The 56954-nt window shown below is 65.8% G+C and carries 51 protein-coding genes and 2 tRNA genes (1 of these 53 running past the window's edge); 26 read left to right on the forward strand and 27 right to left on the reverse strand.

Going from position 1 to position 56954, the window contains the following annotated elements; genetic code table 11:
• Positions 1-231: 231 nt before the first annotated feature.
• The 3 genes from hemP to SB786_RS28155 form a co-directional block, all read right to left on the reverse strand.
• Positions 232-477 (reverse strand): hemin uptake protein HemP, encoded by a 246-nt coding sequence (gene hemP, locus SB786_RS28145; protein WP_410730343.1) that lies wholly within the window; start codon positions 475-477, stop codon positions 232-234.
• Positions 478-615: 138 nt separating this feature from the next.
• Positions 616-1098, reverse strand: coding sequence for an SRPBCC family protein (locus SB786_RS28150; protein WP_410730344.1), 483 nt, complete (start codon positions 1096-1098; stop codon positions 616-618).
• Between the two features lie 99 nt (positions 1099-1197).
• The gene (locus SB786_RS28155) at positions 1198-2070 is read right to left on the reverse strand and encodes a pirin family protein (RefSeq protein ID WP_410730345.1); all 873 of its coding nucleotides are present in this window, start codon (positions 2068-2070) and stop codon (positions 1198-1200) included.
• A 122-nt stretch (positions 2071-2192) separates the two neighbouring features.
• Here SB786_RS28155 and SB786_RS28160 point away from each other — a divergent pair, with 122 nt between their 5' ends.
• Positions 2193-3170, forward strand: a complete 978-nt coding sequence (locus tag SB786_RS28160; protein ID WP_410730346.1) for a LysR family transcriptional regulator — start codon at positions 2193-2195, stop codon at positions 3168-3170.
• 450 nt (positions 3171-3620) lie between these two features.
• On the opposite strand, the gene SB786_RS28165 is transcribed toward SB786_RS28160, so the two are convergent.
• From SB786_RS28165 to SB786_RS28205, 9 genes are all read right to left on the reverse strand, one after another.
• Positions 3621-4049 (reverse strand): ExbD/TolR family protein, encoded by a 429-nt coding sequence (locus tag SB786_RS28165; protein WP_041491221.1) that lies wholly within the window; start codon positions 4047-4049, stop codon positions 3621-3623.
• Between the two features lie 13 nt (positions 4050-4062).
• Positions 4063-4794, reverse strand: a complete 732-nt coding sequence (locus tag SB786_RS28170; protein WP_006760854.1) for a MotA/TolQ/ExbB proton channel family protein — start codon at positions 4792-4794, stop codon at positions 4063-4065.
• A gap of 34 nt (positions 4795-4828) precedes the next feature.
• Positions 4829-5560 carry an energy transducer TonB gene (locus SB786_RS28175; protein WP_410730347.1) on the reverse strand — a complete coding sequence of 244 codons (732 nt, stop codon included), beginning with the start codon at positions 5558-5560 and terminating at the stop codon, positions 4829-4831.
• A 217-nt stretch (positions 5561-5777) separates the two neighbouring features.
• The gene (locus SB786_RS28180) at positions 5778-6014 is read right to left on the reverse strand and encodes a bacterioferritin-associated ferredoxin (protein WP_006755389.1); all 237 of its coding nucleotides are present in this window, start codon (positions 6012-6014) and stop codon (positions 5778-5780) included.
• A 149-nt stretch (positions 6015-6163) separates the two neighbouring features.
• A complete protein-coding gene (gene murI, locus SB786_RS28185) occupies positions 6164-7027 on the reverse strand; it encodes a glutamate racemase (protein WP_410730348.1) in 864 nt (287 codons plus the stop codon).
• A gap of 45 nt (positions 7028-7072) precedes the next feature.
• Positions 7073-7549, reverse strand: coding sequence for a bacterioferritin (gene bfr, locus SB786_RS28190; RefSeq protein ID WP_047898567.1), 477 nt, complete (start codon positions 7547-7549; stop codon positions 7073-7075).
• A gap of 194 nt (positions 7550-7743) precedes the next feature.
• Positions 7744-9267: a fumarate hydratase gene (locus SB786_RS28195; protein WP_006762441.1), complete on the reverse strand. Its 1524-nt coding sequence runs from the start codon at positions 9265-9267 to the stop codon at positions 7744-7746.
• A gap of 34 nt (positions 9268-9301) precedes the next feature.
• Entirely contained in the window at positions 9302-9907 is a 606-nt protein-coding gene (locus SB786_RS28200) for a TIGR00645 family protein (protein WP_410730349.1), read from the reverse strand.
• 113 nt (positions 9908-10020) lie between these two features.
• On the reverse strand, positions 10021-10929 hold the full coding sequence (locus SB786_RS28205) for a DMT family transporter (protein ID WP_410730350.1): 909 nt from the start codon (positions 10927-10929) through the stop codon (positions 10021-10023).
• Positions 10930-11254: 325 nt separating this feature from the next.
• Here SB786_RS28205 and acs point away from each other — a divergent pair, with 325 nt between their 5' ends.
• From acs to SB786_RS28220, 3 genes are all read left to right on the forward strand, one after another.
• Positions 11255-13237 (forward strand): acetate--CoA ligase, encoded by a 1983-nt coding sequence (acs, locus tag SB786_RS28210; RefSeq protein ID WP_410730351.1) that lies wholly within the window; start codon positions 11255-11257, stop codon positions 13235-13237.
• A gap of 85 nt (positions 13238-13322) precedes the next feature.
• Positions 13323-13667: a DUF4212 domain-containing protein gene (locus SB786_RS28215; protein WP_410730352.1), complete on the forward strand. Its 345-nt coding sequence runs from the start codon at positions 13323-13325 to the stop codon at positions 13665-13667.
• Between the two features lie 3 nt (positions 13668-13670).
• Entirely contained in the window at positions 13671-15686 is a 2016-nt protein-coding gene (locus SB786_RS28220) for a sodium:solute symporter family protein (protein WP_410730353.1), read from the forward strand.
• A gap of 143 nt (positions 15687-15829) precedes the next feature.
• On the opposite strand, the gene SB786_RS28225 is transcribed toward SB786_RS28220, so the two are convergent.
• The 6 genes from SB786_RS28225 to SB786_RS28250 form a co-directional block, all read right to left on the reverse strand.
• Positions 15830-16081: a PAAR domain-containing protein gene (locus SB786_RS28225; RefSeq protein ID WP_175759544.1), complete on the reverse strand. Its 252-nt coding sequence runs from the start codon at positions 16079-16081 to the stop codon at positions 15830-15832.
• Positions 16078-16653: a hypothetical protein gene (locus SB786_RS28230; protein ID WP_410730354.1), complete on the reverse strand. Its 576-nt coding sequence runs from the start codon at positions 16651-16653 to the stop codon at positions 16078-16080. Before SB786_RS28230 ends, SB786_RS28225 begins: the two co-directional genes overlap by 4 nt.
• A 597-nt stretch (positions 16654-17250) precedes the next feature.
• Entirely contained in the window at positions 17251-17595 is a 345-nt protein-coding gene (locus tag SB786_RS28235; protein WP_410730355.1) for a hypothetical protein, read from the reverse strand.
• Between the two features lie 61 nt (positions 17596-17656).
• A complete protein-coding gene (locus tag SB786_RS28240; protein ID WP_410730356.1) occupies positions 17657-20479 on the reverse strand; it encodes a hypothetical protein in 2823 nt (940 codons plus the stop codon).
• 60 nt (positions 20480-20539) lie between these two features.
• Complete coding sequence (locus SB786_RS28245) at positions 20540-23047, reverse strand: type VI secretion system Vgr family protein (RefSeq protein WP_410730357.1); 2508 nt, start codon at positions 23045-23047, stop codon at positions 20540-20542.
• An 843-nt stretch (positions 23048-23890) separates the two neighbouring features.
• Positions 23891-23981: transfer RNA gene (locus tag SB786_RS28250), tRNA-Ser, on the reverse strand.
• Positions 23982-24199: 218 nt separating this feature from the next.
• Here SB786_RS28250 and SB786_RS28255 point away from each other — a divergent pair.
• On the forward strand, positions 24200-24820 hold the full coding sequence (locus SB786_RS28255; RefSeq protein ID WP_410730358.1) for an HAD family hydrolase: 621 nt from the start codon (positions 24200-24202) through the stop codon (positions 24818-24820).
• Between the two features lie 41 nt (positions 24821-24861).
• Here SB786_RS28255 and SB786_RS28260 read toward each other — a convergent pair whose 3' ends face one another.
• Positions 24862-25974 (reverse strand): fatty acid desaturase, encoded by a 1113-nt coding sequence (locus SB786_RS28260; RefSeq protein ID WP_410730359.1) that lies wholly within the window; start codon positions 25972-25974, stop codon positions 24862-24864.
• Between the two features lie 226 nt (positions 25975-26200).
• Between SB786_RS28260 and SB786_RS28265 the strand changes: the two genes are divergently transcribed.
• Positions 26201-27238 (forward strand): AraC family transcriptional regulator, encoded by a 1038-nt coding sequence (locus SB786_RS28265; RefSeq protein WP_410730360.1) that lies wholly within the window; start codon positions 26201-26203, stop codon positions 27236-27238.
• 79 nt (positions 27239-27317) lie between these two features.
• Here SB786_RS28265 and SB786_RS28270 read toward each other — a convergent pair whose 3' ends face one another.
• Positions 27318-28367 (reverse strand): lactonase family protein, encoded by a 1050-nt coding sequence (locus SB786_RS28270; RefSeq protein ID WP_410730361.1) that lies wholly within the window; start codon positions 28365-28367, stop codon positions 27318-27320.
• Complete coding sequence (locus SB786_RS28275) at positions 28354-29715, reverse strand: MFS transporter (protein ID WP_410730362.1); 1362 nt, start codon at positions 29713-29715, stop codon at positions 28354-28356. The genes SB786_RS28270 and SB786_RS28275 overlap by 14 nt, the downstream gene beginning before the upstream one ends.
• Before the next feature lie 193 nt (positions 29716-29908).
• Between SB786_RS28275 and SB786_RS28280 the strand changes: the two genes are divergently transcribed.
• The 3 genes from SB786_RS28280 (at position 29909) to SB786_RS28290 (ending at position 33375) form a co-directional block, all read left to right on the forward strand.
• Entirely contained in the window at positions 29909-30562 is a 654-nt protein-coding gene (locus tag SB786_RS28280) for an SDR family oxidoreductase (RefSeq protein WP_410730363.1), read from the forward strand.
• A 17-nt stretch (positions 30563-30579) separates the two neighbouring features.
• Positions 30580-31560, forward strand: a complete 981-nt coding sequence (locus SB786_RS28285) for an acetyltransferase (RefSeq protein WP_410730364.1) — start codon at positions 30580-30582, stop codon at positions 31558-31560.
• A gap of 312 nt (positions 31561-31872) precedes the next feature.
• On the forward strand, positions 31873-33375 hold the full coding sequence (locus SB786_RS28290) for a cryptochrome/photolyase family protein (protein ID WP_410730365.1): 1503 nt from the start codon (positions 31873-31875) through the stop codon (positions 33373-33375).
• Between the two features lie 9 nt (positions 33376-33384).
• Here SB786_RS28290 and SB786_RS28295 read toward each other — a convergent pair whose 3' ends face one another.
• Positions 33385-33516: a hypothetical protein gene (locus SB786_RS28295; RefSeq protein WP_410730366.1), complete on the reverse strand. Its 132-nt coding sequence runs from the start codon at positions 33514-33516 to the stop codon at positions 33385-33387.
• A gap of 19 nt (positions 33517-33535) precedes the next feature.
• Between SB786_RS28295 and SB786_RS28300 the strand changes: the two genes are divergently transcribed.
• Complete coding sequence (locus tag SB786_RS28300; protein ID WP_410730367.1) at positions 33536-34612, forward strand: alpha/beta fold hydrolase; 1077 nt, start codon at positions 33536-33538, stop codon at positions 34610-34612.
• Positions 34613-34754: 142 nt separating this feature from the next.
• The gene (locus SB786_RS28305) at positions 34755-35510 is read left to right on the forward strand and encodes a 4'-phosphopantetheinyl transferase family protein (RefSeq protein ID WP_410730368.1); all 756 of its coding nucleotides are present in this window, start codon (positions 34755-34757) and stop codon (positions 35508-35510) included.
• Positions 35511-35531: 21 nt separating this feature from the next.
• On the opposite strand, the gene SB786_RS28310 is transcribed toward SB786_RS28305, so the two are convergent.
• Positions 35532-36452 (reverse strand): glutamate/aspartate ABC transporter substrate-binding protein, encoded by a 921-nt coding sequence (locus tag SB786_RS28310; protein ID WP_410730369.1) that lies wholly within the window; start codon positions 36450-36452, stop codon positions 35532-35534.
• Between the two features lie 226 nt (positions 36453-36678).
• On the opposite strand from SB786_RS28310, the gene hutH reads away from it, so the two are divergent.
• The 12 genes from hutH (at position 36679) to SB786_RS28370 (ending at position 50098) form a co-directional block, all read left to right on the forward strand.
• Complete coding sequence (gene hutH, locus SB786_RS28315) at positions 36679-38202, forward strand: histidine ammonia-lyase (RefSeq protein WP_410730370.1); 1524 nt, start codon at positions 36679-36681, stop codon at positions 38200-38202.
• Between the two features lie 4 nt (positions 38203-38206).
• Positions 38207-38902 carry a histidine utilization repressor gene (gene hutC, locus SB786_RS28320; RefSeq protein WP_410730371.1) on the forward strand — a complete coding sequence of 232 codons (696 nt, stop codon included), beginning with the start codon at positions 38207-38209 and terminating at the stop codon, positions 38900-38902.
• Positions 38903-38940: 38 nt separating this feature from the next.
• On the forward strand, positions 38941-40629 hold the full coding sequence (gene hutU / locus SB786_RS28325) for a urocanate hydratase (protein ID WP_410730372.1): 1689 nt from the start codon (positions 38941-38943) through the stop codon (positions 40627-40629).
• Positions 40630-40631: 2 nt separating this feature from the next.
• Positions 40632-41282, forward strand: a complete 651-nt coding sequence (locus SB786_RS28330; RefSeq protein WP_410730373.1) for a HutD family protein — start codon at positions 40632-40634, stop codon at positions 41280-41282.
• Between the two features lie 4 nt (positions 41283-41286).
• Positions 41287-42510, forward strand: a complete 1224-nt coding sequence (gene hutI / locus SB786_RS28335; protein ID WP_410730374.1) for an imidazolonepropionase — start codon at positions 41287-41289, stop codon at positions 42508-42510.
• Between the two features lie 23 nt (positions 42511-42533).
• The gene (locus tag SB786_RS28340) at positions 42534-43910 is read left to right on the forward strand and encodes a formimidoylglutamate deiminase (RefSeq protein ID WP_410730375.1); all 1377 of its coding nucleotides are present in this window, start codon (positions 42534-42536) and stop codon (positions 43908-43910) included.
• Positions 43911-43966: 56 nt separating this feature from the next.
• Positions 43967-44764 (forward strand): N-formylglutamate deformylase, encoded by a 798-nt coding sequence (gene hutG / locus SB786_RS28345; protein WP_410730376.1) that lies wholly within the window; start codon positions 43967-43969, stop codon positions 44762-44764.
• 729 nt (positions 44765-45493) lie between these two features.
• Positions 45494-46300 (forward strand): gamma-glutamyl-gamma-aminobutyrate hydrolase family protein, encoded by an 807-nt coding sequence (locus SB786_RS28350; RefSeq protein WP_410730377.1) that lies wholly within the window; start codon positions 45494-45496, stop codon positions 46298-46300.
• 12 nt (positions 46301-46312) lie between these two features.
• Complete coding sequence (locus tag SB786_RS28355; protein ID WP_410730378.1) at positions 46313-47650, forward strand: glutamine synthetase family protein; 1338 nt, start codon at positions 46313-46315, stop codon at positions 47648-47650.
• Between the two features lie 28 nt (positions 47651-47678).
• On the forward strand, positions 47679-49064 hold the full coding sequence (locus tag SB786_RS28360) for an aspartate aminotransferase family protein (RefSeq protein WP_410730379.1): 1386 nt from the start codon (positions 47679-47681) through the stop codon (positions 49062-49064).
• A 95-nt stretch (positions 49065-49159) separates the two neighbouring features.
• Positions 49160-49393, forward strand: a complete 234-nt coding sequence (locus SB786_RS28365; protein ID WP_410730380.1) for a tyrosine-type recombinase/integrase — start codon at positions 49160-49162, stop codon at positions 49391-49393.
• Between the two features lie 45 nt (positions 49394-49438).
• Entirely contained in the window at positions 49439-50098 is a 660-nt protein-coding gene (locus SB786_RS28370) for a hypothetical protein (protein WP_410730381.1), read from the forward strand.
• A 204-nt stretch (positions 50099-50302) separates the two neighbouring features.
• Here the strand turns inward: SB786_RS28370 and SB786_RS28375 are convergent.
• Positions 50303-50377 (reverse strand) — tRNA-Val (locus tag SB786_RS28375).
• Positions 50378-50474: 97 nt separating this feature from the next.
• Positions 50475-51377 (reverse strand): LysR family transcriptional regulator, encoded by a 903-nt coding sequence (locus SB786_RS28380; protein WP_410730382.1) that lies wholly within the window; start codon positions 51375-51377, stop codon positions 50475-50477.
• A 173-nt stretch (positions 51378-51550) separates the two neighbouring features.
• On the opposite strand from SB786_RS28380, the gene SB786_RS28385 reads away from it, so the two are divergent.
• The 3 genes from SB786_RS28385 (at position 51551) to SB786_RS28395 (ending at position 56116) form a co-directional block, all read left to right on the forward strand.
• Positions 51551-53305, forward strand: a complete 1755-nt coding sequence (locus SB786_RS28385) for an acyl-CoA dehydrogenase family protein (protein ID WP_410730383.1) — start codon at positions 51551-51553, stop codon at positions 53303-53305.
• Positions 53302-54513, forward strand: a complete 1212-nt coding sequence (locus tag SB786_RS28390; RefSeq protein ID WP_410730384.1) for a CaiB/BaiF CoA transferase family protein — start codon at positions 53302-53304, stop codon at positions 54511-54513. Before SB786_RS28385 ends, SB786_RS28390 begins: the two co-directional genes overlap by 4 nt.
• Before the next feature lie 178 nt (positions 54514-54691).
• On the forward strand, positions 54692-56116 hold the full coding sequence (locus SB786_RS28395; RefSeq protein ID WP_410730385.1) for an MFS transporter: 1425 nt from the start codon (positions 54692-54694) through the stop codon (positions 56114-56116).
• A 148-nt stretch (positions 56117-56264) separates the two neighbouring features.
• Here SB786_RS28395 and SB786_RS28400 read toward each other — a convergent pair whose 3' ends face one another.
• Together SB786_RS28400 and argA are read right to left on the reverse strand one after the other, a co-directional pair.
• Positions 56265-56540 carry an oxidative damage protection protein gene (locus SB786_RS28400; protein ID WP_410730386.1) on the reverse strand — a complete coding sequence of 92 codons (276 nt, stop codon included), beginning with the start codon at positions 56538-56540 and terminating at the stop codon, positions 56265-56267.
• A 49-nt stretch (positions 56541-56589) separates the two neighbouring features.
• Positions 56590-56954 carry the end of an amino-acid N-acetyltransferase gene (gene argA / locus SB786_RS28405; RefSeq protein WP_410730387.1) on the reverse strand. It continues 1015 nt past the right edge of the window, so 365 of the gene's 1380 nt are visible here — the last part of the coding sequence; its start codon lies off the right edge, out of view; it ends in the stop codon at positions 56590-56592.

The raw sequence follows: 56954 nt of genomic DNA on the forward strand, positions 1-56954 counted from the left end.
TACGGCTACCGCGACAGCGCTTACTTCTTCCTCAAGATCAAGGCCGCCTATCCCGGTAATCCGTGAAGAACCTTTTTTTCTGCCTTGTGCGAGAACCAAAAAAGTGGCTTGGCTTGCTGCAACGGCTGCTTGAGTGTATTTGCACGAAGGGGTCTAGATCTCGCGTGCAAGCCGTTACGCTGGCTACTGCCCAACACCTCTCAGGGAGGTGGTCCCCACAATACTCTGTCGTTACTTCGTCAGGATCAGTTTGCCGAGCCGCGTGGCCCGCAACTGATAGGTCTCTCCGTTATGCGCGATGCTGATGTGGCTATGACCTTGTAGCAGCGCATCGCTACTGAGGGTCCGTGTGCCGGCATCGCGGCTTCCGGCGGGTTTCGCCGGCGTCGTGACCGCTGCCGTCTTCTGACGGTTGCCGCTTGCGGCGCCGGTCGTGCGGCGCAAGGTCAGCGTGGTCGGGCGCGTGGTGTCGGTCATTCGGTTGATCGGTAACAGTCGATGCGATGGAATGAATTCTAAATGATAACTATTCCCATTTACAAAAACTCTTTATCGATCGATGCAACAAACCCGATAGCTTGAGCCAAAGAGGCGGCCCGCAGGCCGCCGCCGACGTCAGTGGAGCGGATCAGGGTCTCGGCGCCCTTGTGCGTATTCGCGGATCAGGCGCACCGTGTCGATGTCGGACGTGCGATACGCTTCCTTGACGATACCGTGCGTGTGACGCGCTTCCTCGCTGTTGTCCGTGACGGTCAGCGTCGTGCGGTATTCGAAACGCAGAAACAGCTCGTGGTCGTCACGCTCCTCGATCGTCATCGTCAGCGAGCCGCCGATTTCACCGCCGGCCGCATGGATGTCGTAGCGCACTTGCTGGTTCGGGATGAACGTCACGCGGTCGCGCACGATCGCATGCCCGTAGTGCAACTCGCGTTCGAGCGTCGTGTCCGTCCGTTCGCGGACGACACAGCTGTCGAGACCCATCACGAACAGCTGCGGCTGTTCGGCGCGCAGCACGAGGCCTTCCCAAAGCTGGTCGCGGGTAAGGGACGGCACGGCCGGATCGTCGGAGTTGATCTGGATCAGATGTTCGAAGTTCAAGGGGACGGATTCCTTCTGGTGGCGGGCAGCCACATGGATCAAGAAGTTATTGTGACGCAAAACAAGCCGTTTCGCGGCAGTTGCGGCCCCGATTGCACGTCACGCTTCGATGCGGCCCATGCGGCCCGTCTGGTAGTCGACGACGGCCTGGCGGATCTCTTCCTCGGTATTCATCACGAACGGACCATAGCGGACGATCGGCTCGTTGAGTGGGACGCCACCGATCAGCAGCAGGTCGAGCGGCGTATCGCCGGCTTCGAACGTCACCGCGTCGCCATCGTCACCGTAGACGACCATGTGCCGAGCGTCGACGCGTTGCCTGTCGGGCCCGTAGCGGCCCACTCCGTCGAGCGGGTAGGCGAACACGCGATAACCTGCCGGCACCGGCTGCGTGACCGTTGCGCCCGGTTGCAGCATGAAATGCTGGTAGAGGATCGGCGTGCGCGTCTCGATCGCGGCACGCACACCGAACGCTTCGCCGGCGATCACGCGCACCTGCGCACGGCCGTCCGGCGACGTGGCGCTCGGGATGCGGTCGGCCGAGATTTCCTGGTAGCGCGGTGCGATCAGCTTGTCGCGGCGCGGCAGGTTCACCCACAGCTGGAAGCCGTGCGAGCGCCCGCCCGCCTGCGCGAATTCGGGATCCGGCATTTCGCTGTGCACGACGCCCGCGCCGGCCGTCATCCATTGCACGTCGCCGGGCCCGAGCGTGCCGGCATGGCCGGCCGAGTCGCGATGGCGAAAGTGCCCGTCGAGCACGTAGGTGACGGTCTCGAAGCCGCGATGCGGATGGTCGGGCGCGCCCCTGGCTTCGCCGGGGGCATAGTCGACGGGGCCCATTTCATCGAGCAGCAGGAACGGATCGAAATCCATCAGCAGCCGGGTCGGGAACGGGCGGTGAACCACGAAGCCGCCGCCTTCGGTCGTGCGAAGCGCGGGGTACGTGCGGTCAAGCGAGCGAGCGGTCGTCATGCGGAAGCCCTCGAAATCATTGGAATAGCGCTATTTTTGAAACATAGCGCTATTATATTGGGCGTTTTGCGGTCTGATTTGCGGCGGTTCGCAATGGATTGTTCTGAAATTGGAACGATGAAATGAACATCGATGCACACAACCTGAATGACCTCATGTACTTTTCGCAGGTCGTCGAACACGGCGGGTTCTCGGCTGCGGAGCGCGTGCTGGGTATCTCGAAATCGCGCCTGTCGCGGCGCCTGACCGAACTCGAGGCGGCGCTCGGCGTGCGCCTGCTGCAGCGTTCGACGCGCAAGCTTGCACTGACCGAGGCGGGGGAGCTGTTCTACCAGCATTGCCAGGCGATGCTCGCCGAAGCCCAGGCCGCGATGAACGCCGTGCAGCAGTTGCGCTCGTCGCCGCGCGGCTCGGTGCGCGTGAGTGTCCCTGTTACGCTGTCGCAGACGATGTTGTCGCGCATCCTGCCCGAATTCCTGCACCGCTATCCCGAGGTGAAGGTGCACATCCGGGTGACGAACCGCGTGATCGATCTGTTCGAGGATTCGGTCGATGTCGCGTTGCGCGTGCGCTCGGAACCGCCGCAGAACGCGAACATCGTCGTGCGGCCATTGTGGCGGACCGAGCAGATGCTGGTCGGCGCGCCGAGCCTGCTGAGCCAGAATGCGCCGCCGCTCGTGCCGGACGATCTGGCTCGCTTCGAGACGCTCGATACGCCGAGCGTCGACGGGCGGCACGTGTTCAACCTGATCGCGCCGGATGGCACGCGTCACTTGCACGAGCACGACCCGAGGCTGGTGACGGCCGACCTGATGACGATCCGCGAGGCCGTGCTCGACGGCCTCGGCATCGCGGCGCTGCCGGAGATGATGTACGGCAATGCATTGCGCGCCGGACAGTTGTCGCCGGTGATGCCGGGCTGGACGCTGCCGGTGCCGCAACTCTACGCGGTGTTCGTGTCGCGGCAGGGGATGCCGCCCGCGGTCCGTGCGTTCGTCGACTATCTGGTCGAGAAGCTCGATCACGGCGACTACAAGCAGCCGAGCTGCCCCGAGCGCGAGAAGAAGGAAGCCGCGGCGGCCAATGCTTCGTCCACCTGAATGCAAGATGCGCGTCGTGGCAAATTTGTTTTGTCATTGAAGCGCCGCCGGCAATCGCAAGTTTCAATCGCCGGGGCCTTGAATGCATCCGCGCGCGGGCCTATATTGAAATCCCATTTCGCGAAGGAAGTTCTGAGCGGAATCAGGTGGCCGCATATATTGCGAGCCAGATAGGGCAGAACGCGCAGTCCGTGCAGACCACGGTAGCCGCATTGCGTTGCTCGAGGCGCAACCGATACCGCCGAAGAGCCCGCCGCCCGAAGGCGCCCGCGTGCGCATGAAAAAAGGCCTTCATCTGGCGATGAAGGCCTTTTACTTTGGGTGCGGCCGGCGAGGTGCGGCCGGCGAGGTGCGGCCGGCGAGGTGCGGCCGGCGAGGTGCGGCCGGCGAGGTGTGGCCGGCGAGACGCGGGCGGCGACGGCGAACGGCGGCGCGCGAAATGCGCGTGCGTTACTTCGCCTTCGCGCTCGGCTCCGTCACGAAGCCGAGCTTCGTCAGGCCGCCGGCCTGCGCATCCGACATCACTTCCGCCACGCGCTCATAGGCAACCTTGCGATCGGCGCGCAGGTGCAACTCCGGTTGCGGCTGATGCTGTGCCGCTTCCGCGATGTGTGCCTGCAACTGCTCGCGCGTGACCGTCTGGTCGTTCCACAGGATCGTGCCGTTGCCCTGGATCGCGACGTCGACCGTTTGCGGCTTTTCGTCGACGGGCTGGCTGCTCGCGTGCGGCAGGTCGATCTTCACCGCGTGCTGCATCGCCGGGATCGTCACGAGGAAGATGATCAGGAGTACGAGCATGACGTCGACGAGCGGCGTCATGTTGATCTCGCTCATCACGCCATCGTCGTCGTCATCGCTGAAGCCGGTGTTCATTGCCATGGGTCACCTCGTCTCAGCTGGCGCGCGTCGCGAGACGCAGGCCGTCGCGGGGCGACGACGACGCGAGCCGCGCGCCCGTCACGAAGTAGGCATGCAGACCGTGTGCGAAGCGGCGCAGCTTGCTGGCGACACCCTTGTTCGCGCGGGTCAGTGCGTTGTAGCCGAGCACGGCGGGAATCGCGACGAACAGGCCGAAGGCCGTCATGATCAGTGATTCGCCGACCGGGCCCGCGACCTGGTCGATCGACGTCTGGCCGGTCGCGCCGATCACGAGCAGTGCGTGGTAGATGCCCCAGACCGTGCCGAACAGGCCGACGAACGGCGCCGTGCTGCCGATCGACGCGAGAATCGCGAGGCCGGCCTGCATGCGCGAGATGCCTTCGTCCATCGTGTCCTTCAGGCAGCGCGTGACCCAGTCGGACACGTCCATGCGGTCGTGCAGGTGCGGCTGCGTCTGATGGTGGTGATCGGCGGCTTCCTTGCCCGACAGCGCGAGCGCGAGGAACGGGTTGTCGCTCGGCGTCGATGCGGTGAGACCGAGCTTCTTGATGCCGTCGTCGAAGTCGTCCGAATGCCAGAACGCCTGTTCCGCGTTCTTCGTCAGGCGGTTCAGGCGAATCACGTTCCAGCCCTTGACGATGATCACGATCCACGACAGGACCGACATCACGAGCAGCGTGATCGCAATGGCCCGCGTGACGAAATCACCTTGCGCCCAGACGTGCGCGATACCGTAGCTTTGCATTTTTGTTTCCTTTGAATCTTCCGGATGAGGCAGGTTAGTCGGTGAGCCCGAAGTTGTAGGGCTGTGTGCGGGCGGCGCGGATGGCCTGGCCGTTCTCGATATACGGACGGCAGGTGGTCGAGCGCATCGCGTCGCGTGCGGCATCGTCGAGGCGCGGATAACCGCTGCTCTTCTCCAGATCGATGCTTTCGATCTTGCCGGTCACGCCGACGACGAAGCGAATATAGGCGGTGCCCGATTCGCCGCGGCGACGCGACATCGACGGGTAGTCGGGTTTCACGAAGTTGCATTGAAGCGTCGGCACGTTCTTGGGCGCGCTGACCTGCATCGTTTCGCGAGCCGGGCCGGGCGTTGCGGCCGGCGCCGCAGCTGCGGGCGCGGCAGGCGCCGGCGTCGGGTCGGCCGCCGGCGCGGGCGTTGGCGATGGGGCGGGCGATTGTGCAACGGGCTGAGGCGCCGGCTTCGCCGCCTTCTGCACCGGCTTCGGCTCGACCTTCGGTTTGACGCGCGGGGTGGGCTTCGGCGGTGCGGGCTGCGGGATCGATTCGGCAGCGACCTGCTGGGCGATCGGCGCAGGCGTGATGAGCTGCGCGGTGATCGACTGGGCTTCGACCGATTTCGGCGGCGGCGCGTTGCGATGGAGCCACGCGGCCGCCAGCATGATCGCGTGTGCGGCAAGCACACCGACCGCGACGGTGATGACCCGGGGATTCATACGTGGAACAACCGGCAAGACGCCGGCAGGAGCGGATTGCGAAGCCTGCATGTTAGCTTGAAAGAACGACGTCGCACCCGGGGCGCGGCGGGTGAATCGGCACTACTTGCGGAAGATCAGCAGCGAGATGCAAACGGTGGTCACAAATCCGATCAGCAATTCCATGACAGGCTCCTTGGCAGGTAAGCCGCTGGCTCGCGCGGAAAATGGCTTGCTGACGGTCGGACATAAAACGCGGCCGGGGCCGCATGCGCACGCTCGGCGCCGCTCAGGCAGCCTTGCGGTCGTAGAACGTGACCGGGATCGGGTGAGCGTGATGCTCGACGCCGCACCGGCTCGCGCAGACGCCTTGCTCGGCCATGAGGTCGCGTACGGACTCCTCGCACTTGCCGCAGCACGTGGCCACGCCGAGCTCGAACTGGAGTTCATCGAAGGAACCCACGCCCTCGGCGAGGGACGCGCGAATCTTGCGATCCGAAACAGACTTGCACACGCAGACGATCATGATGAGTTGCGATAGCTAACGGTAATGCGAATTATTATCATTAAATTTGCGGGTGTTGACAAGCCTGGGCTCGGCTTTTTTTAAGGCCATCAGACCCTCGAAACGGCGGGGCGGCAGGAGCGGCGTGCCGGCAGTGTGCCGGCGCGACGTCAGGCGATCGCGCAGGCGGGCGCGTTCGGCGAGGAAATGGTGACGGATTCGACCGGCGCGTCGAGGCCGAGCAGCGTCGAGGCGAGGGCGCGCAGTTGCAGGCCGTCGCTCGTCGAGCAAAAGCGCGGCGGCGCGGCACGCGTGCCGGCCGGCGCGCGCAGGCCGCGTTCGTCGAGCACCCGCGCGAGCTGGCGCGCGATGGCATCGCTCGTGTCGACGATCGTCAGGCGGTCGCCAACAAGGTCACGAATCGTTTCTGTGAAAAATGGATAGTGCGTGCAGCCGAGCACCAGCGTATCGGCACCGTCGTCGAGCATCGGTTGCAGATAACGCTCGAGCAATGTGCGCAATGCGGGCGAATTCGTGTCGCCGCGCTCGATCGCTTCGACGAGCCCGTGGCCCGGCTGGCAGATGAAGCGGCGGCCGGCGCCGTAGCGGTCGAGCAGCGCCTGGAAGCGCGGGCTGTTCAGCGTCGACTGCGTCGCGAGGACGCCCGCGACGCCGGTCGTGGACAGCGCGGCCGCCGGTTTGATGCCCGGTTCGACACCGACGAGCGGTATCGACAGGCGTTCGCGGATGGCCGCGATCGCTCGCGCCGTCGCCGTGTTGCACGCGATCACGAGCGCTTTCGCCCCTTCGCGGGCGAGCCACTCGCCGATGGCCAGCGTGCGTTCCGTAATGAACGCCTCGTCGCGCGGCCCGTACGGCGCGTGGTGCGAATCGGCGACGTAGACGAACGACTCGCCAGGCAGGTGCGCGCGCACGGCGCGCAGTACCGACAGGCCGCCGAGCCCCGAATCGAAGATCCCGACGGGGGCGGCGGGGCGGACCCCGGAAGCGGCTGGCTGGTGCGTCATCGTCATGCGAACGGCGAGGTGGCGAGCGTGGCGGTGGTGGCCGTGGTGGCGTTACTCGGGCGAACCCATCATCGTCTGCTGGTAGTTCTGCAGGCCGACCTTGCCGATCAGGTCGATCTGCGTTTCCAGCCAGTCGATGTGCTCTTCGGTGTCGTCGAGAATCTTTTCGAAGATCTCGCGCGACACGTAGTCACGCACCGATTCGCAGTAGGCGATCGCTTCCTTGCACGTGGTCTGCGAGATCTGCTCGAGCTTCAGGTCGCACTTCAGGATCTCTTCGGTTTCCTCGCCGACGAGCAGCTTGTGCAGGTCCTGCAGGTTCGGCAGGCCGTCGAGCATGAACACGCGCTCGATCAGCCAGTCGGCGTGCTTCATTTCGCCGATCGATTCGTCGTATTCGTGTTTGCCGAGCTTGTCGAGGCCCCAGTGCTTGTACATGCGCGCATGCAGGAAGTACTGGTTGATCGCCGTGAGTTCGTTCTTCAGTTGGGCGTTCAGGTATTCGATGACTTTCTTGTCGCCTTGCATGGCTATTCCTTGTTCAGTGGGGCTTCAGAAACCGAACGATAATCGCTCGAACGAGAAAAGCCAAGCCTCGAAGCCTTGTCGGGCCTGCCTTTTGCGTGTAATGAGAATCAGCCTTGCGTAACGGGCCGCGCGCGATAATGAGAATGGGAAGTAAAAAGGCCGGACTCCCCGTCCGGCCTTTCGTTCGATCGCGCTTAAGCGGTTGCGACCGGGATCTTGCCGATCTTCGCCTGCCACTCCTTCGGACCGGTCTGGTGCACCGACGTGCCCGACGAATCGACGGCCACCGTCACCGGCATGTCCTGCACGTCGAACTCGTAGATCGCTTCCATGCCGAGATCTTCGAATGCGAGCACCTTCGCGCCGCGGATCGCCTTCGACACGAGGTACGCCGCACCGCCGACCGCCATCAGGTAGGCCGCCTTGTGCTTCTTGATCGCGTCGATCGCGACCGGGCCGCGTTCGGCCTTGCCGACCATCGAGATCAGACCCGTCTGAGCGAGCATCGTCTCGGTGAACTTGTCCATCCGCGTGGCCGTCGTCGGGCCTGCCGGGCCAACCACTTCGTCACGCACCGGATCGACCGGACCGACGTAGTAGATCACGCGGTTCGTGAAGTCGACCGGCAGCTTCTCGCCCTTCGCGAGCATGTCGGCGATGCGCTTGTGCGCGGCGTCGCGGCCCGTGAGCATCTTGCCCGACAGCAGCAGCGTCTGGCCCGGCGCCCAGCTCGCGACTTCTTCCGGCGTCAGCGTGTTCAGGTCGACGCGCTTGCTGGTTTCCGTGTTCGGTTCCCACTGGACCTTCGGCCAGGCGTCGAGCGACGGCGCTTCGAGCTTGGCCGGACCCGAGCCGTCGAGCACGAAGTGCGCGTGGCGCGTGGCCGCGCAGTTCGGGATCAGCGCGACCGGCTTCGACGCCGCGTGCGTCGGAGCGGCCATGATCTTCACGTCGAGCACGGTCGCGAGGCCGCCGAGGCCTTGCGCGCCGATGCCGAGCGCGTTGACTTTCTCGTGCAGCTCGACGCGCAGCTCCTCGACCCAGTCCTTCGGACCGCGCGCGATGATTTCCTGAATGTCGATCGGCTCCATCAGCGATTCCTTCGCCATCAGCATCGCCTTTTCAGCGGTGCCGCCGATGCCGATCCCGAGCATGCCCGGCGGGCACCAGCCGGCGCCCATCGTCGGGACCGTCTTCAGCACCCAGTCGACGATCGAATCCGACGGGTTCAGCATCACGAACTTCGACTTGTTCTCCGAGCCGCCGCCCTTCGCCGCGACCTGCACGTCGACCTTGTCGCCCGGCACGATCTCGTAGTGGATCACGGCCGGCGTGTTGTCCTTCGTGTTCTTGCGGGCGCCTTCCGGCGGGTTGACGATCGATGCGCGCAGCACGTTGTCCGGGTGCGTGTAACCACGGCGCACGCCTTCGTTGATCATGTCGGTGAGGCCCATCGTCGCGCCGTCCCAGCGCACGTCCATGCCGACCTTCACGAAGATCGTGACGATGCCGGTGTCCTGGCAGATCGGCCGTTTGCCTTCCGCGCACATGCGGCTGTTCGTGAGGATTTGCGCGATCGCGTCCTTCGCGGCCGGGCTCTCTTCCAGCTCGTACGCGCGGCCGAGGGCCTGGATGTAGTCGAGCGGGTGGTAGTAGCTGATGTACTGCAGCGAATCCGCGATGCTCTGGATCAGGTCTTCCTGTTTGATGACGGTCATGGCTGAGACTCTGTGGGGACAGTGGGGAATGCGTTTATGCGTTGACGGCTGCTTCGGCCGGCTTGCGGGATGCGGCCACGGCGGGCGCGTGCGTCTCGTGGAAATGGGCCGGGTGCGTATGGGTCGTCAGGCGGTCGACCCACGCCATCACGAGCGCCGATACGAGGAACGACACGTGGATGATCACCTGCCACATGATCGCGTGCGTCGTGTGCTGGTCCGGGTTGATGAAGGTCTTCAGCAGGTGAATCGACGAAATGCTGATCAGCGCCATCGACAGCTTCACCTTCAGCACGCCCGCGTTCACGTGGTCGAGCCATTCGGGCTCGTCGGGATGGCCCTCGATGCCGAGGCGCGACACGAACGTTTCGTAGCCGCCCACGATCACCATGATCAGCAGGTTCGAGATCATCACGACGTCGATCAGGCCGAGCACCGCGAGCATCACGCTGACCTCGTCGAGGCTGCTCGCGTGCGACAGCAGGTGCCAGACTTCCTTCAGGAACAGGAATACATAGACGGCCTGCGCGACGATCAGGCCCAGATAAAGCGGAACCTGGAGCCAGCGGCTCATGAAGATCAGCGCGGGAAGGGGGCGCAGAGAACGACGGGCGGAGCCGGGCGAGTGCGGGGCAGACATGATGGGGGTGCGGGCGCTGTGCGCAGGTATCGGGGGTGATCTTGAAAAGGCGCGCTATTGTAACGCGTTGGCCGGCGCGACTGCAGCGACGCGCCGGGAGAGCCGGGGACGGATCAGGAGGCGGCGGCCGGCGCGCGTTTCACGCGCAGGCTGGCGAGCACGATGCCGGTGACGACGCACGCGAGCGCGAGGCCGTGTGCGAGCGTCGGGCGTTCGCCGAGGAACGCGATGCCGTACGCGGCGGCCGCGAGCGGCAGCACCGCGCTGAACACGCCGGCGAGGCTGCCCGGCACGTGCCGGATGCCCTTCATCCACAGCCAGAACGAGAAGATGCTGGCCGACAGCCCGTACCAGACGACGAGCGCCCACGTACCGGCCGGTACGCTCGCGTAATCGAAATGCCACAGCGCCGTCGCGCCGAGCGGCAGCATCAGGAACAGGCCGAACAGGTGCGTGTACGCGCAGATGTCGATCGGCGCGAGCGTCTGTGTGAGGCGGCGCGACAGGATCACGTAGATCGATTCGCAGCAGACGGCGCCGAGGATCAGCAGGTTGCCGGTCAGCGAGCCGGACGAGGCGCCGCCGGCGCCGTGCGCGGACGCGCCGCCATTCGCGAGATTGATCGTCACGACGCCGACGATCGCGAGCGCGATCGACACGAGCGCACGGCCGTTCGGTTTTTCACGCAGGATCAGCCAAGCGAACAGTGCGACGATGGCGGGGATCGTGCTGGTGATCACGCCGGCCGCGACCGCGCTCGTGCGCTGCACGCCGTTGAGCATCAGCAGCGTGAACATGAAGGTGCCGAAGAACGCCTGCAGGAACAGGTTCAGCCATTCCGCGCGCCGGACCGCCCGCATCTTCATCGGACTGAACAGCGGCCACAGTACGGCGATCGCGATCACGAAGCGCAGCGTGGCGAGGATGGCGACCGGGACGAAGACGACGATGGATTTACCGATACCGACGTTGCTGCCGACAAACAGCATCGACAGAATGAGAAAGAGGGCGTAGCGATTCAAGCTGGAGTCCGGGGGGCGAGTTCAGTTACGATTGTAGGGTCGCAGTTGTCACAGCGTAAAGCTGACGGACAAGCGCCGACGGTAGCGCGGCGGCGTGCGAAACGGCGAGGCCGCGTAAGTGACGGGTAAGTTCGAGCGCTTATCGTGGAAATCGCCGGGCCGTACGATCACCGTCGCGTGACGTGGTGCGGCGCAGCATCGTGCGTGGCCTTCGGGGCGCGTGCAGGTGGTGGGAGACAGCGGCGCGCGTATGCGCCGGCCAAGACACGCGGCGCGCACGATCGCGCCGCCATGCAGAGGATTCATGTTCACCAAGGGGTAGTCGATGTCTGCGATTGAATCGGTTCTTCACGAAACCCGTCAGTTTGCGCCGCCCGCGGCGCTCGCGAAGGCGGCAACCATTTCCGGCATGCCGGCCTACCAGGCGCTGGCCGCCGAAGCCGAGCGCGATTACGAGGGCTTCTGGGCGCGTCTCGCCCGCGAGGGCCTGTCGTGGCACAAGCCGTTCACGAAGGTGCTCGACGAGCGCGACGCACCGTTCTACAAGTGGTTCGACGACGGCGAACTCAACGCGTCGTACAACTGCCTCGACCGTCACGTCGAAGCCGGCAACGGCGAGCGCGTCGCGGTGATCTTCGAGGCCGACGACGGCACCGTCACGCGCGTCACCTACGCCGATCTCCTCGGCCGCGTGTCGCGCTTCGCGAATGCGCTGAAGAAACGCGGGATCGCGAAGGGAGACCGCGTCGTCATCTACATGCCGATGTCGATCGAAGGCATCGTCGCGATGCAGGCCTGCGCACGCATCGGCGCCACGCACTCGGTCGTGTTCGGCGGCTTCTCCGCGAAATCGCTGAATGAGCGGCTCGTCGACGTCGGCGCGGTCGCGCTGATCACCGCCGATGAACAGGCGCGCGGCGGCAAGACGCTGCCGCTCAAGAGCATCGCCGACGAGGCGATCGCGATGGGCGGCTGCGACGCGGTGAAGAGCGTGATCGTCTATCGCCGCACCGGCGGCAAGCTCGACTGGCACGCCGGGCGCGACCTGTGGATGCACGAACTCGCCGACGCCGAGTCCAATACGTGCGCGCCGGAGTGGGTCGGCGCCGAGCATCCGCTGTTCATCCTGTATACGTCGGGCTCGACCGGCAAGCCGAAGGGCGTGCAGCACAGCACCGGCGGCTACCTGCTGTGGGCCGCGCAGACGATGAAGTGGACCTTCGACTGGAAGCCCACCGACGTGTTCTGGTGCACCGCCGACATCGGCTGGGTCACGGGCCACACGTACATCACGTACGGCCCGCTCGCGTGCGGCGGCACGCAGGTCGTGTTCGAGGGCGTGCCGACCTATCCGGACGCCGGGCGCTTCTGGAAGATGATCGGCGATCACAAGGTCACCGTGTTCTACACCGCGCCGACCGCGATCCGTTCGCTGATCAAGGCCGCCGAAGCCGACGACAAGGTGCACCCGAAGAGCTACGACCTGTCGAGCCTGCGCATCATCGGCACCGTCGGCGAGCCGATCAATCCGGAAGCGTGGATGTGGTACCACAAGCACGTCGGCCAGGAGCGCTGCCCGATCGTCGACACCTGGTGGCAGACCGAAACCGGCGGCCACATGATCACGCCGCTGCCGGGCGCGACGCCGACGGTGCCGGGTTCGTGCACGCTGCCGCTGCCGGGCATCATGGCCGCGGTGGTCGACGAGACCGGCCAGGACGTGCCGAACGGGCAAGGCGGGATCCTGGTCGTCAAGCGGCCGTGGCCGGCGATGATCCGTACGATCTGGGGCGACCCGGAGCGGTTCAGGAAGAGCTACTACCCGGAGGAGCTCGGCGGCCGGCTGTACCTGGCCGGCGACGGCACGGTGCGCGACAAGGACACCGGCTACTTCACGATCATGGGCCGCATCGACGACGTGCTGAACGTGTCGGGCCACCGGCTCGGCACGATGGAGATCGAGTCGGCGCTGGTCTCGCATGAGCTGGTGGCGGAAGCGGCGGTGGTCGGCCGTCCGGACGACACGACGGGCGAGGCGGTGGTCGCGTTCGTGGTGCTCAAGCGTTCGCGTCCGGAAGGCGAGGAAGCGGCGGCGCTCGCGAAGACATTGCGCGACTGGGTCGGCAAGCAGATCGGGCCGATCGCGAAGCCGAAGGACATCCGCTTCGGCGACAACCTGCCGAAGACGCGCTCGGGCAAGATCATGCGGCGCCTGCTGCGCTCGCTCGCGAAGGGCGAGGCGATCACGCAGGACACGTCCACGCTCGAGAATCCGGCGATCCTCGATCAACTCGCCGAAGTGCGCTGATCGCACCTGTTGCGCGCGTCGTGCGCACGAGCCCCCGCGCGGCAATCCCGATTGTCCGCGCAGGGGCTTTTTGCTAAATAACGGCATGACCGTTCCGTCCCGTCCGGCGCGTGCCGCGCCGCCGCCCGTTCCCGAGCCGCTCGCGCGCGCGCATGCGCGCTATTGGCGCTTCAACGTCGCGCTGATCCTGGTGCTGATGGCGATCGGTTTCACGGTGTCGTTCGTCGTGCCGTTCTTCGCGCCCGCGCTCGCGGGCATCCGCTTCGCCGGTTTCAGCCTGCCGTTCTATGTCGGCGCGCAGGGCGCGATTCTCGTGTATCTGGTGCTGATCGTCGTCTACATCGGCCTGATGCAGCGCGCGGACCGCGCGTTGCGGCGTGCGTACGACGAGCATGCCGCGCACGCGGGCAATTCGCACCATGCCCGCTGAGCCATGCTGACGCATCGACTGATTCGCGCGTACGCGCTCTACACGCTCGGCTTTCTGGGCTTCGTGCTGCTGCTGTGGCGGATCGAGCGCGCGGCCGGCTCCGGCGTCTGGATTGGCTACGTATTCCTGTTCGTGCCGATCGCGGTGTATGCGGTGATCGGGCTGCTGTCGCGCACGTCCGATCTCGTCGAATACTACGTGGCCGGGCGGCGCGTGCCGTCCGCGTTCAACGGGATGGCGACCGCGGCCGACTGGCTGTCGGCGGCGTCGTTCATCGGTCTGGCCGGCTCGCTTTACGCAACCGGCTACGATGCGCTCGCCTACGTGATGGGGTGGACGGGCGGGTTCTGCCTCGTCGCGTTCCTGCTCGCGCCGTACGTGCGCAAGCTCGCGCGCTACACGATTCCCGATTTTCTCGGCACGCGCTTTTCGAGTACGGCCGTGCGCGCGCTTGCGGCCGGTGCGGCGATCCTGTGCTCGTTCGTTTATCTGGTCGCGCAGATCCAGGGGATCGGGCTGATCGCCACGCGCTTCATTGGCGTCGACTTCGCGATCGGCATCTTCTGCGGGCTCGCGGGCATTCTCGTGTGCTCGTTTCTCGGCGGCATGCGCGCGGTCACGTGGACGCAGGTCGCGCAGTACATCATCCTGATCAGCGCGATCCTGATCCCCGTGTCGCTGATCGCGATGAAGAACGGGCTCGGGCCGGTGCCGCAGTTCAATTACGGCAAGCTGATGGAGCGTGTGGCGGCGCGCGAGGCGCAGGTGCGCGACGCGGCCGAGGAGCAGCAGGTGCGCGATGCGTATCGCCGGCAGGCCGCGCTCGTCCAGGCGCAGCTCGATCGCTTGCCCGGATCGTATGCGGACGCACGCCGGCAACTCGTCGACCAGCTTGCGGACCTGCGGCGCCACAACGGGCCGCTGCGCGAGATCAATCAGCGCGAGCGCGAGCTGGCCGACTTCCCGCGCGACCCGACGGGCGCGCGCGTGATCTGGACCCAGGCGCGCGACGACCTGCTGGCACGCGCCGAGCCGCCCGTGCCGATGCACGAGCCGTTTCCTGCCGCGAGCGACGACGAGCGCAAGCCGCGCGAGCGGAATTTTCTTGCGCTGCTGCTGTGCCTGTCGCTCGGCACCGCGAGCCTGCCGCACATCCTCACGCGCTACAACACGACGACGTCGGTGGCGTCCGCGCGGCGCTCGGTCGGCTGGACGTTGTTCTTCATCGCGCTGTTCTACCTGAGCGTGCCGGTGCTCGCGGTGATGATCAAGTACGAAATTCTCACCAGCCTCGTCGGGCGGCCGATCGCCGAGCTGCCCGCGTGGGTCACGCAGTGGCATCACTTCGAACCGGACCTGATCAGCGTCGTCGAGGTGATTCGCGACGGCATCGTCCACTGGTCGGAAATCCAGATGCAACCGGACATGGTCGTGCTGGCCGCGCCGGAGATCGCGGGGCTGCCGTATGTCGTGTCGGGGTTGATCGCGGCCGGTGCGCTGGCCGCGGCGCTGTCGACTGCCGACGGATTGCTGCTGACGATCGCGAATGCGTTGTCGCACGACGTCTATTACTGCATGGTCGCGCCCGACGCATCGAGCCAGCGGCGCGTGACCGTCTCGAAGGTGCTGCTGCTCGGCGTCGCGCTGTTCGCGTCGTATGTCGCGTCGCTCAATACGGGGAAGATTCTGTTTCTCGTCGGTGCGGCGTTTTCGCTCGCGGCGTCCAGTTTCTTTCCGGTGCTCGTGCTGGGAGTGTTCTGGAAACGCACGACAACGCGCGGTGCGATCGCCGGAATGGTGACGGGGCTTGCGGTGTGCGTGTACTACATCGTGTCGACGTACCCCTATTTCACGCAGTTGACAGGATTTGCGGGGCGGACGTGGTTCGGGATCGAGCCGATCAGTTCAGGCGTGTTCGGGGTGCCGGCGGGGTTTGTGGTGGCGATCGTGGTCAGTTTGCTCGATCGGCAGCCGGATGAATATACAAGGGCGTTGGTGGATTATATTCGGCATCCGTGAGGGGCGAGTGTGTCGTCGCATCAACAGAAAAGCCGCTTGATTTCGAGAGAATCAAGCGGCTTCACGCTTTCGTCTGTGACCGAAGACAAGCAACGCGGAGATGCGGTGATGATCGCTTTACATCGATCGAGCAACAGTGTCAGTTAGAGGAGACTCGAAATCAGATGGCAGCCACACGTCGCGCGATGGCCGTGCCGTGCGATCGGTATTCCGTCATCCGTCATCGATGGATCGCCTTCCTCGATGAGGTTAGGCGACACGTCGGGATGTTGTGGGCACGACACGCGATCGCCCTTGCGGGCGACATAGCGGCCGTCGAAACGCATGGTCGTGGAGGCGGTTTCTACCTTGCCGCCGTGGTCGGTGTCGTCCCCGATGCGGATGAGATTCATCATTTGGTGGTTTCGCCAACAGCGGGTTGCCGCGGAGCAGTGTCCAGACTGTTGGATCGCAGTCGGTTACTTCTTACCCAGCCGCGAACGGGGATGGTTTTCTTCGAATTTTGGTAAGCGACAAAGGTGAATCCATGATAGCTAGTGTACGCATTGACAGATTCCCCAGTCAAAATAAAAACTCCTGGCGTTTTGCACGCGTAATCTGGTGCTGAATAGAACTGAAGGCGACCGCTTCCAACAACTGCCATCCCGCTTTCCGATTGAGGTATGTCAATAGCAAGCTTCGTGGCATGCTTGTTGAGTTCGTCGCAGTTCGAAGCTGCCTTCGATGGTTTGTGAATACAATCCGAAATGAATTTTTGGTATTTTGCCTCGTTCACCTTTAGAACGTCTGGATGTTCGGGGTCTCGTGTTATATCCAACGCCTTCATCGAATTTGTATCCAAATTCACCCAACCGATGGATACTTGTTTGTCAAGATTGTCGGGGCTATCCGCTGCGACATACAGCCTGACGCTATAGACCCCATCAGACACGTCTTCAATATCAGCTTGGATATCTTTCTTGCTCATTGCAACGTGCTCAAGCGGAGGCACGACTAACTCCCTCAATTCGCTTCTGCAGATGTCAGCTGATGCATAGGCTCCGCATGAAATCGTCAGAAGGAGGGCGAGTGTTACGATTTTATCAACGATTCTCATGTCGGGTCACTGAAATGAATTTGCGATTCGAGGTGTTATGGACTCGAGTGTTTTTGTGTAAACGGCCTGTGCATTTACGTCGGTTGAAAACCATCGTGCGTAATTTTCATTGTAGTGAACGATATACTTGGCCTTGAACTCCATGCCTACGCGCGCCGACGAAACTACGACGAACACTTTCTTTCGATCCGTGGAGCAGCCCCCTTAGTCTCTAGTTTCAAGTGCAACACCTTGACTCAGGCAAGGTGTTGCACTTGAAACTGAGACGAAGGAGTGAGGCGGCATCGGGCCTCAGGATCAAACAGGTCCAACCGTTGGCATTCCGTCAATGGAATGCAGAGTTCATCATACTCAGGCGAAGTCTCGCTCATGCAGAAGTACGATTCCCAGCAAATCTAGGTCGCGAAATAAGAAAAACCCTCCGGTCGAAGAAGCTACGTTTGACGTGGCGCGTCGTCTATATCGCTCTCATTTCTTGTTGGCGCGAACCTTGCAATGAGAGTCGGTGATTCCATCCGGATCTTCCTCGCTCAGATACGTCCAAGAAGTCATTTTCGGATTAAATGCAATTGCAATCTTTCCATCATCGGTTTGATAGAAATAGCTGCCATCCTTTGCAGGGTGGCGAATGCTGCCAATGGTTATTGATGCCCCGGGATCGCGAGTGTCAATCGTAACAATCCCGTATTTTCCAAAATGACAAATGTAAGAGTGACCCAGTATTACTTTTTTTCCATAAATGGATTCGGCCGACGCCAGATGTGTCGAAAACAAAAGCAATAATGATAAAACTGCCACTAATGTCTTTTTCATTGCGTCAATCTCAATATTTGCAGGGCAACATAAATTATCGTTTCGAATTTCATGGTTGACGTTACTCGCTCCCTCCAATCAACACAATAGGATATGGCTCGGGGCGATATGGCTCCAGTCCTGGTGTGGTCCCGTGATAGTGCATTGCGGTCCCTTTTCCATAACGCGGTCCCGACAATGCATTGATCCACGGCAGGTTGACTGCGTCTGAATAATTTGGGTTTGCGTAATTTAGATTGGTACCAACAGAAGAAGGTTCCCCGTTCTCTCGATCACGCAAATAAGAATCCACCAGATCATTGACTCTCTGGCTAATTTCGCTGACAGGGATTTGTTCGACTGTTGATCGATGATGCTGCTTTCTTGCGATAGGTCCATTGACGTCGGAAAATTGATTGTACTGATTGACTGCCGCCGACACAGTACTTCCGAAATGATCTTGGCCGGGCCCAAGGCGGCCAGACGCTACGCGATTCAGGATCGTATCAATTATCCCTTTAGCCTGCATATCGCCAGCGAACTGCACCCATTCAGTTTGCAGTGTTTTCTTCAAATCAAGCACATCTTTCGCGGTCAAGGTGAGGGCTTTATCGCTAATTGCCGAATTAATGAAATTGCCGATCAACCCAATCGGATGGAAATGCCATGGGGTGGGCTCATTCGGGAAACCATCCACCTTTTTTTCGACGACCTGCTCCCACCACTGCAATTTTCCGATCCGTTCAATCTCGGCCCTCCATAACCACAGCAGCTTCTTCATGAGCGGCGACAACGCTTCCCACTTACCCAGGCCGCCCCCCCATTCGCTTTCGCAGCGTACGACGAGATGGGAGAGGGCTTCTGCCGACCACTGTGTTTCCTGCGCGTGCTTCAGCTCTTGTGCTGTCACCTTCCCGTCGTGGTTCGCGTCAATTGCCTTCTCGAGCTTCGAGATGAGGGGGCTTGCGTTGACCGTTGCCGCACTCGTTTCAAACTCGGTCTTGTCTTCATCGGCCAGAAACTGCTCGGCGACGTGGATGTAGCGTCTGAGCATGTCCACAGGCTGGATGCTGCTGTTGTCGACCAGTTCGAAGCCCGGCCAGTCCCACGCTCCGCACGTGCGGACCAGTGGAGGATTTTGCTCGCAGACCCAGCCGGCTCGCGAGCTACCGTCCTTCGTGCCGATCGTCACGTAGTACCAGTGCCTCTTCTTGTCGTCGATCGCGACGTTCGCGTCGCCGTTCTTTTCCAAATCGACTCGCCGGAATACATCGCGGAAATCAGCGCCCGGCCCCTTCGCGTTCGAGAAGTTCAGCGGGAAATCCTTCCAGCCCGACACGATTGCGGTAGTCGTCGTGTTGGCGAAGCTGCCTTCGACCCAAACAGGAGTACCGGAGTCGTTGAAAACCGGCTTCGCGTGGCGGCTGCCATGTACCGGCGCCGCCGTTTTCGGTTGCACCTTGATCCACTTGCCTTTTGCGCTGGCGGCGAGGGCTACAAGCTTGGTGCCGGGTTGCAGTTTCTGATCCGGCTCGGGCAAGTTGGTGATCAGCAGCGCTCCCGGCGAGATTTCCAGGAATGTGTTTTCCGGGGGGCGTTCTTTCGCCCGAGCCCGACTCTTTTTGATGAAAGCCTCGAGGTCGGGGCCGGCGAACACTTCCAGGTGCAGCAGCGGCCGGGTCGGCTTCGGCGGCAGCAGCTTCGCGTCCGGGTAGCGCAGATAATGGCCGAGCTGACCGATGACATCGCCGGCCTTAACCGTATACGGCTCCTTCAGCACGACGACCGTGTTCAGCGGCTTGGGATCGACGATCGGGTCTAGTTCTTTCTCGTACACATACCCGTACGGCGCATGTTGCGAGACCGGCTGACCGACGACCGCGCTGGCCGGTGTGCCGGACTTGATTACATTGATCTTTACCCAGCCCGGTTTCGCTTTTGTCTGGTCGTCAGTAGCGACAGTCAATTCCGCTCCGCGCGGCAGGATGCCAATGATCTTCCCGTTCGGTAGATCGCGGATGCGGAGGCCAGTGATAGGGGATGGGAGTGGCGTCGTGTCTTTCGTATCTGCTACCGGCTCTGGCACCTTCTTGAAATCGCTTGCGATGAACTCCCCAAGCACATCGCGATTACTTGGCACGGATACCTTTGGCCGCGGCACTTCCTGCGGGTCTTTGGCCTTGTCGCCGACCCGATAGTAACGGTCGCCTTCCCAATACGGCATCGGATTCATGTTCAGTTTCGACGGATCGACCTGGGCTACTTTCGCTTGTTCCGCCGCCGCTTGGTAGCTGTCGTGATCCATCGTGTGCATGTACAGGCTGAAGAATGTCAATACTTCGCCTGGTGCCGGCTTGTTGGCACTCGCTGCCGCTGCCGCTGCGGGCGCTGGTGTCGGTGCCGCAGTTGCAGTTGAAGGGGATGAGGTAGCCGAATTGTTGCTTGTATCCGTCTTCGGTGGCTGGGGCGGTGGCGGTGGCGGCAATTGCAGCCGATGGCGGACGAGCACGAAGCCCGTCGAATACAGCGCGTGCCGTCCGTCCTGGTAGTCCTGTTCCGGATACTTGCTGTCGAGCCGGTACGCGACGACTTCGCCATCGGCGATCGCGCGGATGCCGTCGCCTTGCTTCAACTGCGCAGCCGTGTTCTGGTCGAAGTGGATGCCGCCGTGCCACATGCCGTTCGCGCCCAGTGGATAGAACCCGTCTTCAGCGGCCGCCAGAGCCTTCATGTAGGTCATGGGATTAGTTGGGTCATCCTGCCCGACCGGCGTGAAAGGAAAGGCCCACCGCAGCCGTGTGTAAGGCGGTGTCGCAGATGTGTTCTGTGTGGTCGCCGGGGTGCTAGGTACATCCGTCGTCTTTGCCGGTGCGGCGTGCTTCGGGGGATGGTGGCTTTTGCTCATGTTTCTCGGAATCTCTCGTTTCTCGTTTTTCTTGCTGCTCGGACAATGCCCCGCGCTACATCAGCCAGAGAACAACGAGCCGCGCCCGCCGTCGGTCGACACCGGCGTCGCCTGCAACGGATCGCGAATCGTCCCGCTCGCTCCGCTCGGCTTGTCCCAATTCCCGCATTTTTCCAGAATCTGTCCCGTCGTCACGTTCTCGATCAAACCGCCCTTGATGCTGATGTACGAGCCACCGGCGCCGATCCACACTTCCTTCGCGGCGGTGAGAATCAACCTCCCGTCCGCGCTTTCGATCTTCACGTCCTGTAGGCCAACGAGGGAAGCCGGGCCGCTTTGCGCTTGAATGTCCACCGGTCCCTTTTCCGCGAAAATCTTAATCCCCAGGTTCTGAGCAAACAGGCTGATCTTGTCGAGCACACTTGCCAACAACGACTTGCCGGCCGCCAGGTTGACGTTCTTGCCGGCCACCATGTTCGTATGCTGGTTCGCCGTGACGTGCACCGATTGCTGCGTCGACGCAGCGATGCCTTCGGGGCTCGACAGCAGCATCACTGGCTTCGAAAAGCCGTTCGCATTGCCTGTGCCGCCACCAGCCGTACGGCCGCCGCTGGTCGAGCCTGCGACCGTGCGCTGCGTTGCGTCGGTGAACGACTTCAGCGCCGCCTGCCCGTCTTGGAGGCTTTCGGCACGGTTCGTTTCGCTCGCTTTCGACGCGGTTTCGAGCACGGCTTCCGCTCCGGCGAGCGGCTCGGTCGCGGCCGTTACGTTCAACGGCTGCGCAGTGGCCGGCTGCGTCGACACATACAGGCCCTGCTCGGCGCGTACTGCGCCATACGCGCCGGATTTCAGGTCGAACCCGCTGCCGAGAAACGAGCCCCGCGTATTGTCGCTCTGCTCGATCAGGTAGCCCAAATGCAGATGAGAACTGTAGCTCGACGAGTAAAGGTGAACCCGATTCTGACCGCTCGAGTCATCCATGACGAGCTGGTTGAAGCCGTCGCCACCATATTCGCGGGACCGAAATCCGGACAGCAGACCGTGCGTATGCCATACCGGCATGGTCGCGCCACCATGCAGTCTCGAGATGATCACCGGCCGGTCGCAGTCGCCATTCACGAATCCCAGGAGCACTTGGTCGTCTTTGCGTAACGGGAAGTAGCCGCCACGCTTCGCGCCGGCGTCCGGCATTGCCGCACGGATCCATGACGTCGACTTCGTATTGCGGTCGTTCCGGCTGTTCGATGTCCGGACCCGCACACGGTTGCCGTCGTCCGTAAGGATTTCTTCGTCGCTGTCAGTCACGACGATTGCCGTCTGCAGATGCGTCTCCGGCTTCTGATGCTCAAACGGGCTGCGGAACGGAGTCTTGCGGCGTTGCGCCTCGATCTCGACGTGGAAAAATCCGACGCCGCCATCGCGGTGACTCACGGTCGCACCAGTCCCAGCCGCCTGGACCTGTTCGATCTCGCTGCGCAGGCTGCGTGGAAACCGCGTCAGCGCATCCAGGCCCGGCAGATTGTTTTGAATCAGCCAGTCGCTCGCGATGATCGACAATTCGCGCTCTTCCGCCGGCAGGGCATCGAGAACCGGATGTCCCGACACCTTGAACCAGTAGCCGGGTAGTGCATAGCGCGGGCTGCCGATCGCGAAATAGCGCTTTGCTCGCGAGGCCCATTCCTCGGTACGGATGCGGGCCTGCTGTTGCCCGATGTCGGATTTCGCCCAGGTCTGTGAGCCGGTATAGAGATAGTCTTCACCTTGGCCGGGTAAATCCTCCAGGTCTGCCGCCGGCGTACTGACCTGTTTGTCGAGGTCCGGACGCTTGTAGTCGGCGGTGCCGAGCGTCAGCGTCGCGCTTTGTGCGTCCTGCTGTTCGCTTAACTGGGTGAGTCCGTCGAAATCCTCGTCGGTACCTGCATGGCTGAACTTCATCTCCGAATTCGGCAGCGATGGCCCGAAATACAGGTCGTCCATCATGACGACCGTGTGCGATTTGCCGTCCTTTGCGAAATCGAAGCGCGGGAACACGCCGACTTCCTCCAGACTCCGGTGCACGAAATTCCAGTCGGTCTCCCACTGCACCCGGTGCGAATACGAGCGCATCGCCGTGCGCAGTTCCTGTCCATAGTTGCCAGAAGCCTGCGGATGTTTGTCGAATACGTCGGTGAGAATCTGCCAGCCACTTGCTTCCTGCCAATCGCGCCGATCGCTGCTGAGTTTCAGAAAACTCAGCCAGGAGGAGAATTCGAGCTGGAAGTAGGAGACAGCCCCATCGTTTCCAAGACGACGCGCTCGTTGCACATAGCCGTGGATGGGCAAATAGGTAGAGTCCGACTGCCAAATCCAGAGCGTGACGGGCTGCAGCATCAGCGCATTAAGCTTGATTTTGTCGCCCAAGACAGACGAAGCATCGACGACTACCTCGAAGTTGCGTCCGAGTCGCGCGTGAATCTTGGCGTACAACGGTACGAGCCAGTCATCGCCAAGCGGCGTGTCGAGCTTGATGATGCGATCGAATTGCGCGTGTCCGCCACGCAGTGCCTTCAGCAATACTTCCCCGCTCATGCGGTCACCCCGTTCAATGAAAAACGCGCTCGATCGTCGCTGGGCATCCGAACGCCGGCATGCGTCAGCGTTGCAACCCAATCTTTCAAATAAATAACAACATATTTCAATGATATTTCAGCTGAGCATCACGGTTCGCCAGAGCGTCTGGATCGATGGCGCGAAAGATCATACCAAAGGCAGTTCGGAAACGATAACTCTGCGGTAACGATCTTTGAAGGTTTACTCCAAGCTGTCGATAGCGTCTTTTTGTGAATTTTCGTCGCTTATCGAAATGCGTCTGGTTTCAATTTGAAAATGACTGCGATATGAAAACTCGAATCATTGTTTTTTCTGGCAGCGCGCCATGTATTGGCGATTCGGCTAGGACATGTCCTCATGTTCATCAGGCTACGAAGAATTGCCGGAGAGGGCGGATGTCCCGAGGCAATGAAGTTCGCACACCGCCAGAACTACAGAGCGATCAAATTCCGGGGACTTGCCGAATTGACACGCGAATTGCTGTCGATCGAGACAGTAGCGGTGGGGCGTGGCGTCCCGATTGCAGGAAGGTACGCGAGGGGCCTGGCAGAGCGACGCCATTGAATGCAGGGGACGTATATGGAGAGTGTGTCGGCCGACGAGGTCAGGCAGCCGGACTAGAACGTACAAATCTGCGCGACTCTAGGCGCTTCGAGGACGAAGCATGCGCGACGGCCGGAGCGGACAACTTTGTGACGAGTGGACCATTGTCATGGTGGTCGCGAAAGCATCGGCAGGGCGCCGACCCGTTTTGACGTCACGTCGCATCTTGCAAAAAAGCCCCGCAAATCGATTGATCTTGCGGGGCTTTCGCACTGATTCTGGCGGAGAGAGGGGGATTCGAACCCCCGATAGGCGATTAACCTATACACGCTTTCCAGGCGTGCGACTTAAACCACTCATCCATCTCTCCGGAAGACCGAGAGTATAGCAAACTCCCGCGGCCTCCCGCCACCCCCTTCGACGAGCGGCTGTAAGCTGCCGGAAATCCGGTATCCATGGCCGGCGCGTCCGTGCCGCAGTACGCGAGCTCGCGGCGATCATCGCCGCGTTCGACCTGACCCGGGATGACCGGCACCCGGCCCCGAGTCTGCTATCTTCCCCGGCATCTCATCGCTTCCCCGCCTCCCCATGACTGACCGCATCGTCGCCGCGTTCGATTTCGACGGCACCATCACGACCACCGACAGCTTCCGCCATTTCGTCCGTTACGCGGTCGGCACGCCGCGCTTCGCGTGGGCCGGGCTACGCGCGCTGCCGTGGATCGTCGCGATGAAAGCGGGCCTGCTGTCGCGCGGCGACGCGAAGGCGAAGTTCGCGTGGTTTGCATTCGGCCCGATGGGCGACGACGCGCTCGATGCGCTCGCGCGCCGGTTCGTCGACGGCTATCTGCCGAACCTCGTGCGTCCGGACATGCTGGAACGGGTGCGCGAGCATCGCGCGCGCGGGCACGAAGTCGTGCTGGTCAGCGCGTCGCCGTCGCTGTATCTGGAGAAGTGGGCGAAGACAGCGGGCATCGACACGGTGCTCGCGACGCGCCTCGCATTCGAGCGCGGCAGGTTCACCGGGCGGCTGAACGGCGAGAACTGCTGGGGCCCGCAGAAGGTCGTGCGGCTGCGCGGCTGGTGGGGAAATCGGGCGCCCGCGAAACTGTTCGCCTACGGCGACAGCCGCGGCGACAAGGAAATGGCCGAACTCGCGAACTGGGCATGGATCCGCGGGCGCGGACCGATGCCGCCGATCGGCGACTGATGGACTGACGCGAGCGCCGGGCAGCCGGCCGCGCGCCGCCGTTACGCGTCGACCCGCTGCACGCTGCGCATCCCGCGAGTCGGACGATACGCGCCCCAGCGATTCGCCCGCCTGAACGTGCCGACATCGTTGAACCGCACGCCGACTTCACGCAGCGCCGCATGCGCGGTGCGTGCAGTCAACTGCCGGATGTAGAACGGATCGCGCACCACGAAGTGATGGATCGCATGCGTGCTGCCGAAGTTGAAGCAGAACAACTGGAACGGCAGCATCCACCACGGGTTGAGCACCTGCGTCTGCTGGATCACGTTGCGCGAATCGATGTCGCCGAAGTAATGCATGTTCGAGCTGACGAAGTTGATGCAGAAGCTGCGCACGAAGTTCGGCCCGAGCCACACGACCGCAAGGAAATCGACGGTGTGCATCCCACGCTCGACGACGGCCGGCACGGTGATCGCATGGCCGAACGCATGCAGCGCGAACAGCCCGACGTGATAGACGATGAACGCGTGCCACAGCGCGTAGTACGCGTGACCGATCGGCATATAGGACGACACCTGCTCGACGCGCAATTGCGCGCGTTCGGACGCATCCTGCGCCGACTGCGCGGCGACGTACTGCTTGACCTTGCGGCGCATCGCATTCGGTCGCAACACGACGGCGAGCATCCCGTCCGCGATCATCAGCAGCCGCTTCACGCCCCAGCGTTCACCGTTGGTGATGCCGAATTCCTCGAGATCCGATTCGCCGCCCGATACCTTGTGGTGATGCAGATGCATGCGCCGACGCGTCCACGGGTTGATCGTGCCCGGCCGCGTGAGCCAACAGAGCGCCATCATCAGGTGATAGGCCCACGGCGTCTTCTTGAAGTACATCAGGTGGATCAGGTCGTGCTCGAGTTCGTGGATCAGCGACGTGACGAACGCGGCGAGCGGCAGCGCGACGTACCACGCGATTGCGCCGCGCGCATACAGCCACGCGATCGCGAGCATCGCGCTGACCGACACGGCCATCACGGTCGCGCCAACGAGGTTCTGGTTGTCGAGCAGCGGAAAGCGCGCGCGGATCGCGTCGCTCGCGGCGTTCACCTCGCGGCGGACATACGCGACCTTGTCGGCGTCGTGTCGAAAGACGGTTCGTGCGGGTTGGCTCATCGACCGGAATCCCTGCGGAAAGAGTGGGGCGCAATGCCGATATGACAAGCATAGGCGCACCCGGTCGCGCACACGAGGGCCGTCGGTGCCAATCATGGTGTCATTTCGGGCCACCGTTGGCGGCGCGACGGCGCCCGATGCGGCCCCGCGCGGGTAGAGTGCCGCCGTGGTGTCATTGCGGGCCAGCGACGCTACAATCCGCCGAAACCGCACCGGAGTCCGCCGCATGGCCCTGTCCGTCCCGGATGCCGCGCGCCAGTTGAACAAGGCGACGGTATCGTCCGCGTATGCGCTGTTCATGCTGATGCTCGCCGAGGAGCGCGGCATCGAGGGCGAGCGCATTCTCACCGGCTCCGGCGTCGCGCGCGAGCGGCTCGCGCAGCCTGATGCACGCATCACGCCGCTGCAGCAGGCGGCGATCGTGTTCAACCTGCTCGACGCGACGAACGATCCGTCGATCGCGATCGAGATCGGCCTGCGCAGCAGCCTGACGAAATCCGGGCTGATCGGCTTCGGGCTGATGAGTTGCGCGACGCTCGGCGAAGCGATCGCGCTCGGCATCCGCTACCTGCCGACCCGCGTGCCGTTCTTTTCGGTGCGGCTCACGCAGCTCGACGGGATCGTCGACATCGACGTGCTCGAGGCGTTTGCGCTCGGCCGGCTGCGCCAGTTCGCGGTGGAAAACTTCTTGGTCGAGACGGCGATCCTGTTCAACTCGCTGCTCGATCCCGCGCCGGGGCGCACGCTGCAGTCGCGTGCGGAGCTGCATTTCGAATGGCCGGAGCCGCCGTGGTTCGAGCGCTATCGCGCGCGGCTGCCGCGCTGTCATTTCGACGCGAGCGCGAACCGCATCCGCTGCGACGCCGCGCTGCTGGACGAGCCGATCGGCACCGCGAACGCGCCGACCGCGCAGATGATCGTCCAGCAATGCGAGGCCGAGCTCGCGCGGCTCGGCTATGCGGAAAGCATCGTCGAGCGCGTGCGCAACCTGCTGATCTGCGGTGACGCCGGCTATCCGTCGGTGGACGACGTCGCGCGCGAACTGCACGTATCGGCGCGTACGTTGAAACGCAAGCTCGCGGAATTCGGCGCGACCTATTCGGCGCTGCTCGACGAGATCCGGCTGCGCGATGCGCTGCGGTTGCTGGAGGGCACGCGCCTGCCGGTCGACGAGATCGCGGCGCGGGTCGGCTATACCGACCGCGCGAATTTCACGCGCGCGTTCAAGCGCTGGACCGGCGTCGCGCCGAGCGAGCGGCGCTGACGGCGCGCCCGGCGGCGCGATCCGCTGTCGGCCGACGCCGGCCGTGCGCACGGTGTCGATCCATCCGTCATTCGACCCATCAGACGATCGCAACCCAGTTCGCGCCGCGCCCACCCGGCACGCGCGCGTGCAACGTCAGCGTGCCGTCGTCCGGCGCGATCGCGTAGACCGACACGTATTCCGACTGTTCGCCGCACGCGACGAGCCAGCGTCCCGACGGATCGATCGCGAAGCCGCGTGGCTGCGTTTCGGTGAGCGTCGCGTGCGCGGGTTCGAAGCTGTCGTCCGCGGCGCGGCGATAGCAGAGCAACTGGCTCGACGTGCGTTCGCTGACATACGCGAAGCGCTCGCCGGGCGTGAGGTGGAGATCGGCGGCCCACACGGCGGGCACGGTTGGCGCGGGCGGGCGCGCGTGGCCTTGCGGGAGGTCGGCGACGGCCGCGTGCCGCGCGCTGACCTGCGCGTCGCCGAGGCGGCCGCTGTCGGCGTCGCGGACGAAGGTCGCGACCGTCGCCTGGAATTCGCTGACCGCGACGAGCGCGCGGCCGTCGCGCGCGAAGCGCAGGTGACGCGGCCCGAAGCCGCCCGGCACGCGCGTTTCGCCGTGTTCGAGTGCACGCAGGCCGCCGGCATCCTCGACCAGCGCGAACGTGAAGATCCGGTCCGAGCCGAGCGAACTCACATACGCGAAGCGGTTGTCCGGCGACACGACGACGGCATGCGCGTTCGCGATGCCGTGCGCGACCTGCAGCGGCGCACCGTCGCCGTCGCGCATGCGTGCGGCGTCGTAGAGGCTCAGCGAATTGCCGCCGTACGACGCGCCGAGGAGCCAGCGGCCGCTGCGGTCGAGCGACAGGTACGCAAGGCTCGCGTCGATCGCGGTCGCGCCGATGCGGGCGAACGCGCCGGTGCCCGCCGCGACGCGGAACGCGACGATCGTCGGCTGTTCGCCGCGCGTCGCGACATACAGCCGCGCGCGATCGGGCTGCACGGCGACGGGCATCGCGGCGTCGCCGGCCGGGTAGCGGGCGAGTGGCGCGAGCGCGCCGTCGGACGTGAGCGAGAACGTGGCGAGGTTGCCGTCGACGGCATTCGAGACGACGACGGTCAGGCGATCAGTGTTCGGCATGGCGGAGCATCGCGGTGTTCGTGAAGGACTCGTCGGCCGGCAGGCCGCGCGGCGGATCGCTGCGCCGGTGCGTGCGCGCGAACAGCGCGGCGACCGCCGCGGCGAGGGACGCGATCGCGAGCGCATACAGGCCGCCCGTGATCGAACCCGTATGTTGCTTCAGATAGCCGAATGCCGTCGGCGCGACGAAGCCGCCGAGGTTGCCGATCGAGTTGATCAACGCGATCACGGCCGCGGCCACGCGCGTGTCGAGGTAGCCCTGCGGGATCGGCCAGAACAGCGACGACGCGGCCTTGAAGCCGAGCGCGGCGAAGCAGATCGACGCGAACGACCAGACGGGATCGTGCGACGTCGACGCGAACAGCCCGCACGCGGCCAGCACCAGCGCGAACGACAGCCAGCGCTGCGGATGCTTCCACTTCGCGGACAGCACCGCGAAGCCGTACATCGCGCCGATCGCGATCATCCACGGAATCGTGTTGTAGAGGCCGACCTGGAAGTCGGTGAGGCCGCCCATCTTGCGGATGATCGTCGGCAGCCAGAAGGTGGCCGCGTAGATCGTCAGCTGGATCGCGAAATACAGGAAGCAGAACAGCATGATCTGCGGGTCGCGCAGCAGCGTGGTGGCCGACACGTGGACCTTCGAGCGCACGTCGCGCGTCACGCGCTCTTCATCAAGGGCGTTCTGGAGCGCGGCGCGTTCGTCGGCGGTGAGCCACGTCGCGTCGCGGATGTGCGATTTCAGCAGCAGCCAGCTCGCGCCGCACAGCGCGACCGAGAACATCCCTTCGATCAGGAACATCCACTGCCAGCCCTGCAGGCCGAAGCCGTGGATCGACAGCAGCGCGCCGGTGACGGGCCCGGACAGTACCGACGCGAACGCGGAACCGCCGAGGAAGATCGCCATTGCCTTGCCGCGTTCCTGCGGCGGCAGCCATTGCGACAGGTACAGCACGACGCCGGGGAAGAAGCCGGCCTCGGCCGCGCCGAGCAGGAAGCGCAGCGCATAGAACGACGTGTCGTTCCACACGAACGCCATCGCGGCCGCGACGACGCCCCACGTCGCCATGATCCGCGCCAGCCAGATGCGCGCGCCGTAGCGCTGCATCAGCAGGTTCGACGGCACTTCGAACAGCGCGTAGCCGACGAAGAATAGGCCGGCGCCGAGCCCGTACGCGGCCGCGCCGATACCGATCGACGCTTCGAGGTGGCGGTCGACGAAGCCGACGTTCACGCGGTCGATGTAGTTCGCGATGAACATGATCAGCACGAGCGGCAGCACGTGCCACTTCACTTTCGAAACGGCGGACGCGAGCGGGTCGCGGCCGGGCAGGGCGGGTGAGGTCAAGGGTTGTCTCCGGTCGGGCGGCGAACGGGGCGGCGGCCCGCGTCGGCGTCGGGATGGTGATTTAAGTAGTATGTCGTCGTATGACATGGTACGCCGTAGCTCGAGGTGTGACGTCGCGGGTTTACCCGGGATATGCCCAAATATTGGGGAATATCATGAGCGCGCCGCGGCGCTCAATCACATCTGATGACGTATGACATGGGATCGCCAACACCGGCTCATAGCCGCCGGCGTCGCATGGGTGCGCACCGACATCGCCGAGCGCGCGCAATGCCGGCATCTGGCGACGCAGGCGATCGAGCGCTTCGGCCGGATCGACGCGCTCGTGAACAGCGCGTTCGTGCACGGCACGTTTCCGCAGGCGGTCGAGGACGCCCATCTCGACGGCTGGCGCGCGGTGTTCGACACGAACATATTCGGCACGATGACGCTCACGCAGGAAATCGTGCCGCACATGAAGCGGCAGAAGCGCGGCGCGATCGTGATGATCAACACGATCGCGACTCGCAAGCCATTTGCAGGCGAATCGGGCTACGCTGTATCGAAGGACGCGCTCGCGATTGCGGCAAAATACCTGGCGCGCGAGCTCGCCGTGCACGGGATCCGCGCGAACAGCATCCACATGGGGTGGATGTGGGGCGTGCCGCCGCAGGCGTATTTCCGGCAGGCGGCAGCCGAATGCGGGATGACGGAGGAGGAGATCATCGCGCCGGTCGCGTCGAACCTCGCGCTCGCGAAGCTGCCGACGACGACGACTGCGCGCGCGGCGCCGTTCCTTGCGTCGGATTACGCGAACGCGGTGACCGGCGCGACGCCGGATGCGAACGGCGGCGATTTCATGCCCTGAGGACGGAGCGGCGAATCATGCAGGAAACTCGACAGGCGCGGCATTTCTTCGCGTTCAACGGCGACGCGGACGGCCTCTGCGCGCTGCAACAGCTGCGGCTCGCGGAGGGCGCGGGCGGCACGCTCGTGACCGGCGTGAAGCGCGACATCAAGCTGCTCGAGCGAATCGACGCGCGGGCCGGCGATCGCGTGACCGTGCTCGACGTGTCGCACGACCAGAACCGCGACGCATGCGCGCGGCTGTTGCGCGACGGCGCGGCGGTTCGCTACTTCGATCATCACTTCGCGGGCGCGCTGCCCGGCGATCCGCGTTTCGATGCGTATATCGACACGGCCGCCGACATCTGCACGAGCGCGCTCGTGAACCGCTATCTCGGCGGCCGGCACGTGCGCTGGGCGATTGTCGCGGCATTCGGCGACGAACTGCCGGCGCTCGGCGACGCGCTCGCCCGCGAATACGGAATCGACGAAGCTGAACGCTGCACGCTGGCCGAGCTCGGGCGCTACCTGAACTACAACGCATACGGCGACTGCGTCGGCGACCTGCATTTCGATCCGGCGGTGCTGGCCGATGCGATGCTGCCGTGCGCCGATCCGCTCGACTTCGTGCGCGGCACGCCGGTGTTCGCCGCGCTGCGCGACGGCTATCGCGACGACATGGCGCGGGCATGCGCGCTCGTGCCGCTGCGCGACGTGCCGGGCGCGACGCTGATCAGGATGCCGGATCATCCGTGGGCGCGGCGCGTTTCGGGGATGCTCGCGAACGAGCGGATGCGCAATGCGCCGCATGCGGCGCTCGCGGTGCTGTCGCCGCGTGCGCAGGGCGGGCTCGTGGTCAGCGTGCGCGTGCCCGACGGCAGGTCGCTCGGTGCCGACGAGTTCTGCCGGGGTTTTCCCACGGGCGGCGGGCGCAAGTGCGCGGGCGGCATCAATCATCTGCCGGAAGCCGAGTTCGACGCGTTCGCCGAGCGATTCGAAGCGGCGTTCCGTCTGGACTGACCCCCGGCGCCTGCGGCGCGCCGCGACGGACGGACCGGTCCGCGCGGGCGCCGGCGGGCAGGGCACGGGCGTCGCGCGATGCGCGTGGCCGGTGTGCGGCCGGCGCGTGCCGCGCATCGCGGCGAACCCGACATCGAGCGTAGGCCGGCGCGTGCGACGAACAATCGTCGGAATGGACCAAGGCGTTTCACCAGGCCGGCGATCCGGCGTCGGTGCGCGATGCGCGGCGCCGCTTGCGTGGCGAGCATCGACATCGCGCGAGCCTGCCGCGACAATACGGGTCACTTTTCAGTTTCCTGCCGCGAGGTGCCCGTGTCAGCCAAGTCGTCCGTTGCTCCCGCCGTCGTGTGGTTCCGCGACGATCTGCGCGTGACCGACCAGCCCGCGCTGACGCGCGCAGTCGCGTCGGGCCGGCCGCTCGTGTGCGTGTATGTCGACGATACGGGCGAGGGGGCGGGCCGTGCGCTCGGCGGCGCGGCGCGCTGGTGGCTGCACGGCTCGCTCGCCGCACTCGACGCGGCGCTCGCGCGTCATGGCGGACGCCTGCTGCTGTTGCGCGGCGATGCGCGGCGCGAGATCGAGCGCGTCGTGCACGACACGGGCGGGGCGGCCGTGTACTGGAACCGCCGCTATGCGCAGCCGCAGCGCGACGCCGATGCGGCGTTGAAATCGTCGCTGAAGGCGCATGGCCTCGAAGTCGAGAGCAGCAACGGCAGCCTACTGAACGAACCGTGGGAAGTGATGACAGGCGCCGGTACGCCGTTCCAGGTGTTCACCGCATACTGGCGCGCGGTGCGGCGCGATCGCACGGTGGCGGCGCCGCTGCCCGCACCGGAGCGGATCGCGTTTCATCCGTGGCCGGCCGGTGTGCGCGAACGCGCGCTGGCGCTCGACACACTCGCGTTGCGCCCGCCGGCGCCGGACTGGGCGGGCGGTCTGCGCGACGCGTGGCCGGCACCCGACGAAGCCGGCGCGCACGCGCGGCTCGACGCGTTCGTGCACGCGTCGCTGGCCGGCTACGCCGACACACGCGATCGACCCGGCGAGCCCGCGACGAGCCGGCTGTCGCCATTTCTGCGCTTCGGCAACGTGTCGCCGCGACAGGTGTGGCATGCGGTGCAGGGTGTGGCACAGGCGGGCGGCGCGGCGTGCGCGGCCGGTGCCGAGAAATTCCTGAGCGAGCTCGGCTGGCGCGAATTCAGCCACGTGCTGCTGTATCACTTCCCGGCCCTCGCGACCGACAACTTCCGCGCGCAGTTCGACGCGATGCCGTGGCGCGACGATCCCGCTGCGCTGCGCGCGTGGCAGCGCGGGCTGACCGGCTATCCGCTCGTCGATGCGGGAATGCGCGAGCTGTGGACGACCGGCTGGATGCACAACCGCGTGCGGATGGTCGTCGCGTCGTTCCTCGTCAAGCATCTGCTGATCGACTGGCGGGCGGGCGAGCGCTGGTTCCACGACACGCTCGTCGATGCGGACGCCGCGAACAACCCGGCGAACTGGCAATGGGTGGCCGGCTGCGGGGCCGACGCCGCGCCGTATTTCCGCATCTTCAATCCGGTGACGCAGGGCCGGAAGTTCGACCCGCAGGGCGCGTACGTGCGCCGCTGGGTGCCGGAACTCGCGGGCCTCGACGCGGCGGCGATCCATGCGCCATGGGAGGCGTCCGCGGCGCAGCTGGCGGCGGCCGGCGTGCGGCTCGGGCTCGACTATCCGGCGCCGATCGTCGATCACGGCGGCGCGCGCCGTCGTGCGCTCGATGCGCTGGCCACGTTGCCGAAGCCGAGCGCCGCCGGCCATCCGCGCGCGGTGTAACTTGCCGCGTCAGTTGCAGAACGCCGCGTGCACGACGAGCGCGAGCGCGATGCCCGAATCGAAGTAGGTGGCGCCGCACCACGCGACGAACGCGAGCACGGGGGCGCGCGTCGCCGGGCCCGGCTGCGTGCAGGTGCGCACGTGCCGCACAGGAGACAGGATGACGATTTCGAACGAAGCAGGCGGGACGGCTCGCGCGGCAGAGCAAGCGGCCGAGTACGCGCCCGAGCAAGCAGCGGACGCATTGCCGCCGCAGCCCGTGACGTTGACCGCGGCCGATGGCTACGCGTTGCGCGGCTACGTGTGGCGCCATCGCGGCGGCGGCGGCGCCGCCGCCGGGCGGCCCGTGACGGTCGTCAATTGCGCGACGTCGGTGCGCTGCGACTATTACTTCCGCTTCGCGGCGTGGCTGTTCGCGCAGGGGCGCGACGTGCTCGTCTACGACTATCGCGGGATCGGCGGATCGCGCCCCGCGCGGCTCGCGAAGCTGCGCGCGAACTGGCTCGACTGGGGGCGGCTCGATTGCGAGGCCGCGCTGCAGTACGCGCGCGACGCATTTGCGGGCCAGCCGCTCGACGTCGTCGCGCACAGCATCGGCGGCTGCGTGCTCGGGCTCGCGGCGTCGAACGCGTGCGTGCGCCATGTGGTGACCGTCGGCGCGCAGTATGCGTACTGGCGCGACTATCGGCCGCAAGAGCGGCGGCGCATGTGGTTGAAGTGGCACGTGGCGATGCCGGCGCTCGCGGCCATGTTCGGCTATGTGCCCGCGAAACGGCTCGGCTGGATGGAAGACACGCCGCGCGGCGTCGCGCTGTCGTGGGTGCGCGCGCAACCGCGCTTCGAGGATGCCTACACGCACGGCCCGCTCGCCGAAACCGCGGCGAGCCGCGCCGCGTTGCCGGCCCGCTTCGCGCGGCTCGCGGCGCCGATGCTCGCGATCGGCCTCGAAGACGACGGCTTCGGCACGGTCGACGCGATCGAGCGGCTGGCCGGCTACTACACGGGCAGCGACGTCACGCATTTGCGGATCGCGCCGCGCGACATCGGCGTCGATGCGATCGGCCACTTCGCGTTCTTCCACAGCCGCTTTACCGACACGCTGTGGCCCGTCGCACTGTACTGGCTTCAGCACGGCGCGCTGCCGGCCGATGCGCCGGGCCACGTCCACGCGCGCCATCCGGCGCAGCGCGCGCGGCTGGCGGGAAGCGGCGTGCCGGGCGCCGTCGCGCAAGGCTGATCGCACCCGCAACCAGGCCGTCGCGTCGACGAGGCGGCCGCGCCACCTGCCGCCGTCGATGGTCCCGGTCGCGACGCATCGATCCGCGTCCGGCGCGATCGATTAACATCGGACGTTTGATTCGACTGCCTGCTGCGTGCCGATGTCCGTTCCGCCCGATTCCGAGATTTCCGCCGACCTGTCGCGCGCATGGCGCGTGCACCTGCTCGACCTGCCGCCTGCCGCGTCGCGTGCCGGCGTGCAGGTCGCGCGCATCGATTTCGACTGGCGCGTGCCGCTCGCGTCGCCCGCCTATGCGGCGTTGAGCGACGCCGAGCGCGCGCGTGCCGGGCGCTATCTTCGACACGAGGATGCGGTGCGCAGCGCCGCGACGCGCGCCGCGCTGCGCGACGTGCTCGGCGCGGCGCTCGACCTGGCGCCGCGCGATATCGCGATCGTCGTCGATGCATCGGGACGGCCGTCGCTGGATCCCGCACATCGCGCATCGCTCGATTTCAACGTGTCGCACGCGGGCGATCACGCGCTTATCGCATGGGCAGATACGGGGCGCGTCGGCGTCGATATCGAAAGCTGCAATCGCACGACCGATTGGCGCGCGCTGACGGCCGAAGTGTGCGCGGCCGCCGAGGCTGCGTATCTCGACGGCCTGCCGCCCGGCGCGCGTGCCGACGCGTTCATGCGCGTGTGGTCCGCGAAGGAGGCGCTGCTCAAGGCGCTCGGCACCGGCATCGGCGGTGGGCTGCGCGCGTTCGCCGTGGTGCCGCCGCGCGATGCGGCGACGCCCGCGACGACGATCGTCGAGCCGGCCGCGCCGGCGGCCGGCGTGGCCGCATTCGACGCGCGCTGGCTCGACGCGGCGCCCGGCTACGCGGCGTGCGTCGCGTGGACGCGCGCATGAGCCGATGTCACCGCGCGGCGCTCACTCGAGCGGCGCGTCGTTCGGCGCCGCGTAGCGCGTCCTGATCACGTCGCTCATCGGGAACTCGAACGCGAGCCCCTTCGGCGGCACCGGCTTCATGAACCACTTGTCGTACAGCGCATTGATCTCGCCGCTCTTCATCAGCTGCACGAGCACGCCGTCGACGAGCGCCTTGAACTGCGGATCGTCCTTGCGCAGCATGAATCCGTACGCTTCCGACGACTGCGGCGTGCCGACGATCGCCCAGTCGGCCGGTTTCGCCGCGAGCTGGCGCACGCCGGCGAGCAGCACGTCGTCCATCATGTAGGCGGCGGCACGGCCCGACTCGAGCGTGAGGCGTCCTTCGCCGTAATCCTTCGCGCTGATGATCTGCATGTTCATCTTCTTTTCCTCGTTCATCTTGCGCAGCAGGCGTTCGGACGTCGTGCCCTGGTTCGTCACGACCGTCTTGCCGGCGAGATCGGGGAAGTCGCGAATGCCCGAGCTCGTGCGCGTGAGCAGGCGCGTCGTCGCGACGAAGAAGGTGGTCGAGAACGCGACCTGCGCGTGGCGCGCGGCGAGATTGGTGGTCACCCCGCATTCGAGATCGACGGTGCCGTTCTGCACGAGCGGGATGCGGTTCTGCGACGTGACCGGGATGAAGCGCACCTGCAGGTCGGGCTTGCCGGTGCGCGCCTTCACGGCGGCGATCACGCGATCGCACAGGTCCTGCGAAAAGCCGATCACCTTGCCGCTCGCGTCGACGTAGGAGAACGGCACCGACGTTTCGCGGTGGCCGATCGAGATCAGGCCGGCCTGCCGGATCTTTTCGAGCGTGCCGGACAGCGGCTCGGCGGCAAGCGACGCGCCGCACGCGAGCGCGCAGGCGGCGACGAGCAGGCTGCGGCCGAAAAGGGCGGTCAACCGGGGCGGGATGGTCATGGCAGGTCTCCGAAGGCGGATGGCGCGAAAGTGCGGATTCGTATGTTGCCAAAGAAAAAATAATTGCAACATATGTTAATTCCCGGGTCTGACCGGCTACTCCGGCGGGCCGCGCCCGACATCAGGGAAACTCCCGAGTCGAAATCTTGAAAAACGGGGTTGTCTAGACAAGTTCCGATGGCTACACTGCAATCCATCCCGAACTTGTCTAGACAGGATTGCTCACATGATTACGTTGACCCCCGGCCACCTGACCCTCCCGCAACTGCGCAAGATCGCTCGCGACTCCGTGCAGCTCACGCTCGACCCGGCGAGCTTCGCGAAGATCGACGCCGGCGCGAAGGCCGTCGCCGACATCGCGGCGAAGGGCGAGCCGGCATACGGCATCAACACTGGCTTCGGCCGCCTGGCCAGCACGCACATCCCGCACGACCAGCTCGAGCTGCTGCAGAAGAACCTGGTGCTGTCGCACGCGGTCGGTGTGGGCGAGCCGATGGCGCGCTCGTCGGTGCGTCTGCTGATGGCGCTGAAGCTGTCGAGCCTCGGGCGCGGCCACTCGGGCATCCGCCGCGAGGTGATGGATGCGCTGATCACGCTGTTCAACGCAGACGTGCTGCCGCTGATCCCGGTGAAGGGCTCGGTCGGCGCATCGGGCGACCTCGCGCCGCTCGCGCACATGTCGGCCGTGCTGCTCGGCGTCGGTGAAGTGTTCATCCGCGGCGAGCGTGCCAGCGCGCTCGACGGCCTGCGCGTCGCGGGCCTCGCGCCGCTGACGCTGCAGGCGAAGGAAGGCCTCGCGCTGCTGAACGGCACGCAGGCATCGACGGCGCTGGCGCTCGACAACATGTTCTCGATCGAAGACCTGTACCGCACCGCGCTCGTCGCGGGTGCGCTGTCGGTCGACGCGGCAGCCGGCTCGGTGAAGCCGTTCGACGCACGCATCCACGAGCTGCGCGGCCATCGCGGCCAGATCGACGCGGCCGCGGCGTACCGCGACCTGCTCGACGGCTCGCCGATCAACCAGTCGCACCGCGACTGCGACAAGGTGCAGGATCCGTACAGCCTGCGCTGCCAGCCGCAGGTGATGGGGGCGTGTCTGGACCAGATGCGTCACGCGGCCGACGTGCTGCTGATCGAAGCGAACGCCGTGTCGGACAACCCGCTGATCTTCCCGGATACCGGCGAAGTGCTGTCGGGCGGCAACTTCCACGCCGAACCCGTCGCATTCGCGGCCGACAACCTCGCACTCGCCGCAGCCGAAATCGGTGCGCTGGCCGAGCGCCGCATCGCGCTGCTGATCGACGCGACGCTGTCGGGCCTGCCCCCGTTCCTGGTGAAGGACGGCGGCGTGAACTCGGGCTTCATGATCGCCCACGTGACGGCTGCCGCGCTGGCATCGGAAAACAAGACGCTCGCGCACCCGGCATCGGTCGACTCGCTGCCGACCTCGGCGAACCAGGAAGACCACGTGTCGATGGCGACATTCGCCGCGCGCAAGCTCGCCGACATCGCGGACAACACGAAGTACATCCTCGCGATCGAACTGCTGGCCGCCGCGCAGGGCGTCGACCTGCGCGCGCCGTACCACACGAGCCCGAAGCTCGCGCCCGTGATGGAAACGATCCGCGGCCATGTCGCGCACTACGAGCTCGACCACTACTTCGCACCGGACATCGCGGTGATCGCGAAGCTCGTCGGCGAGCGCGCGTTCGCGAAGGCCGCGCCGTTCTCGTTCGCATCGGAACAGTAAGCCCATGAGCGTGCCGGTCTACCAGGAGATCAAGGATTTCATCCTGGGCCGCATTCACGCCGGCGAGTGGGCGGAGGGCGACCAGGTGCCCTCCGAGAACGAACTGGCCCGCGAGTTCAAGGTCGCGCGCATGACCGTCAACCGCGCGTTGCGCGAGTTGACGGCCGAGCAGGTGCTCACGCGCATGAAGGGCGCGGGCACTTACGTTGCGCGGCCGAAGTACGAGTCGACGCTCGTCGCGATCCGCAGTATTTCGGAAGAGGTCGACGCGCGCGGGCATGCGTACCGCGCCAGCGTGCTCGGCCTCGAGACGATCCGCGCCGACGAGGCGCTCGCCGACGAGATGCAGATGGCCGTGCGCGCCATGCTGTTTTATTCGCAGGTGTTGCACTTCGAGAATGACGAACCCGTCCAGCTCGAAGAACGATGGGTGAATCCGGCGGTCGCGCCGGATTATGCCGAGCAGGATTTCACGAACACGACGCCGAACCTGTACCTGATGCGCGCGGCCCCGCTGCAGCGCGTCGAGTACCGGATCGAAGCGGCGGCTCCGGCGCCCGAGCGGCGCGAGCAACTGCGGATGGACGACGTCGAGCCGTGTCTGGTTTTACATCGGCGTACCTGGTCGCAGGGCGTCGTCGCCTCGGTGGCGAATCTGTGGCACCCGGGCAGTCGTTATCGCTTCACCGGGCATTTCTGATTCCAATTGATCTTCATTTTCCTTCGGGAGCAGTTGTCATGAACCATCCGAAACACATCGATCCCCGTCTCGATCCGACCCGCACGATCCGCGCACCGCGCGGCAGCGAGAAGGTCTGCAAGACCTGGCTGGCCGAAGCGGCCTACCGGATGATCCAGAACAACCTGGATCCGGAAGTCGCCGAGCATCCGCACGCGCTCGTCGTGTACGGCGGCATCGGCCGCGCGGCGCGCAACTGGGAATGCTACGACCAGATCCTCGCGTCGCTGAAGGATCTCGAGGAAAACGAAACGCTGCTGATCCAGTCGGGCAAGCCGGTCGGCGTGTTCCGCACGCACACGGATGCGCCGCGCGTGCTGCTCGCGAACTCGAACCTCGTGCCGCACTGGGCGAACTGGGATCACTTCCACGAGCTCGACCGCAAGGGCCTGATGATGTACGGCCAGATGACGGCCGGCAGCTGGATCTACATCGGCAGCCAGGGGATCGTGCAGGGCACCTATGAAACGTTCTTCTCGGTCGCGAACCAGCACTTCAACGGCGACCCGTCGGGCCGCTGGATCCTGACGGGCGGCCTGGGCGGCATGGGCGGCGCGCAGCCGCTGGCCGCGACGATGGCGGGTTTCTCGATGATCGCGATCGAATGCGACGAGACGCGCATCGACTTCCGCCTGAAGACCCGCTACGTCGACAAGAAGGCGACGACGCTCGACGAAGCGCTCGGCATGATCGACGAAGCGAAGCGCGCCGGCAAGCCGGTCTCGATCGGCCTGCTCGGCAACGCGGCCGACGTGTTCGCGGAACTCGTCAAGCGCGGCGTCACGCCGGATTGCGTGACCGACCAGACGAGCGCGCACGACCCGATCAACGGCTACCTGCCGCAAGGCTGGACCGTCGCGCAATGGCGCGAGGCGCAGAAGGTCGATCCGCAAAGCATCGTGAAGGTCGCGAAGCAGTCGATGGCCGAGCAGGTGCGCGCGATGCTGACGCTGCAGGAACGCGGCGCGGCCACGCTCGACTACGGCAACAACATCCGCCAGATGGCGCTGGAAATGGGCGTCGAGAACGCATTCGACTTCCCGGGCTTCGTGCCGGCCTATATCCGCCCGCTGTTCTGCGAAGGGAAGGGGCCGTTCCGCTGGGTCGCGCTGTCGGGCGATCCGGAAGACATCTACAAGACCGACCAGAAGGTGAAGGAGCTGATCCCCGACGATGCGCACCTGCACAACTGGCTCGACATGGCACGTGAGCGCATCGCGTTCCAGGGCCTGCCGGCACGGATCTGCTGGGTCGGCGTGAAGGATCGCTATCGCCTCGGCCAGGCGTTCAACGAGATGGTGAAGAACGGCGAACTGAAGGCCCCGATCGTGATCGGCCGCGACCACCTCGATACCGGCTCGGTCGCGAGCCCGAACCGCGAGACGGAATCGATGAAGGACGGTTCGGACGCCGTGAGCGACTGGCCGCTGCTGAATGCCCTGCTGAACACCGCGGGCGGCGCATCGTGGGTGTCGCTGCACCATGGCGGTGGCGTCGGGATGGGCTTCTCGCAGCACTCGGGCGTCGTGATCGTCGCCGACGGTACCGCCGAAGCGCACGAGCGTCTCGGCCGCGTGCTGCGGAACGATCCGGCGACGGGCGTGATGCGCCATGCGGATGCCGGCTACGAACTCGCGCAGCAGACGGCCCGCGAAGCCGGCCTGAAGCTGCCGATGCTCGGCCGCTGAGCATGACGGCGCTCGACCAGGCGCCGGTGCGCGCAACGCTGGCTGCCGCGATGATTCGCGCGGCGGATCTCGTTGCGTCGCCGTGGAAGAACGGCGGCGGCGTGACGCGCGAAATCGCGGCATGTTCCCCGCGGGGAACGTCCGCCGAGGCGCCGCCGGGCGCCGCGCTCGATGCGTTCGCATGGCGCGTGAGCGTCGCGGACGTCGACGCGGCCGGGCCGTTCTCGCGTTTCGACGGCGTCGACCGCACGCTCGTGCTGCTGTCCGGCGCGGGCATGACGCTCACGGAAGCGGGCGGCGCGCGCCATGTGCTCGATGCGCCGCTCGCCCGTGCGGATTTCGGCGGCGAAACGGCGATCGACGCGACGCTGCACGACGGCCCGACCCGCGACTTCAACCTGATGACGCGCCGCTCGGCCGCGCGCGGGACGGTCGACGTGTGGCCCGAAGGCACGCACCGCGTCGAGCGCGCCGATACCGTGCTGCTGTTCTGCGCGACCGGCGCGGTCGGCGTCGAGATCGACGGCGCGCATTACGCGCTGCGGGAAATGGACACGCTGCGGCTCGACGGGCCGCCGCGTGCGTTTGACGTCGTCGTGAGCGGAGGCGGCGCGCTGCTCGCCGTGTCGCTCGTCGTCGGCGAACGAGACTGAACGCATGAAACCGACTGTCTGGCATCACCTGAGGCTGTGCCCGCACGGCCACCCCGACGAAACCATCGACGACGCGGCGATCGTCGTCGACGAAACCGGCACGATCGTGTGGCTCGGCGCGTTCTCCGCGCTGCCGCACGGTTACGCACACTGGCAGCGGGAAGACTTGCACGGCGCGTGGGTGACGCCGGGCCTCGTCGACTGCCACACGCACCTCGTGTACGGCGGCACGCGCGCCGACGAGTTCGCGCAGCGCCTCGCCGGCGTCAGCTACGAGGAGATCGCGCGGCAGGGCGGCGGGATCGTGTCGACGGTGCGCGCGACGCGCGCGGCCGACGAGACGACGCTGTTCGTGCAGGCCGCCGCGCGTCTGCAGCCGCTGCTCGCGGAAGGCGTGAGCGCGGTCGAGATCAAGTCGGGCTACGGGCTCGACCTCGCGAGCGAGCGCAAGATGCTGCGCGTCGCGCGCCAGCTCGGCGAGCGCTTCCCGGTCACCGTCTACACGACGTTCCTCGGCGCGCATGCGCTGCCGCCGGAATATGCGGGCCGCGCGGACGAATACATCGACGAAGTGTGCGAACGGATGCTGCCGACGCTGGCCGACGAAGGCCTCGTCGACGCGGTCGACGTGTTCTGCGAGCGCATCGGCTTTTCGCTCGCGCAGACCGAGCGCGTGTTCGAGGCCGCGACGCGGCGCGGGCTGCCGGTGAAGCTGCACGCGGAGCAGCTGTCGAACGCGGGCGGCACCGCGCTCGCCGCGCGTTATCGCGCGCTGTCCGCCGATCACCTCGAATTTCTCGACGAAGCCGGCATCGAGGCGATGAAGGCGGCCGGCACGGTCGCCGTGCTGTTGCCCGGCGCGTACTACTTCATCCGCGAAACGCAATTGCCGCCGATCGAGCTGCTGCGCAAGCACGGCGTGCCGATCGCGCTCGCGACCGATCACAACCCCGGCACGTCGCCGCTCGAATCGCTGCTGCTGACGCTGAACATGGGCTGCACGCTGTTCCGGATGACGGTGCCCGAGGTGCTGCAGGGCGTGACGCGCCATGCGGCCGCGGCGCTCGGCCGTGCCGATCGGCACGGTGCGCTCGAGATCGGTCGCCAGGCCGATTTCGCGGTCTGGTCGGTCGGCTCGCTGGCGGAGCTCGCTTACTGGATCGGCCGCCCGCTGTGCGAGCAGGTCGTGCGCAGCGGTGCGACGGTGTTTCGCCGGATGAACGGCTAGCCTTGCAAGAGACGACACTCACCATGACCGAAATGACGCTGTTCGCGGACCATGCCTACCTGCCCGACGGCTGGCGCCGCAACGTGCTGCTGCGCTGGGACGCGGCCGGCACGCTGACCGACGTGACGCCCGACACCGATGCGCCGGCGGGCGTCGCGCGCGCGACCGGGCCCGTGCTGCCCGGCATGCCGAACCTGCATTCGCACGCGTTCCAGCGCGCGATGGCCGGGCTCACCGAATACCGCGCGAATCCCGCCGACAGCTTCTGGAGCTGGCGCGACCTGATGTACCGCTTCGCGCTGAAGATCACGCCCGACGCGCTCGCGGCGATCGCGCGCTGGCTGTACGTCGAGATGCTCAAGTGCGGCTATACGTCGGTGTGCGAATTCCACTACGTGCATCACGCGCAGGACGGCTCGCGCTATCCGCAGCTCGCGGAGCTCGGCACGCGCGTGATCGACGCGGCGCGCTCGGCCGGCATCGGCATCACCATGCTGCCCGTGTCGTACCAGTTCGCCGGCTTCGGCAACAAGCCGCCGCGCGACGACCAGCGCCGCTTCATCAACACGCCGGACGGCCTGCTCGAACTGCTCGACGCAATGCGTCGCGTCGCGCCCGAGCATGGCGGGCTGCGCTACGGCGTCGCGCCGCACTCGCTGCGCGCGGTGTCCGAGAACGGGCTGCGCGTGCTGCTCGACGGGCTGCCCGACGACGCGCCGGTGCATATCCACATCGCCGAGCAAACAGCCGAAGTCGACGATTGCGTGCGTGCCTACGGCGCGCGGCCCGTGCAATGGCTGCTCGATCGCTTCGACGTCGACGCGCGCTGGTGCCTCGTGCACGCGACGCATGTCGATGCGGCCGAAACGGCGGCGCTCGCGAAGCGTCGCGCGGTGGCGGGCCTCTGCCTCACCACCGAAGCGAACCTCGGCGACGGCGTGTTCCCGGCCGTCGACTATCTCGCGCAGGGTGGCGTGATCGGTGTCGGCTCGGACAGCCATGCGTCGGTCGACTGGCGCTCGGAGCTGCGCCTGCTCGAATACGGGCAGCGGCTCGTGCATCGCGCGCGCAACGTGCTCGCGAGCGACACGCACGCGCATGTCGCCGACCGGCTGTTCGACGCATCGCTCGCGGGCGGCGCGCAGGCAAGCGGGCGGCGCATCGGTGCGCTGCGTGAAGGCTGCCGCGCCGACTGGCTCGTGCTCGATCCCGATCATCCCGCGATCGCCGAACACGGCAGCGCGGCGTGGCTGTCGGGCGCGGTATTCGCCGAGCACGGCGACACGCCGGTGCTCGACGTCTACACCGGCGGCGAATGCGTCGTGAGCGGCCGCCGCCATCGCGACGAAACCGCTGCTTATGCCGACTACCGCGCCGCGCTGGCGCAACTGCTGCGCTGACGCGCGGCGCCGGCGCACGCCGCGCGTGCGCCGGCAGACTTTTACGGTGAGGCGACATGACTGAACAACCGGCTGTATTCACGCTGAAGCAGGGCACGCTGCCGCTGCTGATCTCGATCCCGCACGCAGGCACCCACATCCCCGACGACATCGCCGCGACGATGACGCCCGACGCGCGCTTCGTCGACGATTGCGACTGGCATCTCGAGCGGCTGTACGGATTTGCGGCGACGCTCGGCGCATCGATCCTCGTGCCGTCGCACGCGCGTTACGTCGTCGACCTGAACCGTCCGCCCGACAACGAGAACCTGTACCCGGGGCAGGATACGACCGGGCTCGTGCCGGTCGACACGTTCGACAAGGCGCCGTTGTATCCGCCGAACGCGCTGCCCGGCAACGACGAGATCATGCGCCGCCGCGACCGCTACTGGCGCCCGTATCACGACGCGCTGCAAGGCGAGATCGCGCGTCTGAAGCGGGAGCATGGCCGCGTGCTCGTGTGGGAAGCGCATTCGATCCGCTCGCACGTGCCGCGTTTCTTCGAAGGCCGCCTGCCGGACTTCAACTTCGGCACGGCGAGCGGCGCGAGCGCCACGCCCGGCCTCGCCGAGGCGCTGGCCGCGTGCGTGAACGCGCACGGCGGTTATACGGCGGTCGCGAACGGGCGGTTCAAGGGCGGCTACATCACGCGTCACTACGGCGTGCCCGCCACCGGCGTCGAAGCCGTGCAGCTCGAACTGTCGCAGATCACCTACATGGAAGAGACGCGTCCCTACGCATACGACGAAGCGCGCGCCGCGCGCATCGTGCCGCTGCTGCAGACGCTCGTCGAAACCGCGCTCGCGCATCGCTGATGCGTCGGCACGCCGCGTGCGGCGGTGCGGTGATATTTTCCGCGCCAGCTTGCCGACAGGCGGTGCGGGCAAGCTGACGCAGCGCACAAAAACGGCATCGATCCGAACCGCCGATGCCGTTTTTTTTTGTCCGATCGATGTCGGGATCGACACCTTAAAATTTGACGCAATTTTTAGGTGATATAAGCTGAATGTCAGGAAGTCGTCACGCGCGGTCCGGCGGCGACGGCGTCGATTGGCGCCGTACCGTGCCGGAATCCGTTGCGAGACACCTTGCCTGCGTGTCGCCGTACGGTATTACCGCCTGCGCTTCACCGCGACACGTGTCCTGTCTTCATCAGTCAGTCGAGTACGATCGTGAAAGCCGCCAGCCCTTCGATACGCCGGACCCGAAGTCCGTCGGCGGGCGCGCCGCCTCAGGCCGGGCCGATCCGGCATGCTGATCGCGGCACGCGCGCCGCCCTCATACGCGAGCCTGGTTTCTTCGCTGTGTCCCATCGCGGCCTGCGCCGCTTCAACCTCGTGACCGCGCACCTGTTCAGCGCGGTGCAGCGCGACGGCAGCGCTTCATTGTTGCCCTAGTGTCCTTTTCCGTTTTCGCATCGGGTCACACCGCCTGTTGCCGCACCGTGCGCGCGGCATGATCGTGCACGCGCGCATGCCAAGCGACGGCGGGCTTCCATCGTCCTGCGCGTCCGCACGCGGCGCGCGCTTATCGCGGAGGCGATCATGCGAGCGCGCCCGATCGTAGTCGTCACCGCCGACCGCATCCTGCGCGGCGCCCATCCGAACCACACGGCCGGCGAGAAGTATCTCGTCGCGCTGGTCGACGGCGCCGGCGCGCTGGCGTTCGTGCTGCCCGCGCTCGGTGCGCGGCAGCCGGTCGACGCGATCGTGGCGTCGGTCGACGGGCTGCTGCTGACGGGCAGCCATTCGAACGTCGAGCCGCATCACTACGGCGGCCCGGCGAGTACGCCCGACACGCTGCACGACCCGGCGCGCGATGCGACCGCGCTGCCGCTGATCCGCGCGGCGATCGATGCCGGCGTGCCGGTGCTCGCGATCTGCCGCGGCATGCAGGAGCTGAACGTCGCGTACGGCGGCACGCTGCATCAGCGGCTGCATGCGAGCCCCGGTTTCCATGACCATCGCGAGCGCGACGGCGATCCGCTCGAGCGACAGTACGGCCCCGCGCATCGCATACAGCTTGCGCCGGGCGGCCTGCTGCAACGCATCGCGCGCGGCGCGCACGACGCGATGGTCAATTCGCTGCACGACCAGGGCGTCGCGCGGCTTGGCGCCGGGCTCGCGGTCGAAGCGAGCGCGCCCGACGGGCTGATCGAGGCCGTCAGCGTGCGCGGTGCGCGCGCGTTCGCGCTCGGCGTGCAGTGGCATCCCGAATGGCGTTTCGCGGAACAGCCGCTGTCGCGCGACATCTTCGCGGCATTCGGCGCGGCGTGCCGCGCGCGCATGACACACCGCATTCATGCGGCCGGCGGCACCATGCCGTCGCCGGCTGCATCCGACATCGACTGAACGAGGCCGATCATGCAACCCGAACTGAGCGAATTCCTGCGTCAGCACCGCATCACCGAAGTCGAGGCGATCATTCCCGACATGGCCGGCATCGCGCGCGGCAAGATCATTCCGCGCAACAAATTCGAATCCGGCGAATCGATGCGCCTGCCTCAGGCCGTGATGGTGCAGACCGTCACCGGCGACTATCCGGAGGACGGCTCGCTGACCGGCGTGACCGATCCCGACATGGTGTGCGTGCCCGATCCATCGACGATCTGCCTGATTCCGTGGGCCGTCGATCCGACCGCGCAGGTGATCCACGATTGCGTGCATTTCGATGGCTCGCCGGTCGAGATCTCGCCGCGCTACGTGCTGCGCCGCGTGCTCGACCTGTACAAGGCGAAGGGCTGGCAGCCGGTGGTCGCGCCCGAACTCGAGTTCTACCTGGTCGACATGAACGCGGATCCCGACCTGCCGTTGCGTCCGCCGATCGGGCGCACCGGCCGCGCGGAAACCGGCCGCCAGTCGTATTCGATCGAGGCCGTCAACGAGTTCGATCCGTTGTTCGAGGACATCTACGAGTACTGCGAGATGCAGGGGCTCGACATCGAGACGCTGATCCACGAAGTCGGCGCCGCGCAGATGGAGATCAACTTCGTGCACGGCGATGCGCTGTCGCTGGCCGATCAGGTGTTCCTGTTCAAACGGACGGTGCGCGAGGCGGCGCTGCGGCACAACATGTACGCGACGTTCATGGCCAAGCCGATGGAGGGCGAGCCGGGCTCCGCGATGCACATCCACCAGAGCCTCGCCGACGTGCACACCGGCCGCAACCTGTTCGCCGAAGAGGACGGGGTCGTGTCGCCGATGTTCCACAGCTATCTAGCGGGGCTGCAGAAGTACACGCCCGCGTTGATGCCGATCTTCGCGCCGTACATCAACTCGTATCGCCGGCTGTCGCGCTTCATGGCCGCGCCGATCAACGTGCAGTGGGGCTACGACAACCGCACGGTCGGCTTCCGCATCCCGCAGTCGACGCCGGTCGCGCGGCGCATCGAGAACCGGATTCCAGGCGTTGACTGCAACCCGTACCTCGCGTTCGCGGCGACGCTCGCGGCCGGCTATCTCGGCATGACGCAGCAGCTCGCGCCGACCGAGCCGATCGCGTCCGACGGCTACGACCTGCCGTACCAGCTGCCGCGCAATCTCGAGGAGGGCATCTCGTTGATGGCCGCGTGCACGCCGCTTGCCGGCATTCTCGGCGACAAATTCGTGAAGGCGTACCTGGCGCTGAAGGAAACCGAATACGAAGCGTTCTTCCGCGTGATCAGCTCGTGGGAACGCCGCCATCTGCTGCTGCACGTGTGAATGTGCGGCACTGTTTTACGGAGGAAACATGACCGATCGAAACGAAGCCTTCCCGCCGCACTCGACCGCCGAATACCGCGCGCTCGACGCCGCGCATCACATTCACCCGTTCTCGGACATGGGCGCGCTCAATCGCGCGGGCAGCCGCGTGATCGTGAAGGCCGACGGCGTCTACCTGTGGGACTCCGACGGCAACAAGGTGATCGACGGGATGGCCGGCCTCTGGTGCGTGAACGTCGGCTACGGCCGCAAGGAGCTCGCCGACGCCGCGTATCGCCAGTTGCAGGAACTGCCGTTCTACAACACGTTCTTCAAGACCACGCACCCGCCGGTCATCGAACTGTCGGCGCTGCTCGCCGAACTCACGCCCGCGAGCTTCAATCACTTCTTCTATTGCAACAGCGGCTCGGAAGGCAACGACACCGTGCTGCGTCTCGTGCATCAGTACTGGCGCGTGCAGGGCCAGCCGCAGAAGAAGTTCGTGATCTCGCGCAAGAACGGCTACCACGGCTCGACGATCGCGGGCGGCACGCTCGGCGGGATGGGCTACATGCACGAGCAGATGCCGTCGAAGGTCGAGCACATCGTGCACATCGACCAGCCGTATTTCTTCAGCGAAGCGCAAGCCGGCGAGACGCCCGAAGCGTTCGGCCTCGCATGCGCGCGGCAGCTCGAGGCGAAGATTCTCGAACTCGGCGCGGAGAACGTCGCGGCGTTCATCGGCGAGCCGTTCCAGGGCGCGGGCGGCGTGATCTTCCCGCCGTCGACGTACTGGCCGGAAATCCAGCGGATCTGCCGCAAGTACGACATCCTGCTCGTCGCCGACGAAGTGATCGGCGGCTTCGGGCGCACCGGCGAATGGTTCGCGCACCAGCACTTCGGCTTCGAGCCGGACCTGATCACGATGGCCAAGGGCCTCACGTCGGGCTACGTGCCGATGGGCGCGGTGGGCATCCACGAGCGCGTCGCGCGCCCGATCATCGACAACGGCGAATTCAATCACGGCCTCACGTACTCGGGGCACCCGGTGGCGGCGGCCGTCGCGGTCGCGAACCTGAAGCTGCTGCGCGACGAAGGGATCGTCGAGCGCGTGAAGCGCGATATCGGGCCGTATTTCCAGCGCCGGCTGCGGGATGCCCTCGGCGATCATCCGATCGTCGGCGAGATCGCGGGAGCGGGGCTGGTCGCGGGCGTTCAGCTGGCGCGCGACCGGAGCCGGCGCGAGCGATTTGGTGCGGACGTCGATATCGGCACGATCTGCCGCGACTTCTGTTTCAACGGCAACCTGATCATGCGCGCGACCGGCGACCGGATGCTGCTGTCGCCGCCGCTCGTGATCCGGGAGGCGGAAGTCGACGAGATCGTCGACAAGGCGCGGTGTGCGTTCGATGCAACGGCGGAGCGGGTGAAGTGAGCGATCGCGGCGCTTCGGTCACATACCGTCGAAGCGCCGACCGTCGGAGGGGCGCAGAAAAGCGACCTCAGCTCGCGGTGGCGTCGGGCGGTCGCATGACGACGATTCAGAAGGGTGTCCGCCCGGCGTGCGTTCGCGCGGGCATCAACGATTTCGGGGTGCACGACTCGCACGATACCTTCGCCTCTTGGCTCGTCATGGCGAGCGTGTCGCTGTACGTGGTGAAGGATTTGCTCGGACACTCATCGATCACGGTGACGGAGCCGTACGCGCACCTGGCCCCGCACATGGGGCGCGAGGCGGTGCGGACGCTGCACGCCTTTGCGTGAGGCAAAACACAGGGATGCGGCGCAATCATGAGGAAAGACGACAAGATGAAGATGCTGATCGACCTTCCGCTAACCGACAAGGAAACGTACTTCGTCGGCACGATTGTCGCCGCATGGGCCTCACTGGAGCATGAGGTATTCTCGCAGACGTTGCATACCTACGTTCCCGCTGATGATGGAGAAGAGTCGCCGAAGTTACCTAAGGAGATGAACAACATCCAGTTCACGGGTGTGCTGCGGCTGTGGAGGGAGCGTGTGGTGGACCAAGCCAAAGGTAAGCGCCGGAAGACTCTGGAAAAGGTCCACGCAAGAATTTTATGGGGTCACGAGTATCGCAAAGCGATAGTGCATGGAATGTGGGATTGGTCGCCGGACAACGTCGAGTGCATCACATCAACTCGCATCGTTGGAAAGCAGGTGACCTCAGTTCACTTCGATGCTGATGGACTTTGCTCATTCATGATTGGCCTGCTGGAGATTAACTTTGATCTCCGTTATCCGCGAGGAAAAACTGAGTTTTTCATGCAAAGAAGCAAAGAGGGGCAATACATGAGTCGCAGGTTCGCCGCAATGATGACCGGAGCGACACTTGATGATGGGCTGCTGCCTCACCACTCCGGGAAAGCGTCGCAGGAAACGCAGCAGGACGACGCGCCTTGTTTGCGTAAGGAAGAAGATAACGGCGCCGACGATCCGAAACCCTAACCGGGTGGCTAGCGAAACTTGGTACTCGCCTTGGGTGCTCAGCCAGCTGCACCCTTCGGCTGTCTTGCGTTTCCGATCGGCCTCGAAGAACGAAAAAAAGCCCTGCGAGTGCAGGGCTTTCTCTTTACCTAGTGGCTTTGCGCTGGCGCCGGAGAGAACTGCTCGATCCAGCGTTTAACGCGTCGCCACAAGCGGCGAATTCTTTGGTGGGCGGTACTGGGATCGAACCAGTGACCCCTGCCGTGTGAAGGCAGTGCTCTACCGCTGAGCTAACCGCCCAAAGAAGCTGAAATTATGTCAGGGCTTTGAGGGTCTGTAAAGCCCTTTCTGCAATTTTTTTCAAACAGCTGCAAACGCCAATGCATCCGCCGCCTGCTCAGCCGGCGAGCGCGGGTAGCGCGTCGATCGACGCGCGCACGTAGTCGGCGAAGCGCAGCGCGACCGGTTCGGCGGTGCCGCTGCGCTTCAGTTCCAGCGTGCGCGATTCGAGCGACGCATCCTTCAGCGGCCGGAACGCGAGCCGGTCGCTCTTCACCTGCTGCAGCACGCGCGGCACCAGCGCGATGCCCATCCCGAACTCGATCATCGACAGGATCGTCTGCCACAGCCGCGCCTCGTGACGGATCAGCGGACTGAAGCCCGCGTTCACGCATTGCGCGATGATCAGGTCGTGATAGTGCGGCGCCGCGTCGCGCGGAAACAGGATGAACGGTTCCGCGGCGAGCGTGGCGAGCGCGACCTGCCGGCGCCGCGCGAGCGGATGCGCGGCCGGCAGGCAGCACACGAACGGTTCGGCGTAGACGGGCGTCGATTCGACCTCCGGCGGGCAGTGGCCCCAGTGCGCGTAACCGAGATCGATCTGGCCGCGCTGGATCGCCTGCACCTGCGCGTGCGTGTTCATCTCGCTCAGCACGATCTCCACGCCCGGATAGTCGGCCTCGAAGCGCTGCACCGCATCGGGCAGCCCGCGATACAGCATCGAATGGACGAAGCCGATCCGCAGCCGGCCCGCGAGACCGGACGCCGAGCGCACCGTGAGACGCTCGGCCTCGCTCGCCTGCAGCAGCAGCCGGCGCGCTTCGCCGAGCAGCACCGCGCCCGCGTTGGTGAGCGCGACCGTCTTGTTGGTGCGTGAAAAGAGCTGCACGCCGAGCGCTTCCTCGAACTTGCGGATGTCGAAGCTCAGCGCCGGCTGCGAGATGAACAGGCGCTTCGCCGCGCGCCCGAAATGCAGTTCCTCGGCGACCGCCACGAAGTAGCGCAACTGCCGCAGTTCCATGCTGTCTCCTCCCGGCCCCGGCATCGATAAGTGCCGTCTATCGTACCGGATAAAACCTGTATTGGACGCTTATCGATCACGCGCCTAGTCTCTGCGTAACGTCTGGCATCGGGCTGCCGCGCCGCCACGGAGCGGGCGCCGGCCGGCAGCCGGGCAACCATGGAGACGCATGCATGAACGACACCGCTCGCATACCGGACGCCGGCGCATCCGGCAACATCCCCGACAGCCGGGGCATCAATTTCTTCACGGCCGATCCCGATCTCGGCGCGTTGCTGAAGCTGCATCTCGGCGCCGCCCAATACGCACGGCTCGAACCGCAACTGCATGCACTCGGCGCGCGCGTGTCGGGCGAACTCGACGAATGGGCGTCGCGCGCGGACAAGCATCCGCCCGTGCTCGAACATCGCAACCGGCGCGGCGAGGCCGTGCAGCGGATCGACAAGGACCCGGCGTATGTCGCGCTCGAACGCGTCGCGTATGCGGAACTCGGGCTCGCGGCGCTGAGCCACCAGCCCGACGCGGTGGCGCCGCTCGTCAAGTACGCGCTGACGTTCCTGTTCGTGCAGGCCGAATTCGGGCTGTGCTGCCCGGTCAGCATGACCGACTCGCTTACGCGTACGCTGCGCCGTTTCGGCGAACCGGCGCTCGTCGAGCACTACCTGCCGAGGCTCGCGTCGCGCGATTTCGACACGCTGTTCCAGGGCGCGATGTTCATGACCGAGCAGGCGGCCGGCTCCGACGTCGGCCGCATCGCGACGCGCGCGGTGCGCGAAACGAGCGCGCAAGACGGCGCGGTGTGGCGCCTGTACGGCGACAAATGGTTCTGCTCGAACGCCGACGCCGACCTGGCGATGGTGCTCGCGCGGCCCGACGGCGCGCCGGATGGCATCAACGGGCTCGCGCTGTTCCTGCTGCCGAAGACGCTGCCGGATGGCACGCGCAACCGCTACCGGATCGTGCGGCTGAAGGACAAGCTCGGCAGCCGTTCGATGGCGAGCGGCGAGATCGCGCTCGAAGGCGCGCAGGCCTACCTGATCGGCGAGATCGGCCGCGGCTTTCACCAGATGGCCGACATGATCAACATGTCGCGGCTGTCGAACGGCGTGCGCGCGGCCGGGCTGATGCGGCGCGCGCTGAACGAGTCGCTGCACGTGGCCGCGCACCGCACGGCGTTTGGCCGGACGCTGATCGAGATGCCGCTGATGCAGCGCCAATTGATGAAGATGCTGCTGCCCGCCGAGGCCGCGCGTGCGATGTTCATGCAGATCGCGCTGCTGCTGCCGCGGGCGGATGCGGGCGACGAGCAGGCCGCGCGCTGCGTGCGCATCCTGACGCCGCTGATCAAGTTCCGCGCGTGCCGCGATGCGCGCCGCGTGACGGGCGACGCGATGGAGGTACGCGGCGGCATCGGCTACATCGAGGAATGGAGCGATGCGCGCCTCGTGCGCGACGCGCATCTCGGCTCGATCTGGGAAGGCACCAGCAACATCGTCGCGCTCGACGTCGCGCGCGCCGCGCAGCGCGAGCAGGCGCTGGACGCGCTGCGCACGTTCCTCGGCGATCGGCTCGGCGCGGCGCCGCTGCCCGACGCGAGTCGCGCGGCGCTGCGGCGCATTCTCGCGCGCGCATGCGATGCGCTTGCACGGGTTGCGGCGGCGCGCGACGACGCGTGCGTGCGGCAGGCCGCGTCGGCGCTGTACTACGCGAGCGCGGCCGTGCTGATGGCATGTGAGGGCGTGCGGCTCGCGCCCGATTACCGGCGCCTCGCGCTCGCGCACCTGATCGTGCGTCACAAGCTGCTGCCGGTCGACCCGCTCGCGCCGGCGTCGCGCGACGACGAAGCGATGGCGTTCGACGCGCTGGTGCGTGGCACGCCGGTGCCGCTCGACATGGCGCTCGACCTGTTGCCGGAGGTCGAACGATGAACGTGACGAAAGCGACACGCGGCGCACTGGACGGCCTGAAGGTCGTCGACCTGAGCCGCGTGCTCGGCGGCCCGTACTGCACGCAGGCGCTCGCCGACCACGGCGCGACGGTGATCAAGATCGAGCCGCCGGACGGCGACGAGACGCGTGGCTGGGGGCCGCCGTTCCTCGGCGACACCGCGTGGTATTTCATGGGCGTGAACCGCAACAAGGAAGGGCTCGCGCTCGATCTGTCCCGCGACGAAGGGCGCGCGATCCTGTGGCGCCTGCTCGACGACGCCGACGTGCTCGTCGAGAACTTCAAGCCCGGCACGCTCGCGCGCTGGGGGATGGACTACGCGCGCGACCTGCGGCCGCGCTTGCCGCGCCTGATCCACTGCGCGGTGACCGGCTTCGGCGAACACGGCCCGCTCGGCGGGCTGCCAGGCTACGACGCGGTGATCCAGGCGATGGCCGGGCTGATGAGCGTCAACGGCGAGCGCGACGGCGACGCGATGCGCATCGGGTTGCCGATCGTCGACATGGTCACGGGGCTCAACGCGCTGGCCGGCATCCTGCTCGCGCTCGCGGAGCGCGAGCAGAGCGGACAGGGCCAGTCGATCGACATCGCGCTGTACGACTGCGGCGTGTCGCTGCTGCATCCGCACCTGCCGAACTTCTTCGGCTCGGGGCGCGTGCCCGAGCGCAGCGGCAACGCGCATCCGAACATCGCGCCGTACGACAGCTATCGCACGGCGACGGTGCCGATCTTCCTCGCGGTCGGCAACGACCGGCAGTTCGCACGCCTCGTCGCGCATCTCGGCGCGCCGGCGCTCGCCGGCGATCCGCGCTTCGTCGACAACCGCAGCCGCTGCGCGCACCGGCCCGAGCTGAAGGCCGAACTCGAGGCGCGGCTGGCCGCCCATCCGTGCGAGCCGCTCGCGCGCGACCTGATGGCGGCGGGCGTGCCGTGCGGGCCGGTGCGCACGGTCGCCGACGTCGCGCGCGACCCGCATGCGCTGCACCGCGAGTTGTTCGTCGAGATCGGCGCATATCGCGGCACCGCATCGCCGGTGAAGCTGTCGCGCACGCCGGCGACCTATCGCACGCCGCCACCGGCGCTCGGCCGCGACACGCGCGCGGTGCTCGATCGCCTCGGCGTCGATCCCGCGCTCCAGCAGCAACTGCTCGACGCCGGCGTGCTGAAGGTCGCGCCCGACCCGACGTGATCGGCCCACGGGGCCCGCGGGTGAGCGTCCCCGGCCGACGAAGCGGAACGCAAAGCAGCAGAACGTAAAGCAGCAGAACGCAAAGCCGTAAAGCAACACCGCCAGCCGGCGGCGCAAGGCCGGCCATCCGGCAAGGCGCGCGACAGTCGCGCCGCCGATCACGAACATGGAGACATCGATGAGCCGTCCGCAATCCCCGTCCGCCTCGCCAAGGCCCGGCCGCGCCGCCCTCGCGGCCTTCGTCGGCACCACGATCGAGTGGTACGACTTCTATATCTACGGCACCGCCGCCGCGCTCGTGTTCGGCAAGGTGTTCTTTTCCAGCACGATGGATCCCGGCGTCGCGACGCTGCTCGCGTTCGTCACGTTCTGGGCCGGTTTCGCCGCGCGGCCGCTCGGCGGGATCGTGTTCGGGCATCTCGGCGATCGCGTCGGCCGCAAGACCGCGCTCGTGATCACGCTGATCATGATGGGGCTTGCCACGACCGGCATCGGCCTGTTGCCCGGCTATGCGTCCATCGGCGTGTGGGCGCCCGCGGGCCTCGTCGTGCTGCGCGTGCTGCAGGGCATCGCGGTCGGCGGCGAGTGGGGCGGTGCGGTGCTGATCGCGAGCGAGAACGCGCCGAAGCACCGCAGCATCCTGTATGCGGCCTTCGCTCAGCAGGGCTCGCCCACCGGCAACCTGCTCGCGACGGTCGCGTTCTTCGCGTTGAGCGCGTTGCCGACGCCGTCGTTCCTGATGTGGGGCTGGCGCATTCCGTTCCTGCTGTCGGCGGTGCTCGTGATCATCGGGATGGTGATCCGGCTGCGGCTCGAGGAATCGCTCGACATGCAGCGCGTGCTCGCGCGCAAGCGGACGGTGAAGCTGCCGCTGCGCGACGTCGTGCGCGACCACTGGCTCGTCGTGCTCCTCGCGGCCGGCACGCTGCCGGTGATCAACGTCACGTATTTCCGCAGCACGTTCGCGCTGTCGTGGGCGACCAAGGAGCTCGGCTACGCGCAGGGCACGTTCCTCGGCATCCTGTCGATCTCGCTCGTCGTGCAGTTCCTGATGCAGCCGATCGGCGCGTGGTTCGTGTCGAAGATCGACATGCGCCGCGCGATGTGCTGGATCCTGATTCCCGAGATCGTGCTGATGCCGGTGATGTTCCATGCGCTCGCGACGCGGTCGTACTGGGTCGCCGTCGTCGGGATGTGCATCTCGACGATCCCGTCGGCGATGTTCTACGGTGCGGTCGGCGGCGTGCTCGCACGCGTGTTTCCGGCCAACATCCGCTATACGGGCCTGTCGCTCGCGTATCAGCTGAGCGCGCTCGTCGTCGGCGGCGGCACGCCGGTGCTCGCGCAGGCGATCCTGAACGCGACCGGCAGCATCGTCGGCGTCGCGATCGCGTCGGGGCTGTACGCGCTCGTGTCGCTCGCCTGCATGCTCGCGCTGCTCAATCGCACCGGCTACCGTGCGGATGAGCTGTCGAGCGCCGAGCGCAGCGATGCGGCCGAATGGGGCACCGCAAGCGCGAGCGCCGGCGCCGCGGCCGGCGAGTCCGCGCAGCCGGACGAGCGCGGCACGTTGAAACCGGCGGGGCAGGCCGGCGCGACCTGACCCGGCGGTATCGACTGCGCCGGGCCGACTCGCATCGGCTCGATTGTGCGCGCCCCAAAAGCAAACGGCACCGTGCGATGCACGGTGCCGTTTGCGTTGCGTTGCTTCGCGCGAGGCCGGCCCGGCCGGCCCGCGCGATGCGCGATGCTCAGGCTTCCGTCGGCGGCACGAAGCCGGACGCCTGGTCCGCGCCGTCGCCGAAGAAGTACTTCTCGGTCTGCTTCATCAGGTACTGGCGCGCACGCGGGTCGGCCATGTTCAGGCGGTTCTCGTTGATCAGCATCGTCTGCTGCTTGAGCCAGCCTTGCCACGCTTCCTTCGACACGCTTTCGTAAATGCGCTTGCCGAGTTCGCCCGGCAGCGGCGGGAAATCGAGACCTTCGGCTTCCTTGCCGAGCTTCGCGCATTGAATCATTCGAGCCATCGTGTACTTCTCCTGTAATCGGACTGGGGGAGGGCAGTCGTGCCTGCGCTCAGAGCTGCTTCATCAGCACGAGCGACTTGCGCTGCCAGTTATAGAGTTTGCGGCGGTCTTCCGGCAGGTCGTCGACGCTGACCTTGACGAAACCGCGCTTGAGGAACCAGTGCTCGGTGCGCGTCGTGAGCACGAAGATATGCGTGAGGCCGCGCGCGCGGGCGCGCTGCTCGATGCGCTTGAGCAGGCGTTCGCCGTCGCCCGAGCCCTGCGCTTCCGGCGCGACCGTCAGGCACGCCATCTCGCCGATCTTCTCCTGCTGGTACGGATACAGCGCCGCGCAGCCGAACAGCACGCCATCGTGCTCGATCACCGAGAAGTGGTCGATGTCGCGTTCGATCTGGTGGCGGCCGCGCCGCACCA

Source organism: Burkholderia sp. SIMBA_062 (assembly GCF_046534765.1).
Taxonomy (GTDB): Bacteria; Pseudomonadota; Gammaproteobacteria; order Burkholderiales; family Burkholderiaceae; genus Burkholderia; species Burkholderia ambifaria.

What these genes read in the sequence shown, in the direction of transcription:
- SB786_RS28255 (WP_410730358.1), top strand. Translation starts at nt 24,200, where the DNA reads ATGACTGACCGCATCGTCGCCGCGTTCGATTTCGACGGCACCATCACG.
- SB786_RS28175 (WP_410730347.1), bottom strand. Translation starts at nt 5,560, where the DNA reads ATGCAGGCTTCGCAATCCGCTCCTGCCGGCGTCTTGCCGGTTGTTCCA.
- SB786_RS28310 (WP_410730369.1), bottom strand. Translation starts at nt 36,452, where the DNA reads ATGACCATCCCGCCCCGGTTGACCGCCCTTTTCGGCCGCAGCCTGCTC.
- SB786_RS28280 (WP_410730363.1), top strand. Translation starts at nt 29,909, where the DNA reads ATGACATGGGATCGCCAACACCGGCTCATAGCCGCCGGCGTCGCATGG.
- SB786_RS28245 (WP_410730357.1), bottom strand. Translation starts at nt 23,047, where the DNA reads ATGAGCGGGGAAGTATTGCTGAAGGCACTGCGTGGCGGACACGCGCAA.
- hutG (WP_410730376.1), top strand. Translation starts at nt 43,967, where the DNA reads ATGACTGAACAACCGGCTGTATTCACGCTGAAGCAGGGCACGCTGCCG.
- hutU (WP_410730372.1), top strand. Translation starts at nt 38,941, where the DNA reads ATGAACCATCCGAAACACATCGATCCCCGTCTCGATCCGACCCGCACG.
- SB786_RS28385 (WP_410730383.1), top strand. Translation starts at nt 51,551, where the DNA reads ATGAACGACACCGCTCGCATACCGGACGCCGGCGCATCCGGCAACATC.
- SB786_RS28360 (WP_410730379.1), top strand. Translation starts at nt 47,679, where the DNA reads ATGACCGATCGAAACGAAGCCTTCCCGCCGCACTCGACCGCCGAATAC.
- SB786_RS28215 (WP_410730352.1), top strand. Translation starts at nt 13,323, where the DNA reads ATGACCGTTCCGTCCCGTCCGGCGCGTGCCGCGCCGCCGCCCGTTCCC.
- hemP (WP_410730343.1), bottom strand. Translation starts at nt 477, where the DNA reads ATGACCGACACCACGCGCCCGACCACGCTGACCTTGCGCCGCACGACC.
- SB786_RS28355 (WP_410730378.1), top strand. Translation starts at nt 46,313, where the DNA reads ATGCAACCCGAACTGAGCGAATTCCTGCGTCAGCACCGCATCACCGAA.
- hutH (WP_410730370.1), top strand. Translation starts at nt 36,679, where the DNA reads ATGATTACGTTGACCCCCGGCCACCTGACCCTCCCGCAACTGCGCAAG.
- bfr (WP_047898567.1), bottom strand. Translation starts at nt 7,549, where the DNA reads ATGCAAGGCGACAAGAAAGTCATCGAATACCTGAACGCCCAACTGAAG.
- SB786_RS28400 (WP_410730386.1), bottom strand. Translation starts at nt 56,540, where the DNA reads ATGGCTCGAATGATTCAATGCGCGAAGCTCGGCAAGGAAGCCGAAGGT.
- SB786_RS28350 (WP_410730377.1), top strand. Translation starts at nt 45,494, where the DNA reads ATGCGAGCGCGCCCGATCGTAGTCGTCACCGCCGACCGCATCCTGCGC.
- SB786_RS28270 (WP_410730361.1), bottom strand. Translation starts at nt 28,367, where the DNA reads ATGCCGAACACTGATCGCCTGACCGTCGTCGTCTCGAATGCCGTCGAC.
- SB786_RS28160 (WP_410730346.1), top strand. Translation starts at nt 2,193, where the DNA reads ATGAACATCGATGCACACAACCTGAATGACCTCATGTACTTTTCGCAG.
- SB786_RS28225 (WP_175759544.1), bottom strand. Translation starts at nt 16,081, where the DNA reads ATGATGAATCTCATCCGCATCGGGGACGACACCGACCACGGCGGCAAG.
- SB786_RS28285 (WP_410730364.1), top strand. Translation starts at nt 30,580, where the DNA reads ATGCAGGAAACTCGACAGGCGCGGCATTTCTTCGCGTTCAACGGCGAC.
- hutC (WP_410730371.1), top strand. Translation starts at nt 38,207, where the DNA reads ATGAGCGTGCCGGTCTACCAGGAGATCAAGGATTTCATCCTGGGCCGC.
- SB786_RS28300 (WP_410730367.1), top strand. Translation starts at nt 33,536, where the DNA reads ATGACGATTTCGAACGAAGCAGGCGGGACGGCTCGCGCGGCAGAGCAA.
- SB786_RS28235 (WP_410730355.1), bottom strand. Translation starts at nt 17,595, where the DNA reads ATGAAAAAGACATTAGTGGCAGTTTTATCATTATTGCTTTTGTTTTCG.
- murI (WP_410730348.1), bottom strand. Translation starts at nt 7,027, where the DNA reads ATGACGATGACGCACCAGCCAGCCGCTTCCGGGGTCCGCCCCGCCGCC.
- SB786_RS28305 (WP_410730368.1), top strand. Translation starts at nt 34,755, where the DNA reads ATGTCCGTTCCGCCCGATTCCGAGATTTCCGCCGACCTGTCGCGCGCA.
- SB786_RS28230 (WP_410730354.1), bottom strand. Translation starts at nt 16,653, where the DNA reads ATGAGCAAGAAAGATATCCAAGCTGATATTGAAGACGTGTCTGATGGG.
- SB786_RS28370 (WP_410730381.1), top strand. Translation starts at nt 49,439, where the DNA reads ATGAAGATGCTGATCGACCTTCCGCTAACCGACAAGGAAACGTACTTC.
- SB786_RS28365 (WP_410730380.1), top strand. Translation starts at nt 49,160, where the DNA reads ATGACGACGATTCAGAAGGGTGTCCGCCCGGCGTGCGTTCGCGCGGGC.
- acs (WP_410730351.1), top strand. Translation starts at nt 11,255, where the DNA reads ATGTCTGCGATTGAATCGGTTCTTCACGAAACCCGTCAGTTTGCGCCG.
- SB786_RS28380 (WP_410730382.1), bottom strand. Translation starts at nt 51,377, where the DNA reads ATGGAACTGCGGCAGTTGCGCTACTTCGTGGCGGTCGCCGAGGAACTG.
- SB786_RS28180 (WP_006755389.1), bottom strand. Translation starts at nt 6,014, where the DNA reads ATGATCGTCTGCGTGTGCAAGTCTGTTTCGGATCGCAAGATTCGCGCG.
- SB786_RS28195 (WP_006762441.1), bottom strand. Translation starts at nt 9,267, where the DNA reads ATGACCGTCATCAAACAGGAAGACCTGATCCAGAGCATCGCGGATTCG.
- SB786_RS28165 (WP_041491221.1), bottom strand. Translation starts at nt 4,049, where the DNA reads ATGGCAATGAACACCGGCTTCAGCGATGACGACGACGATGGCGTGATG.
- SB786_RS28240 (WP_410730356.1), bottom strand. Translation starts at nt 20,479, where the DNA reads ATGAGCAAAAGCCACCATCCCCCGAAGCACGCCGCACCGGCAAAGACG.
- SB786_RS28260 (WP_410730359.1), bottom strand. Translation starts at nt 25,974, where the DNA reads ATGAGCCAACCCGCACGAACCGTCTTTCGACACGACGCCGACAAGGTC.
- SB786_RS28330 (WP_410730373.1), top strand. Translation starts at nt 40,632, where the DNA reads ATGACGGCGCTCGACCAGGCGCCGGTGCGCGCAACGCTGGCTGCCGCG.
- SB786_RS28390 (WP_410730384.1), top strand. Translation starts at nt 53,302, where the DNA reads ATGAACGTGACGAAAGCGACACGCGGCGCACTGGACGGCCTGAAGGTC.
- SB786_RS28155 (WP_410730345.1), bottom strand. Translation starts at nt 2,070, where the DNA reads ATGACGACCGCTCGCTCGCTTGACCGCACGTACCCCGCGCTTCGCACG.
- SB786_RS28395 (WP_410730385.1), top strand. Translation starts at nt 54,692, where the DNA reads ATGAGCCGTCCGCAATCCCCGTCCGCCTCGCCAAGGCCCGGCCGCGCC.
- SB786_RS28220 (WP_410730353.1), top strand. Translation starts at nt 13,671, where the DNA reads ATGCTGACGCATCGACTGATTCGCGCGTACGCGCTCTACACGCTCGGC.
- SB786_RS28340 (WP_410730375.1), top strand. Translation starts at nt 42,534, where the DNA reads ATGACCGAAATGACGCTGTTCGCGGACCATGCCTACCTGCCCGACGGC.
- SB786_RS28265 (WP_410730360.1), top strand. Translation starts at nt 26,201, where the DNA reads ATGGCCCTGTCCGTCCCGGATGCCGCGCGCCAGTTGAACAAGGCGACG.
- hutI (WP_410730374.1), top strand. Translation starts at nt 41,287, where the DNA reads ATGAAACCGACTGTCTGGCATCACCTGAGGCTGTGCCCGCACGGCCAC.
- SB786_RS28200 (WP_410730349.1), bottom strand. Translation starts at nt 9,907, where the DNA reads ATGTCTGCCCCGCACTCGCCCGGCTCCGCCCGTCGTTCTCTGCGCCCC.
- SB786_RS28170 (WP_006760854.1), bottom strand. Translation starts at nt 4,794, where the DNA reads ATGCAAAGCTACGGTATCGCGCACGTCTGGGCGCAAGGTGATTTCGTC.